This is a genomic window from Brevirhabdus pacifica, from assembly GCF_002797755.1.
GTDB classification, from domain to species: Bacteria; Pseudomonadota; Alphaproteobacteria; order Rhodobacterales; family Rhodobacteraceae; genus Brevirhabdus; species Brevirhabdus pacifica.
In genome coordinates this window covers 1-54,069 of sequence record NZ_PGFI01000016.1, presented here as the reverse complement: position 1 = coordinate 54,069, position 54,069 = coordinate 1, and the positions used below count along the sequence as shown (strand labels likewise).

The following is a 54,069-nucleotide window of genomic DNA, read 5'->3' as shown; positions in this document are numbered from 1 at the left end:
TGGCCTCTTCATCGGCCACCATTTCCACGCGCAGCGCGGCGAAGGGGTCTTCAGCGGGGTGCATATCGAGGATGTCCTCGATGGCGAGATAGTCTTCGAGCTTCTCGATGACGATGGATTCCGCCATCGCGCGATCCTGCGCCGAGGCGGTCGAGTTCTTTCGCCACTCGACGCTTTCCAGAGCTTCGACCTGACCGCCGAGCAGGAAGTCCAGTGACACGCCGAGCGCCTTGCCGAGGCCGACCAGCACCGACGAGGACGGCATCATCTTGTCCGCCTCGTATTTGCTGATGGCCTGCGCTGACACGCTTGGGGTTACGCGCTCCGCGAGCGCTTGCATGGATAGACCCGCCCGCTTGCGGGCAAGCCTGAGTCTTTGTCCGAACATGATCCTCTCCCGGCGGTTATTGTTGTGGTTGATAAACGCCATTTCTTCCTGTATATTTAAACACAAGGTTGTCGCATCGTCAACCGAAATCGACATGTGAGGCTTGAAATGTCTAAGAAAAATCAGCATGTTGTGCCGCATGAAAGCGGTTGGGCAGTGAAGGGGGCGGGTAACTCCCGCGCGTCTTCCGTCCACGGCACGCAGCGCGAGGCCATCACGGCCGCGCGGGAATCCGCCATTCGTCAGGGCAGCGAGATGCTGATCCACGGCGAGAACGGTCGCATCCGCGAGCGCAACACCTATGGCAAGGACCCGTATCCGCCGAAAGGCTGAAGGGCATAAGCGGAATGGATGTCAGGATGAGCAACGGTGGGAACAACAGGCAGATACGTCGCATCCTCTCCATCGACGGGGGCGGGATTAAGGGCACGATGCCCGCTGCATTCCTCGCGGGGCTCGAGGAAGATCTGGGCCAGCCCATTGGGCGCTATTTCGATCTCATCGCGGGCACATCGACGGGTGGCATCATCGCACTCGGCCTTGGCCTCGGCCGCACGGCAAAGGAACTGCTCGAGCTTTACGAGCGTCGCGGGCCTGTCATCTTCGGTCAGGACAATGCGGATGATGAACCGCTGGGGAGGATACGGCAGGCATGGCGCACCCTCACCGCCACAGGTCGGCACGTAGTCGGTCCAAAGCACGATGCGGCAATTCTTGCCCGTGAACTCAAGGCCGTTCTCAACAACGATCTGATCGGGCAATCACAGACCCGGTTGGTGATCCCGGCGTGGGATGCCGATCTCCGCAGCCCTTATATCTACAAGACCGCGCATCACACACGCCTGCAAACCGATTATCGCAAGACTGCGCTTGATGCCGCCCTGGCTACGGCAGCGGCACCTACGTATTTCAAGCGACATCGCACTGCTGATGATATTGGCCTGACCGATGGCGGGACATGGGCCAACAATCCCACAGCCATTGCTGTCGTCGAAGCCATCACTCTTCTGGGGTGGCATCCGTCAGACCTGCGCATTCTGAGCCTGGGGTGTCTGGACGAAGTCTACATGCTGCCCGAAAGTCCAGGGTTTGCCGGACTCGGCCTCAAAGTCCTCAACCTTTACGCGGATGGGCAATCACATGGCGCCCTCGGCATGGCAAAACTTCTGACGGGACACCCTTACGATGGGGATCGCATCTACCGCATTTCGCCGTCTGTCCCGAGCGGGTTTTTTACCTTGGATGACACCACGAAGATCGGCCGCCTCAAGGGCCTCGGTATGTCAGAAGGCCGAAAAGCAAAGCCCCACCTGACCCCGATCTTTTTCACCCAGCCTGCCGATACCTTCGTGCCGGTCTATCAACTCAAGGAGAAAGCGGCATGAATCAGATGTTGCGACAGCCACTGACCGACAGTGATATTCGGCGGCGCACGCAGATATTCACCATCCTGGACGAGATAGGCGAGGATCTGGACCTCACCGAAACCCAGTTTGATCGTGCGCGCCAGAGCTATGGTGCCGTCGGAGACTGGCTGTCCGGTTCAACTGATCCCCTACTCGTCAGTGTTCTGGTCTATCTCCAAGGGTCCAGTGCGCTTGGAACGGCCGTGAAGCCAATCGGGCGGCGGGAATTCGATGTCGATCTGATCTGCCTTTGTGCAGGTATCGCGTCCGGCATCTCACCAGCGACCCTGAAGGCGGCGGTTGGAAACCGGCTCAAGGAACACGCCACCTATGTGCGCCTTCTCGAAGAAAAAAAGCGTTGTTGGCGTCTCAACTATGCGGGGGACTTCCACCTCGACCTATCCCCGACGATAGCAAACCCGGTCTGCGGCAACCGGGGCGAATTGGTGCCCGACCGGGCTCTGAAGGAATGGCATCCGACAAACCCGCGGGCCTACAAGACCCTGTTCGATGAGCGCGCCGCACTCCGGCCTACCTTTGTGGGCAAGTTTATCGCCATGCAGCGGGACGAGGCGACGGTGGAGCCGTTCCCCGTCCGAGAAGCAGTGAAAGGCATCCTGCGCCGCATCGTGCAATTGCTCAAACGGCACCGCGACGTTTTTTATCAGAACAACACGCAAGACGTGGCCCCGATTTCCGTTATCATTACCACCCTTGCGATGCAGTCCTATGCCTATTGCGTGCGCAACCACGTCTTCCATGACGAAATGGATCTGTTGGTCGAAACGATCCGGATGATGCCGCACTTCATCGACCGCCCCATTCTGGACGGGCGGCGGGGCTATGCCATCCTGAACGAGACAACCAACGGGGAAAACTTCGCCGACAATTGGAACAAGGATGAACGCCGGGCACCAGCATTCTATGCGTGGCACGCACAAGCTCTGTCCGACTTTGAAGTCCTTCGCGATGCTGTTGGTCAGGACCGTGTGTCATTGAACATGGAGCGTTCGTTCGGTTCCGGTGTCACCGGACGGGTTCTCGGCAACCGCGTCAATGCGGTGTCGGATGGTCGCAAATCGGGTCTGCTTTCTGTCGCAACTGTGGTCGGGCTGACGACATCGAAGGTCGCAGCATCAACGACCGTGCCCACAAATACGTTCTTCGGTGATTGATGATAGGACGAGGCGGGCAATACGACCTGACCCTGTCGCAGCAGCTGCTGTTCCTGAAGGCAAGCCCGGCTATCAGTGGTGTGGGGCAGGTCCGCGCAAACAAATTGACATGGCAAGAGCCTATACAACCGACCGCCTTGGCGCGCTCCTACCTTGCCACTATCACGCTTCAGCCGGGTCAAACGCCCGGTGTTCAGATAGACGACCCGGATCTGGAGTTGCTGGCGGCAGGGCGTCCTTTGCCTCACGTCTACAGAGATCCGCTGCGCCTTTGTCTTTATCTTCCAGGTGCCAGGGAATGGGACGCGCGGAAGCGGATCGACCAAACCATCATTCCGTGGACTTACCTTTGGCTCTATTATTTCGAAGATTGGCTTTGGTCAGACGACTGGAAAGGTGAAGGGCAACACCCCGGCGAAGAGCCTGAGCCAGTTGGCAATCGGGCGATGCGCAGGGCCGTGGCACGGTGCTAAAATTGTCGATTCCGCCTGTGGCAGAAACGGTCGTGTTTGGCCACGTGCCTTGTGTCGCGAGGGATCAACCGTTTAGCAATGACAAAAACCCGCGGCGAAACCTTTGCAGTTTTGGCAAGTTTTTGGCACCTGGCTGTCACCGCCTGCCCAACCTACCAAGTCTCGAAAGCTGTGCCAGCATTCGGGCGCCTGTTCCGGTTGCGTCACCCGGACGAGCCGCAGTTGGCCCTCCAGCAGTATTTGGCCGGCTCGGCAAGGCTTGCACGCCGAAGAATTGTCGCGCTCGAAGGGCTGCGTATTCAGCCCCAGTTGCGCCACCGATGGCATAGCGATTGTAAACTTGTTGGCTACCTGCAAGCCCTCTGGCGAAGGCATAGCTTCCCCCGAACCCGGCTGAGAGTGCTGGCATCATGATGTTTCCGGAAATCGCCCGAACCAAAAAAGGCGTTGCTATGATGAAACCCTTTGCCATCAGCACCATCATGAAAAATGGGATAAGGGCCCCTATGTTCGAGGCCCCCTCTGGGTCGCCAAGCTCGGCAAGAAGCGCCCGAGAGACCCCCGTGATCGTCGCGAACACTCCGGCGACGACGATCGGATACATCGCGAATGAAATGAGCGCGGATAACCAGCGCGCGAAATAATCCTTGGTCACCTCGAACAGGGTCAAGAAGATCATCACTGGCGCAATGCCAATTAGCAGAGCGATCATGAGCCGGGACGCCACAACAATGAACGCCGCCAACCCGCCAAGAATCGAGAGCAGCAGAACCCCAAGTGTGTCAAGCAAGGCACCCGCCATCCAGTTCAGCTCAGATCCCGCAGCATTCAGATAGTCCCCGAGCGCTGCAATCAGTTCGTCAAATTCCTCTGCAAAGGTACCGGACGGACCAGGTGATCCGCCGCCGACAGAAGCCACAAGGGCGCCGGCAATGCTGTCAATTCCGTTCAGTATTGCTGAGGCAAGCGCATTGAACTGGACCCAGTTTGTCGCGAAGACACCTATCAACCCCACTTTCACTGCGAGCCAAAAGGCCGTTCGCCCGTCCATGGCGCGATACTGGTAGATCGTGTTGATGAAGACCAGGATGACAACTAGTGTTGTGCCAAGTACCAGCATCGTTCCGACCGTTGCTGCGACCGCGCCGAATTGCGTCTCGGCAGCGGTATTGAGATAGCCTTCGGCCGTTTCCACGAAGTAGGTGACGACACTCATGGATCCCTACCAGTTTCCAGCGGCTTCGCAGATTGGCATGGCTTTGCGTCGAAGCTCATTTGCTTGGCGCCGGTATTGGGACGTCGCTTCCACGATGTCCCAGTATTCGGACGAGGCGAAGCGCTCAACGTATACGCGTTTGGCTGCTGCCCAAGATGGATACCGCGTGGGGCATTCACAGCTTTGGGCTTCAACGATGCGTTGCATACTCAGCGCCCGATAGATTTGTTGGATCAGGAGCCGTTTGTGGGACTCGCGTACATCGATGTCTTGCATCCACTGTGGCTCGGGAGGCTGGTCTGGGCAGACATCCGGCTGATTGTCGAGCGTTGGGACCAGGTTCCGCTCGGCCACGCCAGCGGTTGGGCAGAGAGCGACGAGCAGGCCTGCCGTTGCAACGACCCGCATCATACTGAAGCCGCCTTCGTCGCAACTGTTTCACGCTTCAAGAACGTGGTGTAGCCGTAGTCACCCGCTTCGGCGGTGATGACTTCCCACCCCTCCGCGCCGCGCTCATTCAAGGCGCTTCGCATCGCGTCGTAGTCCTTTTGTTTTTTCACCTCAAAGAACAAGATATCGTATTCAAACGTCTTCATTGGGAAATTCCAATCTCAGTTGCGCCGGGGAGGTAGAATTCGGTGATGCCGCGTTTGCCGTCATGGCGACCGGCCTGGATGATCACGTCGATGGAATTCTCGATGTATTGGATCATGTCGGCATAGGTCATCGGGATCTCGGTTTTGAGTGCTGCGATCGCGAGCCGCTGGACGGCCAGTTGCGGGGTTTCGGCATGGAGCGTGGTCATGGAGCCGCCATGACCGGTGTTGATCGCCTCGAGGAAGGTCATGGCCTCCTTGCCGCGCACCTCGCCGAGGATGATCCGGTCGGGGCGCATGCGCAGCGTCGCGGTGAGGAGCACATCGGCGGATTGGAATTCCGCGTCACGATTGGCGATGAGGGTCACGGCATTCGGCTGGGTCGGCAGCAGCTCGGCGGCTTCCTCAATGGTGACGATGCGTTCCTCGGCCGGTACGTGAGAGAGGATCTTGCGCGCGGCCACGGTCTTGCCGGTGGAGGTGCCGCCCGAGACGATCATGTTGAGTTTGTTCTCGACGCAGAAGGCGAGCGCATCATCGATCAAACCCGCGGCCACCACGGCGCGCAAGGCGCGTTTTTTTTCGACGCGCAGGTCTTCGAGCTTGCGCTCTTTTCCGTAGAGGAAATCGAGTGCGATGCCCTCGAGTGGCAGGCTCGAGAAGAACCGCAGGCTGATCGACATGGCCGAGAGCACGGCGGGCGGGGTGATGACCTGTGCGCGGATCGGGCGCCCCTTGTAGGTGATCGAGACCGAGACGATGGGGCGGTCCTTGCTCATCGTGGTGTTGGCAGAGGACGCGATCTGGTTGCCGAGGTCCCTGACCTGAACGCCCGTCAGCCTCTGGTCCAGCGCGCGCATGAAGTGATCGCCCTGGAATTCGCCCCAGCAGGTGCCATCAGGGTTGATGCAGATCTCGATGACATCGTCGCGGGCGGCGGCGTTAATCCGGTCGAGCGAGGTTTCGAGATAGCTCAGCGACATGGGCTCAGAATATCTCCAGATCGCGGTCGACCATGACCGTGACGCGGGCGCCCTGGTCGACATAGATGACGGGGCCGATGGAGAGATAGTCGCCAATCACGCTGTCCGTGGCATCCGCTAGATCATCGCCCACGTCTTTGAGAACGTCGGCGGCAGTCTCATCCTGGACCTCGGATGCGGCGGCACCAGGTGCCGCGGAAATCAGCGAAATCAGGGCGGCCGACCCGAAACGCTCGGCAAAGCGCGTGTCCACGAAACCCGTGACACCGGAACGTCCCAGTTCATCGCCCCCGAATGAGCTGATCTGGACGGTCTGGCCCGCGGGCAGGATGATCCGGTCCCAGGCGATCGTGACGCGGCGCTGCGCGATATCGACGCCAGCGCGGTAGCGCCCGATGAGACGGGATCCGCGGGGGATCAAGAGGCGCACGCCATCGACGCTGTAGACATCCTCGGACACCACGGCACGGGTCTGGCCGGGTAGCGAGCTGTCCAGGGCGGTTTCCATGACGGCGTGGATCATTGTGCCCTGGATGATGGTGTTGGAAGGATTGGCGATCACCTCGGCCTGCGTCACGGTGGAGGGCAGCGCACCGTTCAGCACGAAATCCGTCACCTCGCCAAAAGTGCGTTCAGTCAGAGCCGTTTCATTCGCTCCGGAGGCACCGCCAAAAGCGATGGTGGGCGCGGCGATGCGCCGCTCCTGGAAGGCGCGTTCCTCCGCGGCGCGGCGCTCCAGCTCGGCCATGCGCCGGGCTTCTTCCTCGCGGCGCAGTCGCTCTTGCTCGCGTGCGCGCAGCTCATCTTCCGTGGGGCCCGCTGGCGCGGCTTGCGGTCGGCTGGCCTCGAGTTGGGCCAGTTCCAGATCCATGCGTAATTGCTCAAGGCTGCGATCCCGCGCCGTCAGTTCGTCCTGGAATCGTTGCTGTGCGGCTTCCGAGGCGGCTTGCAGCGCCGCAATCTGAGCGGTCAGCGCGTCGATCGCCTCTGCGGCGGCGGTGTCTTCCTCGACGACCGGTTCGGGGGCGTTGCGCAATTCCTCGATCTGAGCCTGCAGCGCGGTGATCTGCGCCAGAAGCTCCGCGTTGGGCTCGACGGGGTCTGGTCCGACGAATACAACCTCGGGCTCGGGCGGGGGCAAGGTCTCGATAGCGCCAAAGCCATCCCCTTCGCTTTGGAAGACGTCCGGAGTGGCCGTCGGCAAGGCTTCCTCTTCGTCGGGCTGTGAGAGGACATAGAGCAGGGCACCACCTGCGCCGATGACGAGGACCACGATCAGCGCGAGAAGGGGCGACCGGCGCTGCGCCGCCGTGGGGGCGCGGGCACTGCCTTTCTCAAGGGCGGCGAGGCGCTTTTCCAGCTCGGTGTTCTCGATATCGCTCATGAGGTGGCCTCCGCGGGCGGGATCGCCTCGATGCAGACCACCTCTTCGCCAAGTCGCAGGACCCATTGGTGGTTCACGCCGCTGACGCGGATCACGCCGTCTTCAGGAGTTTGCGTGTTGACCGTGCGCTCGCGGCCGCCCGCGTAGCGGAAGATCGCGGGCACAGGCGCGTTTCTTGGAAACGCGAAATACGTGAACGTCCCGTCATCCCAGATGCGCGTTGGCGTGAACTCGGTCCGCGCGCTGGCGCCGTAATTGTAGTTCGGCGCTTGGGCGGCGATGGCCCGGGTCGGGCGCGCAGCGTCGTCCGGATAGCGGAACTGCACCACGTAGAAGGTTGGGCTGCGGACCTCCTGGACGTTGAAGTAGTAGCTCCGGCGGTTCGTATAGACTGTCACATTGGTATGCACCCCGCGCGCCACAGGCTTGATCGCGAAGGCCTGACCGCCCGGGACGCCGTCGATCTCAAACCCTTCCGTGTCACCCGCGATGATCGAGCGGATGCTCTCGCCCTCGCCAAACTCGATGGTGGTCACATGGGTGAGGGAGACATTGAGGCGGTAGACCTGGCCGTTCTGGTAGGTGGCCAGCCGCACCCGGCTGTCATTGGGCCCGCCGCGCGGGATTGCTTCGGCGAAGGCGAGCCCGGGCAGCAGGGCAAAAAGGCCGACAACAATCAACTTACTGATCAAATCAATTCTCCAATCTGTCGGAGCGGATGGAATATTCCAGCACGGTGAAGCCGAAGGGATTGGTCCAGACCTCATCGATGGAGCGGCGGGTCTCCGGGCGGAACTCGAAAAGAAGCGTCGCAGTGAAGAGGCCGGTCTGGGTGCCGTTAATGGACGTCAGGCGCTTGCGCAGGCGGACCGTCGCGCGGTTGGTTCCGATCCGGTTGATGCTGAGGATTTCCACGTCGAGCCGGGCATTGGGGCCATAGACCGTCGGCGGGTAATTCTCGTTGGCGCTGTTCCAGATCTGGCGCAGCCCGCTCTCGGCAGCTCCGTCCGAGCGGCGCAGGACGCTGCGGATGCGCAGATCGTTGTCCAGCTGGTTATAGACCTCCCGGTCGGTCACATAGCGGAACACCTCCGCCTCGATGATCGCCTGGTTGGCGGTCACCGAGGAAGCGCCCACCGAGGCTTCGGGGAGTGCAAAGCCGGTGGCGGGATCATAGGGGACAACGACGGGGGGCGGATCGACATCTAGGATCGAGACAGCTGCCGCGCTCAGACAGCCGATGATGCCGAAGACAAGGCCTATCAGGCCAAGACGCTGCCAAAGCCGTTCACGGCGCAGGGCACCGTAGACCAGCTCTTCCTCGATGATCTCTTGTTCACTCGCCACGCGTCACACCCCGCACTCACTCGGCCCGCAGCTCGGGCAGAGTGAAATCCATGAAGCGCTGCTCCTCGGCGATGGTGGCGGCATCGATCACGCCGCCGGTGCCATCGCCCACGGTTTGAATCGCTTCCAGCTGCCACATCGCCACGAGGGCGATGGCCAATTCAGCTGTCACGCGCGTGTTGAGATCGACGCTTTGCTTGAGCTCTTCCATGTCGTCGATGAACCCGACAAGGCGGTCGACCCGCTCGAGCGATTGGCCGGCATCTTCATAGCTGTTCTGGGCGGCGGCTGAGACGAGGGCACCGGTGGTGGCCTGCGTCGCCACGCGGTTGGCCCCGGGATTGCCGCTGGTGGCCATTTCCGAGAGGGTGTCATCGTCAAATCCGAGATCGGCCAGCACCCGATCCATCTGGGTTTCGATTTCGCCCGCGCCGGAGCCCGAGAGGCCCGAGAAATCCCCAGTCTTGATCGCCTCAATCGTGGCGAGGATGTCGTCGAACTCTTGGTCGAGCAGGCCGTTCAACTCGTCTTCCATCTCGGTGCGGATGATTTCTGGAAGCTCGGCAAGTCGGGTGAGCGCTTCATAGGTTCTTTGCAGCTCTGCGAGTTGATCCGTGAGTGTGGCAAGCTGTTCGCGGAGCTGCGTCAGCTGCTCGTTTTGCAGGATCTCGTCTTCGATCATCTGCCGCAGCTGCTGGATGTTTTGCGCGATGTTCTGGGTGTCGACGACCGGTACACCTTGTGCTGCGGCAGGGGGTAGGGCGCTGAACTGCAAGCCAACGCCAAGTGTCGTGGCCAAAGCTGTCCTCAAGAGCAGATGTCCCATCATTCAATCTCCCTGATCGTAAAATCCATGAACGCGCCTTCGGCCATGCGGGCGCTGGCCTGGGCCAGCTCCTCGGCAGAGAGGACTCGGGTGCGGGCCGCCTGAAGCCGGATGCGTGCAGCGACGAGGCGCACGAGTTCGGCGCGGGCATAAGTGTTGAGCGCGACGCTCTCCTGAACGTCCTCGGTTTCGGAAATCCGTTCGACGATGTCGGAGATGCGCAGGGCGGCTTGGCGGATCGCGGCTGGTGAGTTGCTGCCATAAAAGGCCGCCCCATGACCCGTGAGCGAGAGGTTGGCATTGGCGAGAAGCGCCAGATCGATCGTGCCAAGCGCATCGATCCCGCCGATACGGCTCAGATAGAGGTTATAGCGTTCAGGGATGACCGACACGTAGTGCTGGGTCTCGCGGAAGGGTGGCACGCCGCCATACTCGAAAACCCGGCCGGGTCCGGCGTTATAGGCCGCGAGGGCGTTGATGATGTTGCCATCAAATGTGTTGAGCTGAGTCGCGAGATAGCGCGCGCCGCCATGCACCTGAAGGTAGGGGCTGTCATAGTATTCCGGGTTGATGCCCAGATCGCTGGCCGTCCCAGGCATGATCTGGGTGAGACCATAGGCGCCGACGGGAGACCGTGCCCCAATCGTAAACCGGCTTTCCTGCCAGATGAGGGCCTGTAAAAGCGCGCGCCATTGGACGGGGGAGAGCCCTGCGCGTCCAACACCCGCAAAGCCGCTGGTCTCCTGGGCAACGCGGATGATGAGCTGCTCGATGTTTTCCGCAGCATCCCCGAACATCTGTGCACCGCCGGGATTGGGGTCGATCTCGCCCGTGCCATAGACGGCTTCCACGGCGCGGTCGGGATCGCCGCTGCCGCTTTCCAGCCCCGAGACCATGGCGGGCAGGCCCTGACCGCCGAAGCTGGTCTGGGCATCGAGGATGCGTCGGAGGGTTTCCAGCTGCTCCCGTTCGATCTCGGCGATGAGTTCGCGCACGGCAAGCTTGTCCGCCTGAACGGCCAAGTCAGCCTCGCGATCGCCAGTCTCGACGATGTCACGTGCGGTCAGCCCACTGTCATTGGTCGGCACGCCTTGGGCGAAGCTGAGACCGGGCAGCAGGCAAAACGCCAGGATATGAGGCAGGCTAGACTTCAATGTCGCCCTCCAGGGTGCCAAGGGGCGTGAAGCTGCAATCCGGCGCGACGGGTGCCGTGGACGCAAGGAATGTGAAGCAGTTCGCCTGCGGCTCCCGGTACTGGGTGCAGGAGGCCAGCGCGCCGAGCGCAGCCAAAGCGACAAGAATACGGATCATGAAAGCCTCCAGAAGTCTGGGCGGTCGCGGTAATCGGCGCCGACAAGCGCTTCGCCCTTTTCCATGCCGCCAAGGATCGTGAGATTGGGTCCAAGGGCGCTCAAATCGGCATCGACGACGATTGAGCCCTGATCGTCGCGGATCAGCGCCAAGCGGCTGTTGCTGCCCGTGTTGAGAAGGACGTCGAGCTCCTTCTCCGTGAGGTTCAGCATGGCGTAGTCCGCAGGCTGCGCGCGGATATTGGGCAGCAGGATCTGCGTCGGAACGGCTTCGACGATGGTCTTGCCGGTCCGGGTGCGCTCGAGCTGGCTTGCGTAATGCGTCATCATCACCGCGACGGTGTTCTGCTTGCGCGCGGTCACCAGCCAGTTCGACAGCCGCTCGGCGAAATACGCGTTGTCGAGCGCCTTCCAGGCCTCGTCGATCACGATGATGGTGGGGCGGCGGTCCTCGATTTCGCGCTCGACCCGGCGGAAAAGATAGGACAGGACCGCCATCCGTTCCTTGTCGGCCTCGCTGTCGAGAATGCCGGTCAGATCGAAGCCCACGACATCGCCTTTGAGCGAAAAAGTGTCCTCAAGGCTCTGCCCGAAGATCCAGCCATAGCGGCCGTCTTCGGTCCACTCGAGCAGGCGCTGGTGCAGATCGCCGCCATCATCGGTGGACACAAAAAGCGATGCGAAATCCCGCCAGTTCCGCAGGGCCGGATTGGTGGCCTGGGCATTCTGGCGCACGACCTCCTGGATGCGGTTGGTCTGTGCCGGCGTCAGGGGCTTGTCGGCGCGGTAGAGCAGGGTTGTGAGCCAATCCGAGAGCCAGGCGGTGCCGCGCGCATCGGTCTCGGTCCAGAGCGGATTGAGACCCGTGGGCTGGCCGGCATTCAGGGACGCGTAGCGCCCGCCATTGGCGCGGACCGCCATCTCCATACCAAGACGGTAATCGAAGACGAAGATCCGCGCCCCTGCTCGACGGGCTTGGGTCATCAGGAAGGCGGACAGCACCGATTTGCCCGACCCGGGTCGTCCCATGATCAGGGTATGGCCGCTGGTGGGTTCTTTGTCGGGCGAGCCTTGCTCGTGATAGGAAAACCGATAGGCGCTCTGCTCCGGTGTGGGCAGATAGGTGATGACCCTGCCCCAGGGGGTCAGTGCTGCGGGTTTGCCGAGTTGTGTTCGGTGGAAGGCCGCGAAATCCGCGAAGTTGCGATTGGTGACGGCGCTGGCGCGGACGCGCTTTGGCTGGTTGCCGGGGTGCTGGCTGAGGTAATGCGCCTTGGCCGCGACCCGCTCGCCAATCATCTTCACGCCTTCGGTCGCGGCGGCATTCACGATCTCGGCGCTGAGGGTTTGCAGTTCTTCGAGCGTGTCGCAAAAGAGCGTCACGACCATGTGGTGTTCGCCGAAGCTTTGGCGCTTGGCCTCGAGATCATCGGCGGCGATGTCGAGGGATTCCAGGAGCGAGAGGGCCGCGTCCTGGCTGGCCTGCATCTGGCGCTTTTGCCGCTTGATGCGGCCCGCCATGAGGTTCGAATTGATCGGCGTGAAGGAGTGCGTCACGATCATGTCGACCGGCAGGTTCAGCATGTCGAACATGCTGCAGGAGGTGCCTTCGGAGTATTCCCCGATGGTGAAGCTCTTGCCGTAGCGGTGGCCCACGACGCCTTCCGAGAGCTCGAAATGATCGCCGTGAAACGTCACGCGGGTATTGGCGACGTTGAAGGAAAAAAAGCCGTAGGTGTTGGCCGGGTAGAGCGGCAGCTCTTGCCCCGTGTTCAGAGCGCCCAAAAATCCCACCAACTCTCCCGATCCGGCTGACAGCAGGCGCGGCTTGAGCTCGGTGAGCCCCGAGAGGAAGACGTTCACGGCCTCACCCAGGCGCTGCAGGCGTTTGCGGGTCTCCTCTCTCAGGCGGTCCGGCGCACTGCGACTGAGGAACGGCAGGAGGCTTTTCGGGGGTGGGCGGTGAATGACGGTGAGAGTCAGCGTCTTGTCGCGAAGCCCGCTGGTTGTAAGTTTCGCGCGCCAGCGCCGGTCGACCTCGCCTGCGAAGCTGTCCTCACGAATGGGGTCCAGTTCCGGTTTGATGGCCTTGGAGACCTTGTGGACGTAATAGCTGAATTCCGGGCCGAGCTGCGCGACGATGCGGGCAAAAAGCGCTGTCACCTTGTCGAGATAGGCATCGTCGGTCGTGTAGCTGTTGATCCCCTCGAGCCGGATGCAGCGGAAGAGTTCGTTCACCCGGGTCCGCACGGTCTGGTCGTCGACGAGGCTCACATAGGGCAGCATATGCGCGAGGCGGGTCTCGCGCGCATACCAGTCTGGCGTCATTGTGCGGGCATCGAGCGCAGCATCACGGGCGTCATCACGGGGCATAGCTGTCCCCGCCATGGATGGACCTGTTGCGCGTGGGCGGAGTCTCCTGCAGGGCCGTCATCATCACGTCGATGAAACGCGGGTCCCAATCTGCGGCCTTCCACAGCACCGGATAAAGAAGGGCGGCCACGCCCAGCACCGCGATGTGCTGGACCCAGACGAACAAGAGCACCGAACCGAAGAGCCAGACCATCGCATACATGATGGGCAGGCCCAGAAGCTTCGGCGGGCGAACGAGGCCGAGAAAGAGAGGCGCGCGCTCAGCCACCGGCAAAGACCGCGGCAACGATGGTGGGGGCAGCCGCGACACCAGCGATGCCCACGAGGACCCAAAGCGCTTGGCGCAGGTCGATGATGTTGAAGAACCAGCTCAAGAAAACGCCGAGGACCGCGAGTGTGGCGATGACCACACCAAGCGGGCCGGTCAGCGCATCGACGATGCCCTGCAACAAGCTCTGGATCGGGGAAAGATCGATGCTCTGTGCTAGGGCGGGCTCGGCAATGAACAGGAATAGCGTCAGCGAGGCGACAAAGAGGTTTGAAATCTGTTTCATGAATTTGATCCTTCCAATCGGGCCACGACGGCCATGACGCGGGCCACGTGGTTCTGGGTTTCTCGGTAGGGGGGAACGCCGCCATACTGGCGGACCGCATCGGGTCCGGCGTTGTAGGCAGCCAGCGCCAGGTGCGGATCGCCGAACGTCTCCAGCATCATCGCGAGGTAGCGGGCGGAGCCGTCGAGGTTCTGCAGCGGATCACGCGGGTCGACGCCCAGATCACGCGCAGTTGCTGGCATCAATTGACCAAGGCCAATGGCACCCGCACTTGAAATCGCATCCTGCCGGTAGGCGCTCTCAACCTCGATATTGGCGCGGTAGAGAGCCAGCCAATCCCTCACGGAGAGCTCTGCGCGCCGCAGGCCCGGATGGCCGGCATAGCGCAGGGCCGTTGCCTCGATGCCTAAGAGAACGTCTGCGCGGGGCAGGGGTGCTGGCTGGGCGAGTGCCGCAAACCTCAGCGCGTCAGGTTCGGAAGCTGCTTCAGTCTCGCCAAGAATGGCCAAACCATCGGACGCCGATCCCTGACCAATGCCGTCATTGTAGTTTCGAGCAAAGCTGCTTTGGGAGCGTGACGGGATCAGGGAGCCGTCGCTCTCCATGACCAGGACCATTTGAGCTGAGGCAGGTGCTGCGACCAGCCAGAGACAGACGAGGTTAGCTGCCAGCGCCCTTGTCTGATGGGGCTTTGTCTGGCGGCGCAAGCTTGTGCGTACGGCTTGTCCCCGCCTCAAGCGGCAGGTCGACATGCGCAAAACCAAGGCCAATGAAGAAAGACACCACGCCGGAGATCGTCTTGAACTCGCGGATCTTGATATCGTTGTAGGTCGTCCGCGTGCGGGCGGTGACCAGGAGCTTTTCCACCCCGTCATCAGAGACAACGCGCATGATCCAGACCCCGTAATAGCTGGGGCCTTTCTTATGTGCCGACTCCTGGCACAGGATTTCTGCGCTATAGCCGCTTTCCACGAGCTCGCGGAACCTGGCTTCCGTAACCACATTTGGTGCTTCGATGTCCCAGTTCATGGCCCGGCTCACGCTTTCTCCAATGGCGCGACCCCAGGCATTCCCACTTGAAGCCCAGAGTTACGATAGTATACTATCAACCGCAAGATGTAATATCGTGCTTTAGCTGTAGTTTGGTCACGCAAACACTAGTCACGGCCAGTGTCTGCGATCAAGGAGATAACAGGTTTGAGAAACCCAAGGTTGACATGCCTGCTCCCATTGCAAGCTATGGTCCTTCTAATCTGCGTTCCCGGGCCGGTTTTGGCGGAATCCTGCTTCGCCCCGGCCCGTCCTTTCCTGCCAAGCGATTCGCAGGCGGCGCGGGACTATGCGGACATCATCCGTGGCGATTTCGAAGACTACATCCAGGATATCCAGAGCTACTTCCGTTGCCTCGACAGCGAGCGCGCCCGCGCCTTCGAGGAAGCGCGCGAAGTCAGCGAGGACTATGGCCGATTTCTGCAATTGGTAGGGGATTGATGGGCAACCTCGGGAGCATCAGACTTGCAGCCCATGGAAACCAGACGCCGATAACACCCTCATATATCTACTTTTTAGATAACAGATTTCATCCGCTAGCGACGTCACAAAAGGTATGTGACGCGTGGCAAAGACAATCAGAAGCAAAGGGCAAGTGGCACTCTGCCAGGCGTTGGTCGACGCGCGCATCAAAGCGGGCCTCGGCCAGAAAGACTTGGCGGATAGGCTCAGATGCCACCAATCCCTTATTGCCCGTCTTGAAAGCGGTCAGCGCCGGGTCGACGTTGTCGAACTGGTCGTTTTGGCGCGTGCCATCGGCTTTGATCCGTTCCAGCTTCTGGCGATCGTTGAAGCCGCCACGGAGCCCGACCACAGGATTTGAAGCCAATGAATTGTTGAGAACACGGAAACCCATTTTCCCGGTCTGATGATCATTCCCTCCTTGAGGACCAGTTAGCCAACATCAAAGAAGCCCGGCGCGCGGTCGTAGTGAACGCTCTGCAACCCCACGCCGCAATTCGCAGCGCCACAGTGCAGGAAGTCAGTAAACAGTGAACGATGATAGGGGTGAGGGCGTCGCGATCGCCAATCTGATCGGGACCGATGGGTGCAGTGTTGTTGGTTGGGTTTATCGCTGGAGTACAGGCTCACATGCGGTGATGTGGGACGTCCATGGGCCTCAGCCGGTATCGGAAATCCGGCCAGATCTGGGTGCGGAACAGAAGCAGGAAATCGACTTCGATGCGCTCACGCGGATCGGAAAAAGTGACAGTGGATAGGCTTCTCAGGCTGCCGCCAGTTCATATTGATGGAAAGGGTCTGCGAGCGTACCGGTCATTGGAGTAGATGGCAGCGAAGGTCTCGAAGGAGCCCCAAAGTTCCGGACTCGCTGCGCAGTGGCGAATGTCGGTTTCCGGTTCGCACGTCAGCTTTTCCGCCAGATCACTCGGTTTCTGACAGATCACTCCGCGCATCCCGGATGATCATCCATGACGAATGCAGGAACAGCCCTGCGATGGCGAAAGCAACGATGAGGTCAGGCCAGGCACTGCCGAGCCAGGCGACCAGTCCGGCAGCGATCACCACGGCGAGGTTGCCGATGGCGTCGTTCCGGGAGAACAGCCATACGGCCCGCATGTTGGCGTCGCCCTTGCGGTGTTTTAGCAGCGGCAGCACCGCAAGAATGTTTACGATCAGCGCGCCCACGGCGAAGGCTCCCATTAACCCGGCCTCTGGTGTCGTCTGATTCAGGACACGCCAGATTGTGCTGCCGACAACGCCAAGCCCCAGAAATCCCAAGAACACGCCCTGGATCATCGCCGACCGCGCCCGCCATGTCAGACTCCAACCGATAGCGAGCAGGCCCAGAAAGGTGATTGCGCCGTCGCCCAAAAAATCCAGGGCATCTGCTTTCAAAGCTTGCGATCCGGACAGGAACCCGCCGAACATCTCGATCACCCCGTAGCCGAGATTGAGCAGGACCACGATCCAGAGCGCGCGGCGATAGCTCGGGTCTTTGTAAGCCGGATCGGACGATGTATCCCCGCTCTTGATCAGCTCAAAGCCATAGCCGGTTGCGTCCAGTGCTGGACGCACTTTCGGCAAGTCGTCTTCGGCGATCCGCAATGTCATGACATGGGTTGCGGCAGACACCTTCACATCGCCTTCAGCCACGCCCGCAGACCGAGCGGCCCGTTCGATCTCGGCGGCATCCTTGGCGCAGTCCATGCCATGCACCCGCATCCGGATCGGCAAAGACGTTGTAGGCAATGTGGTGTTATCTGCTCGGCTCATATGCGATCCTCTTGAAGGTAGCGTGCGAAAGAAGTCGCCGCTAACGTATCAGTGGATAATGATATGACATTGCAAAACATTCAAGACGATCTTTCGGCAGCTGACACCCTTGAGCCGCGGGCAAAGCTCTTCCGGGGTCTCGGCGACCCCAGCCGTCTTGCGATCCTCGATGCGCTACTGTCGGACGAACGCAGCGTGCAGGAAATCGTTACCCAAACAGGGCTTGGTCAGCCCAATGTCTCGAACCATCTGCGCTGCCTTTTGGATTGCGGTCTGGTCAGTCGCAGGAACGAAGGTCGGTTCGTCCGGTATCGCCTTGCGGACAGGCGGATCGCTGATCTCATCCGCGACGCAGATCAACTACTTGCCTCGACAGCCGTAGGGGTCGATGCCTGCCGAAGCTATACGGATTAACCGACGTGTCCTGCTGCAATGTTCTATTGGTGCGCCAGGCCTAAAGCAGCCATTTGCGCAGCCGCAGCAAAATGGCGCTTTGTCCGCTCTCCGGACATACGCACCGAAAGCAGCGAAGGGCCGGTATTTGAGCAACTCAGAACGCTCAAATTCTCGTAGCATGATGGCAAAGCTGTCTTTGTCAGCGCTAGTAGTTCACCTGTTCGAAGCCGTAGTTGCCCTCATAGTCACGCCAATCGACGAAGACAGATCGGTGATAGATACCCGGGCAATTCTGGCCCCAACGTTCAAGTCCCACATGGGCCTCGGGCAGGGCAGTTATGGAAGATCGCTGCCATGAGAAATCGCCTTGGGTCCCGTAGGTGCCGAGGACCACGGTCGCGCTTCGGTTACAATCCCCATCGCGCCCGGAATCGTGCTGTCGTGCATACCGTACATCGAAGACGCGGATGGACCGAACGAAATTGAACTCTGGCCCGCTGATATCGATGTCCGCGCGGTCCTGAACAAGCCGCAGGGTGAAATCTGTGGGAACGAGATTATCTACTGGCAAGGATTGGAGCGGTCGACGGCTGTCGGTCCGGTACAAGGCTTGAATGATGCGGTCAGCATTGTTTGATTGCCGATCGCTCTCATAGGACGCGCCCATGGGACAGCGCCAGATTTGCAGTGGGGGTTCCACCGGCCAAGGCGTAATCCGCCGGATGAATTCGGCGCGGGATCGGGCGCAAGGGACGGAAGCAGGCCAGCCGCCAGACAGGCACAGGAGGATCGCGCAATCGATCGGGTATGTCTGCGCGCGGGCGGGTACCGGCAGCGAAAAACCTGTCACGGTCAAAGCGACTGCGACCGAGGGGAGGAGCTTCTTGAGTAAATGGCGCATGCTGTGGAGCCTCCGTGATAGGAGTTCAGCATACATACGATAATATACTATCGCAACACTAAGTATTGTTGCAACCAAGTAGAATTGTCACCGGGTCTGCAAAGCAGAAGTGTCACCAAAGGGCGTGACGGGAGCAAAGCCTGACAGGGCGGAGACCTCAGATATCGCAGCCCTGGCTGGCTTTGCGGATGTCCTTGGCACGGCGGGCGGCGAGGGAGTTCCAGCCGTCGTTGCGACGTCCTGTCTTGCGGTAGCCGTTGCGGGCGCTCGTCGGTTTGACCTCCGGCGTGGCGGCCGCCTTGTCCTGCTCGGCCTTGATATGGGCGAGGACCGCGCGGAGGTGCTTGTTCTCGGTGATTGCCGTATGGGTGACGCGCCTCTGGTGCGGGTCGAAGACGGTAAAGGGCAGGGCGATGCCCTTGTGCCGGACCTGGATGCGCCCGTCGGGGAACTCGAACGTGTCGACGTATTTGCCGACCAGGCCGCGCGTGAGATCGTTTACCTCCAGCCGGATGCGCTTGTGGGCGTACTTCAGCGTCAGGTCCTTGGTAACATGACGTTTGTCGCGCAGACAGAAGACTTCCGTTAGGCGATCCGGCTCGATGTTGAGTGCGCGGTGCAGGTTGTCCGCCCGGGCCGGGACCTTCGCGAATTTGCCGTTGTAGCGCTCAACGAAACCTTCCAGAAACCTGTTGCCATCCTCCAGGGACGAGACGCCCGCGATGCGCAGTTCCTTCACCAGCCGGTCCTGAAGTGTGCGGTTCGCGCGTTCGACGCGGCCCTTGGCCTGACTCGAGTTCGCGCAGAGAATCTCGATGTTCAGCTCGCTCAGTGCGCGGCCGAACTGGGTCAGGCCGGACATGTATCCACTTGGCCTGGCAACACGAAACACGGAGTGCTTGTCGCTGTAGAAGGCCACCGGACGGCCATGCTTCAGGAGATAGCTCTCCAGCGCCTCGAAGTAGCTGAACGTGCTCTCGGAGGTCACGAACCGCAGTTCCATCAATGTACTCGTGGCGTCGTCGATGAAGACGAGGAGGGTGCAGGGATCGCCTCGGTCTTCGAACCAGCGGTGATCAGAACCGTCGATCTGGATCAGCTCGCCATAGCACTCCCGGCGCAGGCGCGGCTGATGAAACGTCCGGCGCTGTTTGCGCGAGAGCCAGAGGCCGTCTTCCTGCATCCACTTGCGCACCGTCTCGCGGGAAACCTTGAACCCGTGATGTTCGGCCAGCATCTCCGCCGCCAGGGTCGGGCCGAAATCCGCATAGCTTTCCTTGATCAGCGACAAGGCGTAGTCGCGCTTGGCCTTGTGAATCCGGTTGTTCGGAGGCTTGCCGCGCGCCTTGTGCCGGATCGCCGCGGCGCCGTCCCGGCGATAGCGCTTCAACAGCCGGAAAACCTGCCGGCGTGTCAGGTCCAGAACGTTCGCCGCATTCTCGACGCTCAGCCGTCCGTCATCGACCTGCGCCAGTACTTCCACGCGGTTCAGCTCGCGCTCGCTCATCACCACCCATCCCATGCCCGATCTCCCTCAGTCTTTTGAGGGCAGAGTGACATTCCTGAATTGCTCACGGGTGACATTTTAGCTTTGCGGCTACAAGTATAAAGACGCATAATGAAGTTTATGTTAAAAATGGAAGTATTAGCCAGCTTTCCTTGGCTTTCAGAAAATCCTGACCTGAGTTCCCACTTCTGCCAGAGCAAAAAGTTCAGCAATGTGCTCGTTGTACAGTCCAATACAGCCGTTTGATGATTGCCGACCGATCTTGCGCGTGTCACCGGTTCCGTGCACCCGGTAATACTGCCACGACAGATAAAGTGCGTGTGTTCCAAGCGGGTTGTCAGGACCCGGCGGCCAATAGTCAGGCCATTCGGGGTTACGCTCTTTCATTGATGGAGTGGGCCGCCAACTCGGCCCCTCCACCTTCCTTATAACCTCTGTATATCCTCGGCGGGTCAACTCTTCCGAGGCAGGGACACTCGACGGATAGAGTTTGTAGACACTTTCGTCTTCCGACCAATACTGGACTGCACGCGAGTCGATGTCGCACAAAATTGCACCGTGCTGAAGGTTATCGAAGTGGTCTTGCCAGAGATCCACACTAAAGGACGAAATATTTCTGCGTACCGCCGAGGGCTCCTGCTCCTGAGCACGGAGAAGGGAAGGTGCTGCCAGAAGTCCGATCATAGTTGTCGAAACGAACTGGCGTCGTGTTTTCAGTGTTTTTGTCATATGCCTCGCCTCACTCTTTTGTTGGCTGACGGATACGACCTCTAGTAGCTAGAGGTTCAACTGAAAAACGATGACGTTCTCGTGAGGCAGCGAGTTTACAGGTATCGACGCGTTTCAGCGCAATAATCGCGATACTTGGAGCCGTATTGTTCATGCAGCCATGGCTCTTCCGCGAGCGGGGCAAGGGCCAGCGCGGCAACTCCAACGATGACGATAGGCCAAACCCAAGATGAGGCGAAGAGAAGACCAAAACCTACCAGGATGGCCATGTCGGCAAGGTACTGCGGATGCCGAGAGAAACGGTAGAGACCCGAAGTGATCAGCTCGTCTTTCGCACCGCTGGTGGCTTTCAGTCCAATGCTGAATGCCCCCCACCAGACAATCAGATTTCCGGTTGCGATCAAGAACGGCCCGACCGCCCAACGGAGTGCGTTGGCCATAGAAGCGGATTTCCAATCCAAGATGCCCAAACCGATCACCGCCCCAAACACGGCCAATGTGAGTCCCCATGCAATGTTTGGTATGACTGAATGCTCTCTGTTTGGAGGCCAGATGCGCTTGGACGGGCGGGCGATCGACCAAAGGAGCGCACCAATCAAAACCAGACCGGATAGCAGGCCAACGACCACTAGTATGCCTTGGGCAATCGTCATGAGCGGTGTCCGAACACCTGCGCCTCCTGATGCGCATTGTCGCTCGCTTCGAATTCAAGCGTGGAATGCTCGATTGAGAAACGTTCATGCAGCACCGATTTGACGTTTTCTTTAATCTTGTCGGCCTCACCCATCCGTTCGCGTTCGACGACAATATGGCAGTCCAATGCCGCGGCGTGCTCCTGCATTTGCCACAGGTGGACATGATGCACGTCCACAACGCCATCGACACACTGGATCGCTCTGACCACGTCATTTCCATCAATACCTGGTGGGCTCCCAAGCATCAGGGTTCGAATTGGGCCCCCTATTTCGGTGAAGGACAGATACAGGATGTAGAGCGCGATGCCGATAGTGATGGCCGGATCAACCCAACGCATATCATAGAGTATTATGAGCGTCCCGCCGACTATGACGGCCACTGAAGCCAACGCATCCGAAAGGTTGTGGAGAAAAAGCGCACGGATGTTCACGCTCCCCTTCTGCATCGAATAGGTAAGCATTGCGGTCAGCGTGTCGACCACAAGCGCGATTCCACCGAGAATGACTACGGTCCACCCCATGACTTCGGGTGGATCAATCATGCGCATGCCACCTTCGTAGATCAGATAGAAGCCGATCACGATGAGGGTGGTGTAGTTGATCAGGGCCGCGACGATTTCGACCCGGCCATAGCCGAAGGTCATGCGCTCATCGGCCGGGCGGCGCGCGATCTTGCGTGCGGCAAAGGCAATGACAAGCGAGGCCATATCGGAAAAGTTGTGCAGCGCATCGGCGATCAGTGCCAGGCTGCCCGACAATATGCCCCCGACGATTTGCGCAACGGTAAGAAGCCCGTTCGCCCAGATCGCGATGGCAACCCGCCGATCGCCAGAATCCGGATCGATATGCGCGTGCCCGTGGTCATGTGGCATTGGCAGGCTCCTCATGCGCGTGTGTCGCGCGTCGGTCAGTCTTGAGGCGGTCGCTGCGGAAACCACGAACGCGCGCATTCATCCAGTGGCGTATGATATGACGGTAAAGGGCACCACGCAGCCATCCAAAGGATTGCTCATGGGAAAAATAGAAGGCGTCCGGCGTATCAAACACGCCGAAATCCTGCACGATGCCGGTTTTCTGAATGTAGGTATCTTCTCCGTTCCAGGCGACGGGAGGCGCGCCAAGGCAATCCGTGCCCGCGCCATAACCGCAGAGACTTTCTGTGTCCGAGAATGACGTTTGCAGGACATCGAGGAAAGCGTCATCCAGGATGAAGCCTTCAAGGTTGATCCAGGCACCTTGAAATTCGATCTCGACCCATGAGTGGAGAATTTCCTGCGGAGCAAGCGGATACACCAGCTCAGGGACAACACCGCGCTGCAAGCCTTTGTGGATCGTAAACCCATGCAACCGGCAACGAATGCCGACACCACGCAGCAGCGCCATCAAGAGCGTGCCTTTGGTATTGCACTGCCCATAGCCGTCGGAAAGCACTTCGGATGCGGGGATGTCGTCAGCTCGATTGTATCCGAACGCGATTTCATTCCGAACGAAATCATAGGCAGCTCCGATCCGATCGTATTCGGATAAGCCGCGCCAGCTGCGGTTCTCAATTAGACGCGCAAGAGGCGCGGCATCAAAATCCAGTAGTTTGGTGGGTACAAGTAGGGGGTCGATCATCTGCAACGGGTCGCTCCTCGAATCGTCTTGGAACAAGACTAATTGCTATAGTCACTATAGCTTCAATCCTTTCTTTCAGAAAGAATCTCCCGCAACTATTTGTCCGTGTGAACCGCTTTGTGGTGTTCGCCGTGTGCGTCGCGCAGGATGTCGATACCGCCCCAGGCCGCGATCCCGGCGACGATCACACCGACGACAAGGTCCGGCCAGTTGGTTCCTAGCCAAGCGACGAGGCCACCGGCCACGACGATCCCGAGGTTCGCGGCGAAATCGTTGTAACTGAAGGTGTTGGCCGCGCGGATATTGACGTTTGGATTTTTGAGCTTAGCGAGCAGCCAAACGCAGACTGCGTTGATAGCCGCCGCGATCAGGGCCATTGCAATCATGATCGTCCCGAGCGGATCTGACCCACCGATGTAGCGGCGCCACGCATCGTAGAGGATGCCTGCAGCGAACAGGATCAGCAGCCCGCCGGAAACGTTCGCCGCCCCGCGTTTCCATTTGGCGGATCGGGACAAAGCGAAAAGGCTGATCGCGTAGACGAAGCTGTCGGAGAGGTTATCGAGCCCGTTGGCGATCAGGGCACTTGAGTCGCCGAAGGCGCCTGTTGCGAAAAAAGCCACGGCCAAACCGATATTGAGCGCCAGAACGATCCAAAGCGTCCGTCTCTCCATTGAATCTTGTCTAGCGGCCATTTTGTGGTTCCAGCTTGTGTTGTACGACACATTAACTTCTGCGGCTGATCTGCGTTCCAGCCGGAATGTTGGCTGAATTCCTTCAGGCCCCGATTTCCTCGTGTTCGGTCAAGCATTCCGAATGGTCCCGCAACACCTCAAGCACCTTGCAATCTCCCGTCCGCCCGCCGCTGCATTCGTGAACCATGCGTTTCAGTTCCGTGCGCAGCGCCTTCAGGCGGGCCATGCGCTGCTCCACCTGTTTGAGCTGGCGACGCGCGATGGCATCAGCCTCATCACAGGGCCGGTTGGGATGGTCGCTGAGGTCGAGCAGCTCGCGGATCGCATCGAGCGAGAAACCGAGTTGTCGCGAATGGCGGATGAAGGACAGCCGGTCGAGCTGTGCATTGTCGTAGCGCCTCTGCCCGCCTTCGGTCCTGCCAGGTTCGGGCATGAGCCCAATCTGTTCGTAGTACCGGATGGTCTGCACCTTCGTGCCAGTCTTCTTTGACAGAGTACCGATCGTGAGCATTTTCGCCTCCATGAAAAAGATACAGTTTGTGTAGGTTTTGCCGTCGGAATAAACAAGTGTCGGTTTCACAGACGCGTGAGTTCAAGCTATACCATGATTTCGTGCTTGAACCTCTAGCGGCTAGAGGATGTATCCGCACAGGCAATAAGAATCAAAATCAGGCGAACAGGATTGTCCCTTACATCGGCACAGAAGTTTCTTTGGGTTTTGGCAGGCGTGGCAGCGCTTGCTTTCGTATGGCTTTTGCTCTGGTCCGATTATCGTGCCGATAGCGCCCGAACCGACGCCGAACCGCCTTTTTTCGCTGAGTTCGAACTGACGGACCACCAGGGTATGGTTCGAACCGAGGAGGACTTTGCGGGGCGCTGGATGCTGGTTTTTTTCGGCTTTACCAACTGCCCCGACGTCTGCCCGACGACCCTATCCGAGGTCGCGGCGGTGATGGACGGTCTGGGCGACGATGCCGCCAAGGTCCAGCCGATTTTCATAACAATCGACCCTGAACGAGACACGCCCGCAGCACTCGCCGAATACGTCCCGCTGTTCGATGCGGGCTTCATCGGGCTGACCGGCACGCCGGAACAGATCGCCGCCACATCCGAGACCTTTCCGATCTTCTTCGAACGCGTCGAAGAGGCTGCGGCGCCGGATGGTTACACGATGGGCCACACGTCGCATCTGTTCCTCTTCGATCCCGACGCGGGCTTCGCCGACTCGTGGCCCTACGGCACCTCCGCCGAAGAGATCCTCGCCGATCTGGAAGAGAGGATCTGACCGACATGAACCGTATGTCCGGAGAAACAGCCCTCGGGCTGGCGTGGATCATCGCGCTCGTCGCCTCGCTTGCCGTGCTTTTCATCGGCGAGGTGCTGGGGCAGACGCCCTGTGTGCTGTGCTGGTTCCAGCGCGCCTTCATGTTCCCCTTGGCCATTGTCCTCGGGCTCGGCCTTTGGTGGCGGGACGGCCGCGTGGGGCGCTACGGCATCGCATTGGCGCTTGGCGGCGGCGCAATCGCCCTCTGGCACATGGGGCTGTACGTCGGTCTTGTTCCCGAACGCGTCCTGCCCTGCACGGCCACCGGCCCCTCTTGCACCGATGACAACCAACTGGTCTTCGGCATCCCTATCCCGCTGATGGCGCTCGCCGCCTTCGCGCTGATCGGGGCGCTGTCGGCCCTTTCATTAAAGGACACACGAACATGAATCGACGCGGCCTGATCCTGTCCGTTCTTGCCCTCGGCGCCGCCGGTTTCGGCGGAGCCACCTGGTTTGCAAACCGCCCCGGCCCAGTGGCCGAAGCGGAGCCCGTTGCTCCGGAACTTGCGGAGGCGATGATCCGCCCCTACTCGCCCATCCTCGGGCCTGCGGATGCGCCCGTCACGATCGTCGAATTCTTCGATCCGGCCTGCGAGGCCTGTCGCGCATTTCATCCCATCGTGAAGGACATCATGGCCGAGCATGGGGAAGCTGTCCGCGTCGTGATCCGCTACACGCCCTTCCACGGCGCGGCATCCGAGGAAGCCATCCGCGTGCTCGAGGCGGCGCGCATGCAGGACGTTTACGTGCCGGTGCTCGAGGCCGTTCTGCGGGAACAGCCGAGATGGGCGTCGCACGGTGCCCCGGCGCCCGGCCTAATCCTACAGGTCGCCGCCACGGCCGGGCTCGATGCCGAGGCCGCGCGCAGCCAAATGCTGGCACCGGGTGTAGTGGCGATCCTGAATCAGGATCGTGCCGATGTAGAGACCGTGGGAATTCGCCAGACGCCCACATTCTTCGTGAACGGCAAGCCGCTCGATCCGTTCGGGGAGGCAGAACTGCGGCGATTGGTGGCTGCCGAAGTCGCTTCCGCGCAAAAATGAATGGAAAGGGCAGGATCAAAACGATGAAAAAGCATATTTTGACCGGCACATTGACTGCGCTTTTGACCCTAGGAGGGCTCTCAGTGCCCGCGCTGGCCGGACCCGAGGATGTTGTCGTCGAGAACGCGTGGTCCCGCGCCTCTATCGGGATGAACCGCCCCGGGGCCGCATACATGACGATAAGCAACACCGGCGACGAGCCGGTGACGCTGATCGGCCTTGCAACACCGCTCGCGATGATGCCCGAAATTCACGAGACGAAGACCAATGCCGAAGGTGTGAGCTCCATGAGCCCGGCGGGGGAGATCGTGATCGCCCCGGGCGAGAGCATCGCGCTCGAACCGGGGGGCCTTCACGCAATGCTGATGCGGCTGCAAGAACCAATGACGGAAGGGGACACCTTTCCGCTGACACTGCTTTTCGACGACGGGGGCGAAGTGACGGTCGAGGTTCCGATCCTCAGCATCGCCGCGCGGGGGCCAGAGGACTGATGCAGCGACGGGCGATCCTGGGGTACGGCGCGGCTGGTGCCGGGGCGGTCGCCCTGATGCTCTTCGTCGGTTGGTGGCAGGTCGATGGCCCCGGTGGACCTGAGCCTATCGGGCAGCGGCCAGTGGCTCTGACCGCGATGGATTTCCGTCTGACGGATCATGAGGGCAACGTGGTCGGGCCGGAAACCCTCATCGGGCGACCGACGATGGCGTTCTTTGGCTTCACCTACTGTCCCGATGTCTGCCCGACCACGCTATCGGACATTTCGGGATGGCTCGACGATCTGGGAGACGAGGCCGACGAGATGAACGTGGTTTTCATCACGGTCGATCCCGAGCGCGACACTGTCGAAACGATGGCCGAATATGTCGGCTACTTCCATCCGGCGATCCGCGGCTGGACGGGACCGGAAGAGCAGATCGCGCGCGTCGCGGACGGCTTCCGCGCCACCTACGTGCGGGTGCCGACGGAAAGCGGCGATTACACGATGAACCACACCGCGAGCGTCTTCCTGTTCGCAGCCTCTGGGCGGTTCGTCACCATGATCGACTATCACGAACCCAGAGAATTCGCGGTGCCGAAAATTCGCCGCGCGCTGGAAGAAGAAACGGAGGGGGCGACATGAGGCTCAGAACTTTGGCGGCTTGTGTTGCAATTGCGGGGACGGTTTCGGGTGCGGCTATCGCCATCTTCGATCTTTTGTCGAAAGAACCCGTGCCGCCGGAACTTGTCCAGGCAGGTAGCTGGATGCCCCAACGTCCTGAAGTCCCCCAGAACGTTGACATTCCCGTGACGCTGCCCGTGACGGCATGGGCAGACGATGCACACAATCTCAGCCCGCTGCCCCTTCTGCAGGTCGCTGTTGCCGACAGGCCGGTACGGGCGATCGAGCCACCGCTGTCGACATGGTCGCGCGACGTTGCAGCTGGCGAGACGCTCGATTTCTTGCTGTCCGAAGCTGGACTTGCGGCACCTGACAGAGCCGAAGTTGCCCTCGCGCTTGGCGCGGAATACGATCTGCGACGGCTGCGGCCGGGGCACTCGGTCACTGTTGCTTCGACCATGGACGGCAGCCCCCGCACCGTCTCACTCGCCGTCGAGGACGGGGTTCGGATCGAGGTGGTTTTCGGCGAGCAGTTGTCCACACAGGTCGTGGCTCCGGATCCGGAGATCGTAACCCTTGCCGGCGAAGCCGTAATCGACAGCTCGATCTTCGCGGCACTCGACGAAGCCGGCATACCCGCCCGTTTTTCCGTGGACCTTGCGCAGATGCTGGGTGGGACCGTGGATTTCCGCCGCGAGATGTCCGGCGGCGAAACACTAAGGCTTCTCTGGCGTGAGGCGCGGGTCGGCGAGGACAGGATCGGACAGCCCGAACTCGCCTTCGCCGCACTGGAGATCGGCGGTTCGCTTTACGAGATCGTATGGCCGGACGACGGCAGCGGTCAGGCGACGATCTACGTCGATGGCGAGGTGCTGCGCGTCTTTGCACAGCCGGTCGAGGGCGCGCGCCTCAGCTCGGTGTTCGGACGCCGCACGCATCCGGTCTTTGGCAACGTCCGGATGCACACCGGCGTCGATTTTGCAGCGGCACGTGGGACACCGGTTCAAGCGACGGCACCGGGGCGGGTCAATTTCATCGGCTGGCGCGGCGGATATGGTCGCGTGGTCGAAATCTTGCACGGCTCCGACACCATGACGCGCTACGCGCATCTGAGCGCCGTGCCGGAAGACTTGGCACAAGGCCAACGCGTTGCGGCGGGAGACGTGATCGGCCGCGTCGGCGCGACTGGCACGGCGACAGGTCCGAACCTGCACTATGAGGTGCTCGTGGATGGGCGCCCGACTGACCCCCTCTCTGACGACCGGCTCGCCGAAGCGGCCGAGAGCGATGCGGATGATACCGCCGCGCTCTCGCGTCTGGCCGAGGCGCGGGCGCTTCTGAATGAAAACCTCGGCAGCGAGATTGCCAAAACGACAACCGAAAGGCTCTGACCCATGAAACGCATGACCCAAGCTCTTGCCATCACGCTCGCCCTGTTCCCAGCGGCCCAGGCCCTCGCAGAGGCAACGGCGATCGACGTCCGCAAGACCAACGGATGCGGCTGCTGCCTCTCGTGGATGAAACATCTCGAAGAGAACGGGTTTGTGCCGACCGGCCAGGACATGTTCGGCGGGCTTCTCGTGCGCTTCAAGCTAGACAACGGCGTGCCGCAGCGCATGGTCTCCTGCCACACCGCGCTCATTGACGGCTACGTGATCGAGGGCCATGTACCGGCCGCTGACATCCGCCGCCTTCTCGAGGAGCGCCCGGACGCCGTCGGCCTCGCTGTTCCGGGGATGCCCTATGGCTCGCCCGGCATGGGGCCAGAAGACGACCGCGAGGCCTATGATGTCTTCCTCATCCGCAAGGACGGGTCGACGGAAGTCTTTTCGAGCTACGCCGAAGGATAATCTGGCCCGCCCATGGAAAATTTGTCTCCGATAATGCTCGGCTTTCTCGGAAGTCTTGCCGCCGGATCGCTCACAGCAGTCGGAGCAGTTCCCGTGCTGTTCGGGCGCATCCCGTCTCGGGCCACACGCGATCTGTCGCTCGGCTTCGCTGCCGGTGTGATGCTCGCCGCTTCTTTCTTTTCGCTGATCATCCCGGCATTGGATGCGGCGGAGCCGATGTTCGAAAACGGCGCGATGCCTGCGGCCATCGTATGCGTTTCGATTCTTCTGGGCATGGGGGCTGTCGCCCTGATGAACGAAAAGCTGCCGCACGAGCACTTCAAGACGGGACGCGAAGGGCCCGAAGCGGCGTCTTTGCGGCGGGTCTGGTTGTTCATCATTGCGATCACGATCCACAACTTCCCTGAAGGCCTTGCCGTGGGGGTCGGCTTCGGATCCGGAGGTATGGAGGGCGGTCTGCCGCTCGCCATCGGCATCGGGCTTCAGAATGCGCCCGAAGGATTGGCCGTCGCTGTATCTCTGCTGGGCGAGGGATATCCGAAGCTGCGCGCCTGGGGCATCGCGGCGCTGACGGGCATGGTCGAGCCGATTGGCGGTTTGCTCGGGGCCGGCATCATCACACTGTCGGAACCGCTGCTTCCATGGGGTCTGGCCTTTGCCGCGGGCGCAATGCTCTACGTCATTAGCCACGAAATCATCCCCGAAACCCATCGCAGCGGCCATCAGAACAGGGCGACGCTCGGTCTCGCAGTCGGGCTCGTTCTGATGCTGTTCCTTGATGTCTGGTTGGGATGAGGCAATGTCACTAAACAAGGTATCTCCGATGATCGGCGTCTTCGCAGCACTTGCTGCGTTCGCGATCGATCAGATCACCAAAGCCATTGTCGTTGCGAATGCCGTCACTTTAAGCGCCGGAATTCCCGTGTTTCCGGGATTCATCCTCGTCTTTTATCGTAATGACGGCGTGACTTTCGGGATGTTGGGCGGCGCGCCGTGGTGGAGCCTCATCGCTCTCGCTCTTGCCATCTGTGTTTGGCTGGGGGTTATGCTGTTTCGCGCCGACAATGCGGTGGAAACGCTTGCCTACGGTGCGATCATTGGCGGAGCCCTGGGCAATGTCATCGATCGTGTGCGGTATCGGGCTGTAACAGACTTTCTCGATTTCTACATTGGCACAACACATTGGCCTGCCTTCAACTTGGCCGATGTATTTGTCGTCAGTGGCGTGGGGCTCTTGCTCGCCGCGCCATGGATCAGCGCGCGGCGTTCGATCAAGTCGTGAAGCCGGAAATTCTGAACCGCATCGCTCTGCGCCACCGTTTTCTTTCGCGGATGACGCTTGGTTTCGCCGCCGGGGCGATGACCGTTCTGACTTTCCCGCCTCTTTCGATTCTCCTGCTCGTTCCCGTTGCCTATTCCGCGTTGTTTGTCGGGCTTCGCGATCTCTCCTTCGGGCGCGCTTTCCTCGTCGGCTGGGCGTTTGGTCTCGGCCAGTTCGGTTTCGGGATTTGGTGGATCGCGGAAAGTTTCTACGTCGAGGCCGAGCGGTTTGGGACGATGGCGATTCCGGCGGTCGCGGGATTGTCCGCAGGTCTCGCGATTTTCCCAGCCATTGCCGCTGCGCTTTTTGCCGAAATCGCGCGGCGCGGAGCCATGGGCAGTCTCTTGGCCTGCCTCCTGTTCGCGACCTCCTGGACCGTGGCCGAGTGGTTGCGTGGTCACGTTCTGACAGGGTTTCCCTGGAATCTGGCCGGTTACGCACTTGTAGACTACGCCGCCCTTCGCCAGACCGCCGCCTGGGTCGGAAGCTATGGGTTAAGCTTTCTCACCGTGTTCGTTGCGGTACTCCCCGGCGCGGCTGCCATGGCGTCCGGGCGGCAACGATTGACCATCTCGCTCATGGCGCTGGCCGGCATAGCGACGATGTGGGCTGTCGGCACACTTCGCCTCCAGTCGGATGCACAACAGCCACCCACTGTCGACCTGCGCATTGTCCAAGGCAACATTCCACAAGAGGAGAAATGGGCGCCCGAGAACCGCGAGGCGACATTCGCGCGCTATCTTGAGCTTTCAACCCGGCGCGGCGATTTCGACGTTCTTCTCTGGCCGGAAACCGCCTTTCCGGGTTTCCTCGATGAGGATACGGAGGCGCAGGCCCGCATTGCCGCCGCGCTACCGGAAGGCAGCGTGCTGCTCACCGGGGTGCCGGACCGTGTACCGAGCGACGATGGCACCCGATATTTCAACACGGTCCAGGCTTTTGGCGAGACGGGCGAGATCCTGACCGGATACGCGAAATACCATCTCGTGCCGTTCGGCGAATATGTCCCATTCCGCGGCTGGTTGCCCATCGAGCGGCTCACGGCGGGTCTGGGCGATTTTACGCCCGGACCGGGCCCGCGAACGCTTGCGCTTCCGGGTGTGCCGCTGGTCGCCGTGGCGATCTGCTATGAGATCATCTTCCCAAGCCATGTGGTCGACGACCTGTTCCGACCCGACTGGATTTTTAACGCGACAAACGATGCCTGGTTCGGCACCAGCATCGGACCCGAGCAGCATCTGGCTTCCGCACGGATGCGCGCCGTAGAGGAAGGCCTTCCTGTCATCCGAGCCGCGAATACGGGCATCTCTGCGGTCATCGACGCGAGCGGAGAGATCGTTGCGCGGCTCGATACCGGCGAAACGGGCATCATCGACGCTAGCCTGCCCTCCGCGCGACCGCCGACACTCTACGCGAGCTTCGGGGACTGGATGCTGTTGGCGCTCATCTTGGCTTCGTGGAGCTCAGCAATGGCGCCAATGCGACGGCTCACTACCGCCGCATGAGAAAGACCGTCATGCAAAGATGTGGATAGGTGTTCCGTCTTTCACCATTGCATAGATGTCCTCGATCTGCCGATCTGTGACCGCGATGCAGCCAGCTGTCCAGTCGCGGACGTCCGTCGGATCGATGCCGGGTCGTGGACCACCATGGATGAAGATGTCGCCCCCCGGGGATCGGCCCTGCGCCTCGGCAAAAGCGATGTCGGCCTGATTCGGATAAGAGATGCCAACCGAAAGATGATACGTACTGTCGGGGTTGCGCTTATCGACTACGTAAGCGCCCTCAGGGGTCCGGCCGTCTCCCTCGAATTGCTTGTGACCCTCAGGAGCGAAACCCAGCCCGACCGGATAGGTTTGCAATACGCGATCGGCTCCGTCGAGAACAAGCAAACGCTGCCCCTTGTAAAGCCGAACACGGGTCACTTCGGGTCCGCCATAGCTGCGGAACTTGCTGGCACAGCCAGACAGAAACGCTGCCAACCCGCCCAACAGGACGGCGCGGCGGGGAAATCGGATGGTTTTCACTGCTCGACGCCTCTTTCGTGAGGTCTGATATGGACATTACGTTACCTTGCAAATGCTGCCTGATCAATGTCCGTGGGCAAGCGCGGCTTTTGTCATCTGTGGGCCAACCTGCTCACCGCCGGACGGCGGCGCCTTGGCCTCTTGGCCGTTCAGCAGGCGCAGGGCATTGGCCACCACCAGCAATGACACCCCTACGTCGGCTGCAATCGCGCCCCACATCGATGCCAGTCCGAACGCGGTAGCGACAACGAAAACGCCCTTGGTCGCCAAGGAAATACCGATGTTCTGATGGATAATCGACATTGTCCGGCGCGAATGACCGATCAGCCAAGGCACCTTCCCGAGGTCGTCGGTCATCAGGGCAATATCAGCCGTCTCGATTGCCGCGTCCGAACCAACAGCACCCATCGCGATGGCGTAATGCGCGCGCGCCATGGCGGGGGCGTCGTTCACCCCGTCGCCGATCATGGCCACCATGTCATGCGTTTCGACCAGTTCTTCGATGGCTGTCACCTTGTCTTCGGGCAGAAGCTCGGCACGGACCTCGTCGATGCCGACCTCGGCGGCAACGGCGCGCGCTGTCCGCTCGTTGTCGCCCGTCAACATGACGATGGTCTTCACGCCTTGCGCGTGGAGCTGTGCCACGATGCCCTTGGCATCGGGGCGGATACGGTCGCGCAATTCCAGGATGCCGGTGACGCCGGTGTCGTCGCCTACGGCAACAAGGGTGCTGCCAGCCCCTTCGATGCGGTCGCGCAAATCCTTCGGAATGGCATCGCCGAATCCCTTCTCCTCGGCAAACCGGTCCGACCCCAGCCAGATCGACCGGCCGTCTGTGCGTCCTTCAAGTCCCCTGCCCGGAACGGTTCGGGTATCTTCCGCGGCGGATACCTTGATGCCGTCGGCTTCTGCCCGCGCGAGAATGGCGCGCGCCAAGGGATGCGAGGAACGTGCCTCCAGCCCAACGGCGAGGGTCATCAGATCTTGCGCCGAAGCCCCGCCCAGCGGATGCACAGCCGCCACTTCGGGCTCGCCCATTGTGATTGTGCCGGTCTTGTCCATGGCCAGCGCGGTGGTCCGACCCGGTGCCTCGACATAGGCACCACCCTTGATGAGTACGCCCGCCCGCGCCGAAGCGGTGAGCGCCGCGACGATGGAGACCGGTGTCGAGATGACCAGAGCACACGGGCAGGCGATCACCAGCAGAACGAGTGCATTGTAGAACCAATAATCCCAGGCCCCCCCGAAAATGAGCGGCGGCAGCAGGGCAATTGCAATGGCGAGAGCCATGACGATAGGCGTGTAGATGCGGGCGAATTTCGCCACCCACTGCTCCACGGGCGCGCGGCGGGCATGGGCGTCACCGACCATGCGGATGATCTTGGCCAACACGGTGTCCGAGGCGGCCTTCGTGGCGCGCACCGTCAGTGTGCCTTCGCCGTTGATCGTACCGGCATAGACTTCGTCGCCTCGTTCCTTTGGGACCAGCGCACTCTCTCCGGTGATTGGCGCCTGATCGACCGCGCCGGCGCCGTCCGTCACCTCACCATCGAGCGGGATACGGTCGCCACCGCGTACTATGAAGCTTGAGCCTACGGCGACTTGGGCCGCCGGAACGTCGGCCTCGCTTCCGTCTTCGCGGATCACGCGCGCCGTCGGTGGTGCAAGGTCCAAGAGCGCCGAGACCGCATTCCTCGCACGCCCGACGCTCCAGCTTTCGAGGTAGAGCGAGAGCGAGAAAAAGAACGCAACCGTCGCCGCCTCGAAGAATTCGCCAAGCCCTATGGCACCGGCCACCGCGACCACCATCAGCAGGTTCATGTCGGGCGACAGTCTCCGTGCGGACGACCATGCCTTGGGTGCCACGAGCCAGACACCGAACAGGATCGCAACCGCGAATAGCCCTGCCTCGACCCGTGGCATCGGCGCTTCGCCGTGCCCTGCGAAGAGGCCGAGTGCCCCCCCCATGCCGGTCTCGATGATGTGCCACAGAAATCCCGCGGCCCAGAAGCCGCCACTGAGCGCCGTATACAGCCGCTGGCGTGCAAGATGGGCCGCCTGGTCGACCGACGCGTTTTCGGCATCCCAGGGCTTGGCGGTCATGCCGGTGCTTGCGACCAGTTCTGCAATTTCGCCGTCCGATACACTCTTGGCGCTGTCGAGAATAGTCATCCGTCCATTGATCACGTCGAACGCGAGATGCTCGGCCCCGCCGATCTTCGGGCCAACCACCTTGTTCAGGATCGCGACCTCCTCGGCGCAATCAAGGCCGGACACCTGAAAACTGCGCCCGCCCGTTGGCGCGGGCGTCGTCGGAACGATGTCGCCGCACGTTCCGGCGCCCCCGCAGCAGCTGCCGCCGGTTGTCTGGGCATCTTCGGCGTGATCGTGGTCGTGACGATGGGTGTCGGACGGCATGAATGGACCTCTGGATTCGGGTGCTTTACCATGACATAGCCCCTACAGTGGCTAGAGCTTCAAGAGCAAAATACGGTGGTATTTCAGTTTGTTTTATTGCTAGAGGATGCGGCGACCGGCTCCATCACGCCTTGAGGCATGAAAAGCCGATGCAAAGAAAAACAGACACGAAAGGAAGCTTGATGCGGGTTTTGATGCTGAAGCAAAAAATAATGTTTGCAGTGGCGCTGTCGCTTACGGCCGGGTGCGCAATCCAGCCGACTGGATCGGGCGACTCGGCAGACCAGCCGGGCAACGTTCCCGAAGCTGTGATTGCAATGGCTGCCCCGGATCAGGATGTTGCAACCGCGCGCTTGGTGCCGGAAGACGGGTGCTACTGGTACGAACACAGCGGCCCCGTTGAAACGACCTTGTTGCCGCTGCGCACGGTGAACGGCAATCCGATCTGCGTCGCGCGGGAAGCGTGACGACGACCCGCACGTCACATCATTTCGCTCAAAGCTAATTACCTCATTCAACTTCTCGCGGTAACACTGTCCTCAGCCGAATAAAGATGTGCTGTCGATCCAATCTCGACGTTCGGATAGAGCTCGTTGATGTGTGCCATAACCATCCGCACGCAACCCGAACTCGCGCGACCGCCGATGCTTCTCGGATAGGGTGTGCCGTGTATCCGAAGATAGGTGTCGCGATCTCCGACATAGAGATAGAGCGCCCGCGATCCCAAGGCGTTTTGAGGGCCAGGTTCCATCCCGTCGGCCCATCTTGCGTTTTCAGGATCCCGCTCGATCATGTTCTGTGTCGGCGTCCAGTGCGGCCACCTGACCTTGCGCTTGATGTTATAAACACCTGGCTCGTAGAGGTTGCCCCGCGCGATCGCCACGCCGTAGCGCATCGCGGTTCCACCCTCCTCAATGTGGTAGAGATATCGCGCAACCGCATCGACATGGATGTCTCCTGGCACGAGGCCGTCCTTCGCGTCCACACGCTGAGGCAAGAAACGTGGGTGTAGTCCCCAAGGGTTTGACGTGGCCGGATCGAAGCCGGGCGGGCTGACTTGCGCGTCCCATTCAGCCTTCTGCGCTTCGGTGGGCCAGCTATCGGCAAACACAGGGTTGGCCACAGTCGCCGAAAAGAGCGCTGTTGTCGTTTGAATGAAGTGTCGTCTTGTCAGCATTTCGTACCCTTTCGGTTCCCGCCGACGATTGATGGCAAGAACGGTATATGTTCTCCTTGAATAGATAGGACTTCTAGTGGCTAGAGGTTCAAGGGCAAATTTTCGTGAACGCATGCACGCGACCCTGGTAGCACATGCTTGCCTTGGGGGCGGGTTAACGGCCAACCAGGTCAGGTCCGAATTAGCGTGGTAAAGCGGGAGTCAGGGGGCGGAGTAGGACAGATTTGCCGAATTGGTCCCCCGGTGGATCGGTTTTGGTCGAAAGATACTATCCTGACACCCTGTCGATCTTCACCCGCCCGTGTCATTGGCCGAAACTTCGGCTTGGAACTCACGTTGTCGCTCAGGCCAGGTGCTCTTGATGTAGACGAGGATAGCCGCGATCTCTGCGTCTGTCAGATCCTCTCCGAAGGCCGGCATGTCGCTCTCGTATCCCGGCACGACGGCCCCGACCCCGCCTTTAGTGATCTGAAAAAGCATGCGGTCTGAATGGTGCCAAGTGTGGCCTGAGTCATCATGCGGCGGGGCCGGCATTCTTCCTGTGTCAAGACGACGACGCCAATCGGGCTGACCCTCGAGGCTGGCACCATGGCAACTGGCGCAGTTGTCCGCATAAAGCTGTTGCCCTGCCATGACCTGGGATGCAAGCACGGGCTCTCCCAAAAACGTCAGTCCCTCGACACGCGGGTCAACCGGTTCCGATTGGGCCAGCACCACAACGCCGGTGGTCGCGAGCGCGGACACTAGGGCAGCGAGGTGCACTGACCGCCTGACCGTACACTTCGCCGATCGATCTTTCGGCCCCTTATTCATCGGCATAGATTGAGATTCCTTCCGGGCCAAAGGCGTAGGTCCTGAGCGTGCCTGACTTGACCGCAGCCATGCCCGGTGCGTTCGCGGGCATTCCCGGCAAGGTGATACCCGTTATCGCCGGACGGGTTTCCAGCAGCCGCTCGATGATGTCGACGGGGACGAGACCGCTGACATAGTAGCCGTCGATCTCGGCCAAGTGGCAGCCGATGCCCTGGGCGGGCACACCGACTTCGACCGAGCGTTTGTCGAAGTCGCGGTCATCCACACGCGTTACGGTAAAGCCGTGTTCTTCGAGATAATCCCCATAGGCATCACAGCAGCCGCAGCCCGGATCGCGCCAGATGGTGATCTGCCTTTCGCTGCCCGCCAGACCGGGCGCCACATCGCCTGTCGCTTGCGCCCAGGCCGATGTGGTCAGGCCCACCATTCCGACAATGCCGCTGCCAATCAGACCAAGCGCGTTTCTTCTCTGCATCATTTTCTCCATCATCGTTCTCCTGTTTCGATCCAGGTTGCGCCGCCGTCACGGCTGATTTTCAAGATGCCGCCCAACAGGGCAGCGATGTAGGTCTCGTCTCTTGGATGAACCGCAACAGCGGTCGCAGCTTTGCTCGCCCGCTTTTGCCAGATGACTCCGCCGTCCTGCGATGCCCAGAGGCCCGAACGCAGCGCGGCATACATCACTTCCGGCGCCGAGGGGGCACTGGCCAGCGACAGGATCGGTTCACCTCCTGGCAATGGCGCTTCGGACGGTGGGGCTTCACCCGCAACCAATGCGTCCATCGCATTGCCTGGCTGCACGTCCTGCCAGCGACAAAAGCAATCGGGCACCCGCGTTAGGCCAACCTCGGTGCCCGCATAGATCCAGATCCCGCCCATGCCGGTCTCAAGCTCGACCGAAGCCAGAGAAAGAAGTTCCCGCTCTGCGTCGTCGAGCCAGGGGCGGTCCATGGCGAGCGACCAGGTTGCACCGGCGTCTTCGCTCTTCCACAACCCGTCGCCGCGAAGCGAGGCATAGATCATGTCCGGGTTCCGCGAGGCGATAGCAACGGCAGTGATTTCTCCGTCAGGCAGCCTAGCTTCAAAGATACGCCACGAAGCGCCCCCGTCTTCGGAAATGCTGACACCGCCCTCGGCCAACCCCGCAACCACACGGCCGGGCCGGTCGCGATGGGTCGCCAGCGACAGCACGTTCCCCAGTGTCTCTGCCGCGGTCCAAGTCTGGCCGGCATCGTCACTGACGAACAACCCTCGGTCTGCCAGCAGGATGGTATCACCATCAAAGGCCAGAGCCGCTGGATCACCATCGACTGCAGCCTGCACAAGCCTTGGCAACACCGTGGCTAAGCCGCTACCGAGGACGGCAGCAAGAACCTTGCGCCGGTTTGGCCGACATCCAATCTCAATCGATTTCAATCTGCTTGCTCCTCTGCTCATGCGACGCGGATCACGCCCATCATCCCGGCCGCCTGGTGCTCGAGGATGTGGCAATGGAACATCCAGTCTCCGGGATTGTCGGCGACCATGGCGATTTCCACTTGCTCGCGTGGCGCGATCAGCACGGTATCTTGCCATTCGCGGAAATCGGTCGGCACCCCATCGCGGCTGATGACGCGGAAGGAGTGGCCGTGCAGATGGATCGGATGGTCGAAGGCCGTGGCGTTCGTCATCTGGAGGACATGACTCGCGTCGCGCTCCAATGTCAGGAAAGGATCGAGCATGTGCCCTTCGGCCGCAACGCCATTGACGAACCACATGCCGCCGCCCACGACGCCACCCATCATTCCGCCCATCATACTGCCGGACTGGCTTAGGCCCATCTGGCGCTCGACCATTGCTCCCATCATACCCCCGGTGAACAAGATTTCGTGACGACGGGCCGCGTTCAGATCAGGTTCGGCAAGCGGATTGGCTGGAAGGGCAATTTCCCATTCCGGCAGCGCGGCACGCAGGGGCGTTTCGTCAAAGACGACATCCAGCAGGTTGAATTCATTATCGCGATAGGCGCGGTCGACGATTGGAAGCGTGGTTCCCGGGTCGGCAGGGCAATCGAGCATTATGTCGGCACGCATCGCCGGGCCCAGCTGTTTCGGCTTCATGGGGCGGTCGCCCAACTCTATAAACTGACCCCGTCTGTCCACGGGGTGTCACGTAGCCCTTAATTCGGCTCTGCCTCAATCTGTGTGGCGGAACGGTAGCATTCTCGCCCGCAACAATTCTGGACCGGCCCGACCGTACATGGCGCGTTTGAGGGTTTTCAGGCGGTTGATCTGACCTTCCGCCTGGCCGTTGCTCCAGGGCATCTCGATAGCGTTTTTTACCGCATCGAAATCTCGGTTCAATGTGCGTGCGAAGCGCACGATGGGCGCCAGGTCGGTTTCGATCGCGTCGTCGATCCATGCAGGGAGCGGGTCTGCCTCGCGGCCACGCAGGATACCGTTGAACCGCATGACGAGGCAGCGCATCGTTGCGAAGGCGGGAGAGCCAGCCTTGAGCGCGTCGACTTTCCGCGCCTGATCCGGGGTGAGTTTTCCGCGGGGTTTGATACACAGCGCTGCCGCGATGACCGGGGAGATCGCGTGCCCCGTTTCCGGGTCCCGGACCGGTTCCAGGATCTGGTGCTCCAAGGCAGGGCCCTTCGCTTGCTTTTCGGCTCTGCGCCACCCCGCCAGCAGCCGCTGCAAATGCGTCGGGCTCCCCTCGTAGCCACGCTCTCGGATCAGACGGAACAGGGCGCTTCCAGTTCGAATTCCGCCATTCCAGCTTTGGCTCAGGAACTCTTCAAAGTACCACGGCGAAGTCGGCTTCAAAGCTGCCCGCCTGCGGTCCGGCGGCGTCTCGAACTGCAGCCATTTCGCGATGCTGCGACGAGGGAACCCTGTTCGCCGCCCAATCTCGCTGCAGGTAAGCCCCTGATTTCGGAGCACATGGATGGTGGTGAAAATCTCTTCCCGAGACGTCCTGTGCGCAAGGCGTGACTTCAGAAGGCTTCCGGCGGCGGTGATGTTGTCGGCGTCGGACAGCAGCGCCCTGCCGGTCGCACGGCCGTGAAGGTTCATCTGCTCCTCGATGGCCTGCCGCAGGTTCTGCACGATATGGAACCGGTCAGCGACCTGCTTCGCTTGCGGCGCTCCTTGCCGTGCAGCCTGGGCGTAGAGACCGCACCGATCTCTGCTGATCACTTCCACCTCGGGGTGACGCTTCAGCCAGTTGGTGCAGCTGACGACATCTCGATCCTCGAGAATGTCGATCACCGCGCGACGCTCCAGATCCACAATGATCGTGCCGTAGGTTTGCGACTTCCGCCAGCTCCAGTCGTCGATCCCGATGACCGTCGGCGGCTCGGCGGTGCCTTGAACACACTTCTTCAGCTGCCTGAGCACCGTGTCATCGCTGACACCAAGGCCCAAACGGTACAAGAGCCGCTCGGCGGGCCGCCCGCCGGCCGCATGCCCAAGATGGCTGACAATCTCCCCGGCACGCGAAGTACGACGTGCAAAAGGACGCGCAATCGAGGCGATCTGGTCCGAGAAAGTCCGGCGTGGGCAAGCGGGCGCCAAACATCGCCAACGGCAAACCGCGAGATCAACCGTCACCTCGTCTCCATGGGCGGGATAATCCTGCAGCCGCCGACGCCGCCAGCCGTGACGTCGGCGTGAATGCAATCCACAGTCTGGGCAGATGCCGTTTGGTGTCAGACTGCCCGATACAATCCAACCGCCGGAATCACTTCGCTCGACGCTTTGAATCGAAACTTCGCCCCCAGGCGACCAGTGCTTCTTCGAATTCACAACTATCCCTCCTGAATTTTCCAGTTTCAGGATAGTTCCGCCACACAGATTGAGGCAGAGCCGAATTAAAGGCAAAATCTCATATTTAAGGGCAAAGCACAGCCGTTGATTTCGTTGGATTTCCCATCTCACAATCAAGGGCTACGCGACACCCGTGAATAACACTCCATCCAGCCTCGCAAAGCAGAGGTGATCGCTCGCGTGACCGGGTGTGTGAAGGACAGTAAGACCGGCAATCCTTTGCCCGTCTTCCAAAAACCCGTCGGGTTGAAATGCATCGTCTGGAAAGGCACGCGAAACATAAACGGGCAGACCTGTCCGTTCGCGCAATCCCGGCACGGCACCGAAATGATCGGAATGGTGGTGTGACACTAGAATTCCGGCCGGGTTGCCTCCCAGATTCTCGACAATTGCTTCGAAATGTGCACTGTCTTCTGCTGGACCCGGATCGAGAATGAACCGACCGTCAGGTGTATCAATGATGTAGCTGTTCGTCCCGTGATAGGTCATCTTCCCGGGATTGCTCGCAACGATCCTCAGGATTCCCTCGGCCACCTGTTCTGCACGCGCGCGACACGGTTCCGGCTCTGTGTGAAACATGCTGCGTTTTGTCATTGAATACGACCACTTTCTGACAGTGAAAAGTCTGGGACTTGCAAAGCCGCCTTTTGCTTTGCATAGCTTTGGAAGCCTCGGGCTGGCGTCCAGCGCCGGTCAGAACCGGCGCTGGAACAAGGCAACAAAGCCCAGCAGTCAAGCGTGACCCCGATTATGGAAACCTGTATACAGCACTACAGCAATTGCTGCCTTCGTCAGGTCTCCAAGCAGGAACGGGTAAAGCCCGGCGTTCAGCAATTTTTCGCCATAGCCGACAAAGCCACCCAACCAGAATAGCCCTGCGCAATACATAAGTATCGAACCGGAGAGGACCGCTACAGATGCTCTGATTGAAGGCGGAAGCCCTGCCAGCTTTTGAACCATCCATCCTGCAGCCGCCGCCGCGAGCGCAAACCCAATCAAGAATCCGCCAGTGGGACCCGCAAAATAGGCCAGACCCGCCGGTGCGGGAGGCGTGCCAGCGAAAACCGGCAGGCCAAACAGACCTTCCAGAAGGTACGCAGCGACAACTAGACTACTGCGCACCGGCCCCAGGAAAAGGCCGAGACCCAAGACCACCAGGGTTTGTGTTGACATCGGTACCGGGTAGAACGGCACCGCGATTTTGGCGGATAGTGTCAGAAGTATTGTGCCGATGAGTATTATTGAGATCTCTCGGGTCAGTCTTGCGACCGGTTGGCGTTGAGTGGCTTCCAAATTCATCTGTTTCGTCCTTGTTTCTGTAGATCGTTGATTTGCTGGATAGGGAAGCTCACATGCGCTTGGCGACTTCTTCCAGCATGACCTCGCTCGCACCGCCGCCGATGGCCTGAACACGGGCGTCGCGCGACATGCGTTCAACCGGGGTTTCGCGCATATAGCCCATGCCGCCGTGAAACTGGACGCAGTCGTAGAGCACGCTGTTTACCAGTTCGCCGCAATAGGCCTTGACCATCGAGACCTCTTGCACGCAATCGTGGCCCGCCGCGTCCAGACCTGCGGCATGATAGACCAGCTGCCGTCCCGCCGCGATCCTCGTCTGGCAGTCTGCCAGCCGCTGGCGCACCACCTGCTTGTCCCATAGGACACCGCACGAGGCGCCCTGGGATCGTCGGACTCCCGGAGCTTCGCGACGATCCACTCCGGTTTTGTTTTTTCTGGGCCATTCCGCTATCCTCAAATTGGCTCGAAATCCTATTTTAGGGAGGATCGTTGTGTCAGGCGGTCGCCGCTAGGCCGTCCGACTGTGCGTCCCGTTTCGGTGGCCGTATCCGGAACAGAAGCGCATAGAGCACCGGAACCGCGACGAGCGTCAGGACCGAAGCAAAGGCGAGGCCGCCCATGATCGTCACCGCCATCGAGGCAAAAAACGCATCGGGCAGAAGCGGAATCATGCCAAAGATCGTCGTGCCGGCGGCGAGCACCACAGGGCGAAGACGGCTGACTGAGCCGTCGATCACCGCCTTGTAATCGGGCACACCCTGTGCACGTAGAAAGTCGATCTCTTCGATGAGAACGATTGCGTTCTTCATCAACATTCCCGAAAGCGACAGGAAGCCGAGCAGGGCCGTAAATGTGAAGGGCAGACCGGTGAACAGCAACCCCAGGACCATGCCCGTCACGGACATTGGCACCACGAGCCACAGGATCAGCGGTTGGCGGACTTTGTTGAACATCAAAATCGAAATCGTCAACATGACCAGGAAGCCCAGGGGAAGCTGCTTGCCAAGCGACTCCTGAGCCATCTGCGCACTTTCGAATTCGCCGCCCCATTCCATTGCATAACCGTCGGGAAGCGGGATGGATTCGATCTCGGTGCGGACGCTTCGGAATGCCTCATCCGCGGTGAGATCGCTGCGGGCACCGCCGAGGGCGGCGATTGTCCGCTCTCGGTCGCGCCTGTGAATGAGTGCCTCGACAAGACGGGGATCGAACCTTTCGACAAGGTTGGCCATGGGTACATAGGACCCTGCCCCATCGGACCACACCGATAGGTCACGAAGGCGGTCAACTCCGTCGCGTTCGCTCTCGGGAAGCCGGAGATGGATCGGAATCAACACGTCGTCCTCGCGTAGGTCGCCAACGCGCAGTCCGGACGTTCCATAGCGGATGGTATCCGAAATCGCTCCGCGCGTCGCGCCGGCCAGCCGCATTCGTGCCTCGTCGACGACGGGTTCGACAAGGATTTCACGCTGCCGCCAATTGGTGCGCGGATTGGTGATGGTTCCTGCCTCCTCGTATATCCTGATCGCATCATCCGCGAGCTGGCGCAGGACGACCGGATCGGGGCCCGAGAAACGAACTGCAACATCGGCACCGGCCGGCGGTCCGAACACGATTTCTTCGACACGGATCAGAGCGTGGGGGAATTCGGCTGGCAAATCCCGGTTGAGCCTGCTCGCGATCGCCGGGATCGTTGCGGCGTCCGCAACCCGGACGATGAGCTGGCCATAGCTGGCATCCGCCTGTTCCGGATTGTATGTCAGCATGAAGCGGCTTGCCCCCCGCCCTACGAGGGCCGTTACCCCGGTCACAGCATCCTCATCCAGAAGTATCCGCTCAAGCCGCAGCATCTCTTCGTCGGTCGTGTTGATATCGGTTCCCTGCGGCATCTGGAACTCGACGTAGAAAATAGGCGTGTTCGAGGCGGGGAAGAAGGCCTGCTTGACCTGGGCGAAAGCCATGACCGACCAGACGGTGATCCCGATGATCGTCAGAACGACCGGGATGCGGGCGCGCAGCGCCGTCCACAGAACCCCGCGGTAAATCCCGTAGAACGGGCCCTTGTAGGGATCGTCCGAGGTGTTCTTGGGGGCCTTGAGCAGCAGCTTGCCAAGATACGGCGTGACCGTGACTGCCAGAACCCAGCTTGATAGCAGCGAAATGGCGATCACGGCGAAAAGCGAAAACAGGAACTCGCCCGTCGCATCGGGCGACAGCCCGATACCGGAAAACGCCATGATCCCGATAACGGTTGCCCCCAGCAAGGGAATGGACGTCGAGGATTCCGTCTCGGCAGCAGCGTCTTCCGCGCTTTTTCCTCGCGCCATGCCGATCACCATCCCTTCTGTGATGACGATGGCGTTGTCGACCAGCATCCCCATCGCGATGATCAGGGCGCCCAGGCTGATCCGCTCCATCTGTATCCCGAACACTGACATGAAGAACAGTGTGGAGAAAACGGTGAGCCCGAGGGTCGAGCCCACCACGAGGCCTGCGCGCCAACCCATGGTCAGCATCAGCGCACCGACCACGATCGCGACCGACTGTCCGAGGCTGACGAGAAAGCTTGAAACGGATTCGTCCACCACGACATGCTGCTCGTAGATCGGTATGATCTCGACACCTTCAGAAAGCCCCAACTTGAGCCGTTGAAGCCGTGCTGAAACCGCCTGACCGACTTCGACCACGTTTTGGTCCGTCAACGCGGAAACGCCAAAGGTAAATGCCGCCGTGCCGTTCTGCCGGATGATCTGGCTAGGCTGTTCGGCCGCCTCGCGGGTCACGCTGGCGATGTCGCTGACAGCGATCTGGCCGACATTTCCGGCCGTGCCCAGCCGCAGCTCCTCTATCCCTTCGGGGCTAATATAGCCCGGCGGAACCGATAGGCCGATCCGGGCAGGGCCCTCGGTGATCTCGCCGTTGGTGAACACCTGGTTTTCGTCTGCGAGAATGCCCAGGATCTGGGTCGGCGGAAGGCCCAGCATCTCGAGGCGTGCAGACGGGATCGAGATGGTGATTACCTCTTCGGAGAGGCCCTGAACCTCGACCTTGGCGACGCCATCGACAGTGACCAGTCCGAGCCGGAGCGTCGTGGCCAAATCCCTCTGCTCCGATGGGCTCAGACCTTCGGTCGTTACCGCATAGAACATGCCATAGACGTCGCCGAAATCGTCATTGATGATGGGCGGTCGCGCTCCTGCGGGAAGGTCCCCCTCCACGTCGCTGATGCGGCGGCGCATTTCGTCCCAAACCTGCGGGATCTCGTCCGGGCCATAGGTCATCTCGATCTCGACGGTGATCTGCGCCATGCCCGGCATCGACTTCGATTCCACCCGGTCGAGCTGCTTCATTTGCTGCAGCGCATTTTCGACGACGTCGGCGACCTCCTCTTCAACCTCCAGAGCCGTGGCGCCGGGATACGGCACGAAGATGAGCGCCGTTTTGAGCGTGAAGCTCGGGTCTTCAAGTCGACCGACCGTGTTCAGCCCCCAATAGCCGCCGAGGAGACAAAAGATGATGGTGAGCCAGACCGCCACAGGACGCTCGATGCTCGCTCGTGAGATGCTGAGTGCCATGGTTCTATTCTTGTCCTGTCAAAAAGAACGGGATCAGAGCCCCGAAACTGTCACGGTCTGATTGTCCCTGAGCCGCCACCAGCCGCCGGAAACAACCAATTCGTTGCCCTTCAGGCCATCCAGAACGACAATCTCATTGTTGATCGGAAGACCCAAACGGACCGCCCTGCGCGCGACCTGGCCGGACGTTTCTTCGTAGATCCAGATGGACGGTTCGGTTCGGCTCGTCGTATCCACCGCCGAAACCGGAACGATCACGGATTGCGGGCGATCTGCTTCTGCGGCAATGGAGATGCGCACATCCGCAGTCATCCCGGGCAGAAGACGCGGGTCGATATCACCCGTGATCGCAAATTCCACGTCGTAGGTCTGCGCCGTCCGGTCGGCATCGGTCGCAAACGAGCGAAGCACCAGAGGCGCGGTGTAACCCGGAACAGCCGGAAAAGTTGCAACGATCTCGAAGGCATCGGGTGCCGACCGCGCAATGGCCGCAAGTTCCTCTGGCAGGGAGATCACGAGCCGCATCTCGCTGACATCCTGTAGACGCGCGACAGGCGCGGCCGACGTGACGTTGACATATTCTTCAACGAAGGTGCGCGCCACAATCGCGTCGAATGGCGCGACGATTTTCGTTTGGGACAGGCGCCGCTCTGCCTCGCGGAGCGCGACTTCTGCCTGGACGAACTGCGCGCGGGCCGTGTCGAGGCGCGCGTCGGACGCCACGCCACGATCGGCGAGGTCCGAGGCGCGCGCGAGTTCGGAATTCGCCAGGTCGTAGGACGCCTGAGCCCGGTCGACGGCGAGTTCGAAATCGATTTGGTCGAGCTCCGCGATCACCTCGCCCTCGCGAATCGTGTCGCCGGGCTCAACCTCAAGGCGAATGATCTGCCCGGGTATCTGAAACGCAAGGTCCACCGTTCGAGCAGGTTCGACGCGGCCTGCAACGCTGCGAGACTGACTTACGACGCGATTGAGCGCACGGGTCACTTCGACCGTGACTGGTCGCTCCACGTTCGCTGCAGGCCTTGTATCGACTTCTGCCTCCAGGGTGTCCGTCGCGGTCTGGGCCAGCACATCGGTCAGGAACGGCGAAACAAACGGGACGGCAACGGCCGACACGGCCGCTACCGCAATAACAAAAACGATCCGCTTCAAACTTCGTGTCTCTCTATTCGAGTTCATTAATCATGGCCCTCAATTGCTCGATGACGCGTCCCCTGAGATCCGCGCCACCGTCGGGAAGGCCCAGAAGTTTCTGGAACCGAAGTCCCTGGATCGCTAGGACGACAACCATAGCACCCGGAGTGTCTTGTGTGTCGGACAGGATACGCTCAAGGTCGCCGGTCAGTTCAGCCCGTAGCGGATCGAGCAGCCGCGGATCTGACGCGGCAGCCGCGAGAATCGCCATCGAGAGGTCGTCATCGACGGCTCTGGCTTGCACGATTGCTTCCAGGTGCCCACGCAGGGTGCGGGATCTGCGATCTTCCGGGACTGATGCCAGGCGTTCGTGATGTTCTGCGAGCATCTCATCAAGCAGCCCGGCAAGAAGCGCTCTCTTGGTCGGAAAATTGTATAAGACCCCGCCTTTACTGAGATCGGCCTCACGCGCGACGGCGTCGATCGTAATCTTTCCCGCGCCCTCTCTGTGCGCAATTGCCCGCGCAGCGCCGAGGATCCTTGGTGACGCATTCTTTGCCTGCATTTTGGATTGTATGGTCATTATTCACTGTCCATTCGGCAATTTTATTGAGAGATTTGGAGCACTGCCCCGTTGTCGGAAAGCAAGGTCAGTTCAGAGCTCTACTCTATGTCCGCTCCCGTAGAGTCGCAGGAATGCAGTGACTGCATCGGCCGCATGCTTGTCCCGCTCGACTGTTCTTTGCACGGCCAGCAGGCGTGGCATCAACAGTCCAGAAACGCAAAGATGTATGAAGTGATCCGCAACACGCGGGGGGTTGTCGATCTCAAGCGCGCCTTCCCGGGAAAGGCGTTCCAGAACTTTACTGATGAGTTCGCGTGCCCGTTTCGGTCCGGCACGAAAATACACCTCCCCGACCTCGGGAAGCATCTCGGTGGCACCGATACACGTCCGCAGAAGGCGGATGTAGGTTTCGTCCAGAACGAGATCGATCATGCGCAGGGCAAGTTTTTCCAACTGGGCGCGCGGCTCGGGACCTGCGGACAAGGGTCGGAGGATCTCTTCCGCAAGCCGACCGCATTCGGATTCCACGACGCTCAGAAACAGCTGCTCCTTGGTCGGGAAATACGAATACATTGTTGCCTTCGACACTTTCCCTTCGGCGGCAATGGCATCGACGGTGGCGCCTTCATAACCGCACCGGAAGAAGACCTCCCGCGCGCCGAACAAAACCTCGGCCATTTTTCTCTCGCGCATCTCGCTCTTCCTGTCCTGTGCAGCATTGCGGGATTTCAAACTTGACTGTACCGTCTAGTCGGTACAGTAAATTGATTTTTATGTGGCGGCAAGCCGCAAACCTGGGCGGATCGTTCGGAGTGAGTGCCGCCTGTCAGGCATACCCAACGCGGCTTTCAATTCGTCATGAGCTTCGGGCCGTGCTCCGTTCGCGGTGCTTTCTGGCGCGGGATTATTCCGCGAACAGGACGGACGTCATCATTCCGCCGAGCGTGCCGTCCCGTCGAAAGCACCCTCCGCCTCCCAGCGGCGTGCAATGGATCCAAGGGTGTCCAGCACACCGCGCAGCTCCGCGCCGCGTTCAGTCAGCCCGTATGTGACAGCGGGCGGGATGGTCATGGCCTGCTCGCGCCAGACCACGCCGGCATGTTCCAGCATTCTCAGCCTCTCAGTCAGGACCCGGGTGGAAATTCCAGGCACCAGCCGTTTGGTCGCGCCGAAACGCTGTGGACCCTGTTCGGACAGAACCCAAAGGATATAAATCGTCCAAGGTCCCGTGATGACACGCAGCAGCGCCTCCATCGGGCAGGAAGCTGGTTGGACGCTTTTCATTGTGGATAGCCCTCGCAGCCCACGAAAGTAAGTTACTTTTAAGTGCCTACTTTAACTGATGAAGCAAGGCACCTAATGATACTATATGGAAAACGGCAGCCTAACAACCCGCCGAAAACCGGGAGAGCGGCAGTGAGTGACAACGTGGCAAAATATGTCTACTGGATCGCGACCGGCCTTGTGGCATTGGTCTATCTGGGTGCGGCGGCCTTCTACATCTCATCCCACGACATGGTCGCGGGCATGTATCGCGAGGTGTTGGGCTATCCCACATACATCATCTGGCCACTCGCAATTTTGAAGATCGTCGGTGCCGTTGTGATCCTCTGGCGCCCTTCGGCGGTGCTGGCAGATTGGGCCTATGCGGCAATGTTCTGGCATCTGGTGCTCGCCTTCGGGGCCCATGTGGGCGCAGGCGATCCGGGTTGGTCGCCGGCTCTGGCGACCTGGGTACTCCTGATCGTCTCGTGGCTGACCGCCAATCGCGTGCGTGCGGTCAAGTCGGCCTATGCACCGGCAGTTCCGGCAGCGCCAATCTGATCTGCTGCGGAGTTGCCACGGGGGTGCCCATAGCCTCGGACTTGGGTTTAAAAGGACGACAACATGACTGAAAAGCAGCCGACATTGTTTGTTCCCCATGGGGGTGGCCCCTGTTTCTTCATGGACTGGAACCCGCCTGACGCCTGGGATCGGCACCGCAAATTCCTTGAGGACTTGCCTGCGAGCCTGCCGGCAAGGCCCAAGGCGCTCCTCGTGATCTCGGGCCATTGGGAAGAGCGGGTCTTTACCTTGCAGACCAACCCCGCCCCGCCTCTGCTGTTCGACTATCAGGGATTTCCGCAGCATACCTATCAGCTAACCTGGCCCGCGCCGGGCGAGCCCGCGCTGGCGACCCGCGTACGCGCACTTTTAGAAGACGCGGGATTCCAAACCGGGGCCGATGCTGCGCGTGGCTTCGATCACGGGGTATTCGTTCCACTAAAGGTGGCTTTTCCTGAGGCCGACATCCCCACCGTCCAATTGAGCCTGCGCGACGATCTCGACCCCGAGGCGCATCTTGCCGTCGGTCGCGCGTTGGCGCCCTTGCGCGACGAAGGGGTGCTGATCATCGGATCCGGCAATACCTATCATAACATGGGCAAGATGATGCGGGCGATGAGGGGCGGACCGGACGGCCCGGTGAACGGCGGAGACTTTGACCGATGGCTCACGAGTGCGGTGACCCATGAAGACCCCGCAGTGCGCCATGCCATGCTGGCCGAGTGGGATCAGGCGCCCGGCGCACGCGATGCCAATCCGCGCGAGGAACATCTGATCCCGTTGCACGTCGTGGCCGGGGCTGCGCTTGCGGATCGGGGGGAGAAGACCCTCGAGGATCACGTGTTGGGCGCGGTCGAAAGCGCGTTCAGATTTGGATAGGACCAACCATGAGCTTCGAACTTCCCCCGCGGCAGGGCCCGCGCCCCGACACCACCGATTGCGCCCCGCATGAGCAGGTGTCGCAGAACTCCTCGGCAGAGATCCACGCATTTTTCAAGGAGAAGGCCTTCGCCCTGCCCTTCGTCGAGCGCTGCCGGTCGGGCATCTCGGTGCCCGGCGCCGAAGCACTGGTCTTGCCGGTGGCGCATGCCTGCGGCCCGCGTGAAGCCTTCATGATCGGACGCGAATTTGCCCATGTGCATCCCTCCTATGACGGTTCGTCGCACATGATGCTGCCGCTGGCGGCGGTCGATGAACTCATCGCCAAGGGATGGGGCGAACCGCACCCGATGGCGTCGGCCGGACACATCCCGGCAAATGCCGTCATGGCCTTTGCGCCGCGCGATGGGTCAGAGGTCGACGTCATGATCAAAATCCTGACAACGAGCTGGGACTTCGCCCGCGGCAAGCTGGCCAACCCCGCGCAGGTTCACATCCACGGCTGACTCTCTCTCAAAGAACAGGAATACGCCCATGGCAAGCTTTCAGAACGGACCATTTATCGTCACAGGCGCCTCCGGCCAGCTTGGACGCCAGGTAATCGATCAACTGATCGAGGCGGGCGCCGGTCCGATCATCGCGGTCACGCGCAACGCCGACAAACTCGCCGAGTTCAGGGACAAGGGGGTGGATGTTCGCCAAGGCGATTTCAACGCGCCCGAAACACTGGGTCCGGCCATCGCGGGCGGCAAGCGGATCCTGATCATCTCCACCGACGATCTGGAGCCGGGCAAACGGCTCGCGGCTCATTCCAATGCGATCACCGCCGCACGCGAGGCGGGTATCGACCACATCGTCTATACCTCGCTTGCCAGCCCGGTACCCGAAAGCCCCATCACTTTCAGCAAGGATCATCAGAACACCGAGAAGCTGATCGAGCAAAGCGGCGCCAGCTACACGATCCTTCGCAACAACCTTTACACGGATCTGTTGCTTATGAGCGGACCGCAGGCGATCGACATGGGGCAGCTCTTTGCCGCGGCAGGGGACGGACGGGCGAGTTACGTCACGCGCGCCGACTGCGCCCGCGCCGCCGCTGCCGCGCTGATGAATGCGACCGACCGCGAGGTCCTGGACATCACCGGGCCCGAATCCACCGGCCAGGCCGATATCGCGGCGCTTTTGTCGGACATCGCCGGCAAGGACATCCCCTACGTTCCGATGCCGGCCGAAGACATGGTGCAGGCGATGATCGCAAATGGCCTGCCCGAGTTCATGGCGCGTGTTTTCGTCTCTTTCGACCAGGCAATCGCCGAAGGCTACCTTGATGTGGCCAGCGACGATCTCAAGACGCTCACCGGCAAGTCCGGACAGTCGGTTACCGATTTCCTGACCGAAAACCGGGCGGTGCTTCTTCGGGCGCCGCAGTAACTATAGAGGCGGACAAAATCATGAAACTCTACAACGCGAATTTCTCGCCCAATGCGCTGCGTGTGCGGGCGGTGGCACACGAACTGGGCGTGGACCTCGAAATCGTCCAGGTCGACATCCGGGCCGGGGACAACCGCGCGGCGGAATTTCTCGCTCGCAATCCCAATGCAAAGGTGCCCGTTTTGGAGGACGGGAATTTCGTGCTTTGGGAATCCCGGGCAATTTGTGCCTATCTGGCGGGGCTTCGGCCCGAGGCGGGCCTCTATCCTGAGGGCCGCAAGGCGCGGTCCCTCGTCGATCAATGGACCTGGTGGCAAGCGATCCACCTTGGCCCGGCGATGCAGAAATTGTCCTTTGAGCTGTTTCTCAAAGAGAAATTCGGCATGGGCGATCCCGATCCGACTGTGGTCGAAGCGGAACGAAAAGCCACAGATCAGTTCCTTGCCGTTCTGGAAACCGGACTCGACGGCAAGGACTGGATCGCAGGCGCACTCAGCCTTGCCGACTTCTATCTTGCGACCACCTTCATGTATCGCGATCAAGCGGGGATTTTACTGGACCAGTACCCAGGAGTTGCGAGTTGGATCGACCGGCTAGAAGCGCGTGACAGCTGGCAAGAGGCTGTGGCACCCCTAAGGGCGCTTTTCCGCTGACGTCGTGATCCAGGGGGTAACATACCCCTGACGAGTGCCGAGGTTGACGATACGGTCGGCCGTTGTCATCGCTTTGATCTGATCGTGGGTCAGAAAGTCAACTGACCCAGCCTCCCGATCAGGTCATCCAGTTCGCGGATCATCCGCTCACCTGACAGTGAGCGATCCACCACAGTGGCCGCCAAGGCTTCGCGCGTGCAGTCATCCACGATGCACAACACACGGAACCTTTGGCCATTAGCAAAGGCATCGGACACGAAGTCCAACGACCAACGCTGATTGGCGCGATCCGGCACTAGGATGGGCCTGCGCGTACCCAGTGCGCGTTTGCGTGATCACCTGCGGCGCACGGCCAGCCCTTCCTCGCGATAGAGACGGAAAAGCTTCTAATGGTTCACTTCAAAACCCTCTCTGGCCAAAAGGATGCCCTAACTACGATATCCGAACCGGCGACGTTTATTCGCCAGTTCCCGCAGCCATTGGCGCAGGGCGTGGTCGCTCCGATCCTGATTCCGATATGACTGGGAGTTCCATAAGTCCTTGATCCAGGCCTGTGGGTCACAAAATCTGTTGTCGCTTCATGCAGTTCTTTACGAAAAATATCTGCGGTACCAGATGTTGGTTCTTACATACCGTGGGCAAGAAGCCGTGGAAGAACATCGAAAAAGGCCTAGTCCACATGCTTGCGGCCTTCTGACGTTCTGCGAACTTGGCTGGCATGACCCCGGGTCCGACGCGGATAGCGGACTTAACTCTTGCTGCGGGTCTTAGGCGCGCCGCTTTCGCCCGAGAAGTATTCGTCCCAGGTGCGCCCGAGTCATGCGCACTCTTGGCCAAGAGCCAACTTAACATATGCGTGCTTATGCGTGTTCTGGATCACCTTCGGGCCCTCTTCAGGTCGCTGCCTGCCACATCCGGAACCGCCCCTGCCCAGTCACTTCCCGGATGAGGCCTCGCGCTTCCATCCATGCGAGGTTGCGCTGAACCGCTGCCCGACTGGCACCGGTCAAGGTTTGGGCCATAGGAGCGGAAACGAGGGGCCATTCGGTCAGGGCCACAAGCAAGTTTGGCGGGGTTTTACCCGAGAGCGCCGCCGTCTCGGCTTCCGCCCGCGTTGCCCATGCTTCGAGATCGTCGAGATGTCGCATCGCGGTCAGGCAACCAGTTTCCATCTCATCCAGCCAGCGGGCCAATCTGTCGGCTGGACGGCCGGACGCACGTAAGCCCCCTGCCCCGCCCATGGCCAGCGGCGCAAAGACGGCTCCATTGCCGTCGCTGGCCGCGATCCTGCCAGCAGTCACAGCGGCCTCAATCCGGTCTCCACATTGGCCGAGGCCAGCCAGACTCCAGAGGTGAAACCCCATGCAAGCGCGCGTGATCGGGTGGAGGTCAACCGCAGCTGTCATCACGTCCAGCCAGCTCCCAGCACGCTCGTCAAAGCGCTCGGCATTATCCTCGAATTTCTCAGGATCACGCCGATCCAGGAAGGCCGCCAAATCTACCATTGGCTCCGGACCACCTGTCAGGCGTCGCACAGCCCATCCGGCCCGAGCCAGTGCTTCTGAGTCATCCTGGACTCCAGATAAACGCATGGATACCCAAAGCGCCAGCCGATCGGGGCTCACACGATCGCCTGCGAACCAGCTGAGATCCGCCGCCTCTATTAGAGCCAGTCTGTGCCGCCAGCCCTCCGGGCCGCGCAGCAACCGGTCATCCATAGCACCCAGGCGTCCAGCCACCTTTGCCAGCCGCGCAGTATGAGCACCCTCTGCCTTTTCCCAATCTTCGATGACCACGGTATCAGGCGGTTCCGCCCGTGGCCCAGGAGGCAGATCATCCGGTTCTTCCTCGGGTGGCCCAGGCAAAAACCAGTGTCGCATTTTCTTCACCATTTCAGCACATGATTATTACGTGATTTCTGGATGATACGGGGTAAGCACACATCATTTTTCAGCTTAAGGCTTCAA

Annotated in this window: 66 protein-coding genes and 1 pseudogene (1 of these 67 only partly in view); 25 read left to right on the top strand and 42 right to left on the bottom strand. The window is 60.6% G+C overall.

Annotated features, from left to right (window positions below; all coding sequences use genetic code 11):
* Positions 1-484, bottom strand: the 5' end (the start) of a protein-coding gene (locus CLV77_RS15835; protein WP_244901605.1) for an XRE family transcriptional regulator. Its footprint begins 692 nt before the window's first position; 484 of the gene's 1,176 nt are visible here — the first part of the coding sequence; the start codon lies at positions 482-484; its stop codon lies beyond the left edge, outside the window.
* 12 nt (positions 485-496) lie between these two features.
* Here CLV77_RS15835 and CLV77_RS15830 point away from each other — a divergent pair, with 12 nt between their 5' ends.
* The 4 genes from CLV77_RS15830 to CLV77_RS15815 are packed head-to-tail and all read left to right on the top strand — an operon-like array spanning position 497 to position 3,442.
* On the top strand, positions 497-721 hold the full coding sequence (locus CLV77_RS15830) for a DUF2188 domain-containing protein (RefSeq protein WP_009815559.1): 225 nt from the start codon (positions 497-499) through the stop codon (positions 719-721).
* A gap of 14 nt (positions 722-735) precedes the next feature.
* Positions 736-1,773 carry a CBASS cGAMP-activated phospholipase gene (locus CLV77_RS15825; RefSeq protein ID WP_076981287.1) on the top strand — a complete coding sequence of 346 codons (1,038 nt, stop codon included), beginning with the start codon at positions 736-738 and terminating at the stop codon, positions 1,771-1,773.
* Positions 1,770-2,969: a nucleotidyltransferase domain-containing protein gene (locus CLV77_RS15820; protein ID WP_076981286.1), complete on the top strand. Its 1,200-nt coding sequence runs from the start codon at positions 1,770-1,772 to the stop codon at positions 2,967-2,969. Before CLV77_RS15825 ends, CLV77_RS15820 begins: the two co-directional genes overlap by 4 nt.
* Positions 2,969-3,442: a type II CBASS E2 protein gene (locus CLV77_RS15815; protein ID WP_009820225.1), complete on the top strand. Its 474-nt coding sequence runs from the start codon at positions 2,969-2,971 to the stop codon at positions 3,440-3,442. Before CLV77_RS15820 ends, CLV77_RS15815 begins: the two co-directional genes overlap by 1 nt.
* Before the next feature lie 136 nt (positions 3,443-3,578).
* Here the strand turns inward: CLV77_RS15815 and CLV77_RS15810 are convergent, their stop codons facing one another.
* The 14 genes from CLV77_RS15810 to CLV77_RS15745 all read right to left on the bottom strand — a co-directional run bounded on the left by CLV77_RS15810 (position 3,579) and on the right by CLV77_RS15745 (position 15,060).
* Positions 3,579-4,658, bottom strand: coding sequence for a TrbL/VirB6 family protein (locus CLV77_RS15810; protein WP_076981285.1), 1,080 nt, complete (start codon positions 4,656-4,658; stop codon positions 3,579-3,581).
* Positions 4,659-5,065: 407 nt separating this feature from the next.
* On the bottom strand, positions 5,066-5,254 hold the full coding sequence (locus CLV77_RS15800) for a hypothetical protein (RefSeq protein ID WP_076981284.1): 189 nt from the start codon (positions 5,252-5,254) through the stop codon (positions 5,066-5,068).
* Entirely contained in the window at positions 5,251-6,237 is a 987-nt protein-coding gene (locus CLV77_RS15795; protein ID WP_076981283.1) for an ATPase, T2SS/T4P/T4SS family, read from the bottom strand. The genes CLV77_RS15800 and CLV77_RS15795 overlap by 4 nt, the downstream gene beginning before the upstream one ends.
* Before the next feature lie 4 nt (positions 6,238-6,241).
* Positions 6,242-7,621 (bottom strand): TraB/TrbI/VirB10 family type IV secretion system protein, encoded by a 1,380-nt coding sequence (locus CLV77_RS15790; RefSeq protein ID WP_076981282.1) that lies wholly within the window; start codon positions 7,619-7,621, stop codon positions 6,242-6,244.
* Complete coding sequence (locus CLV77_RS15785; protein ID WP_425319795.1) at positions 7,618-8,301, bottom strand: TrbG/VirB9 family P-type conjugative transfer protein; 684 nt, start codon at positions 8,299-8,301, stop codon at positions 7,618-7,620. Before CLV77_RS15785 ends, CLV77_RS15790 begins: the two co-directional genes overlap by 4 nt.
* Before the next feature lie 13 nt (positions 8,302-8,314).
* Positions 8,315-8,968 (bottom strand): VirB8 family type IV secretion system protein, encoded by a 654-nt coding sequence (locus CLV77_RS15780; protein WP_076981280.1) that lies wholly within the window; start codon positions 8,966-8,968, stop codon positions 8,315-8,317.
* A 16-nt stretch (positions 8,969-8,984) separates the two neighbouring features.
* On the bottom strand, positions 8,985-9,794 hold the full coding sequence (locus tag CLV77_RS15775; protein WP_076981305.1) for a type IV secretion system protein: 810 nt from the start codon (positions 9,792-9,794) through the stop codon (positions 8,985-8,987).
* The gene (locus CLV77_RS15770; protein WP_197685792.1) at positions 9,794-10,948 is read right to left on the bottom strand and encodes a lytic transglycosylase domain-containing protein; all 1,155 of its coding nucleotides are present in this window, start codon (positions 10,946-10,948) and stop codon (positions 9,794-9,796) included. Before CLV77_RS15770 ends, CLV77_RS15775 begins: the two co-directional genes overlap by 1 nt.
* Positions 10,938-11,105, bottom strand: coding sequence for a hypothetical protein (locus tag CLV77_RS16570; protein ID WP_170043974.1), 168 nt, complete (start codon positions 11,103-11,105; stop codon positions 10,938-10,940). The genes CLV77_RS15770 and CLV77_RS16570 overlap by 11 nt, the downstream gene beginning before the upstream one ends.
* Positions 11,102-13,477: a VirB4 family type IV secretion/conjugal transfer ATPase gene (locus tag CLV77_RS15765; RefSeq protein WP_076981278.1), complete on the bottom strand. Its 2,376-nt coding sequence runs from the start codon at positions 13,475-13,477 to the stop codon at positions 11,102-11,104. Before CLV77_RS15765 ends, CLV77_RS16570 begins: the two co-directional genes overlap by 4 nt.
* On the bottom strand, positions 13,467-13,745 hold the full coding sequence (locus tag CLV77_RS15760; RefSeq protein ID WP_012187324.1) for a VirB3 family type IV secretion system protein: 279 nt from the start codon (positions 13,743-13,745) through the stop codon (positions 13,467-13,469). The genes CLV77_RS15765 and CLV77_RS15760 overlap by 11 nt, the downstream gene beginning before the upstream one ends.
* Positions 13,738-14,031, bottom strand: coding sequence for a TrbC/VirB2 family protein (locus CLV77_RS15755; RefSeq protein WP_076981277.1), 294 nt, complete (start codon positions 14,029-14,031; stop codon positions 13,738-13,740). The genes CLV77_RS15760 and CLV77_RS15755 overlap by 8 nt, the downstream gene beginning before the upstream one ends.
* Positions 14,028-14,648, bottom strand: coding sequence for a lytic transglycosylase domain-containing protein (locus tag CLV77_RS15750; protein ID WP_076981276.1), 621 nt, complete (start codon positions 14,646-14,648; stop codon positions 14,028-14,030). Before CLV77_RS15750 ends, CLV77_RS15755 begins: the two co-directional genes overlap by 4 nt.
* 43 nt (positions 14,649-14,691) lie before the next feature.
* Positions 14,692-15,060 carry a hypothetical protein gene (locus CLV77_RS15745; protein WP_009807505.1) on the bottom strand — a complete coding sequence of 123 codons (369 nt, stop codon included), beginning with the start codon at positions 15,058-15,060 and terminating at the stop codon, positions 14,692-14,694.
* 210 nt (positions 15,061-15,270) lie between these two features.
* Between CLV77_RS15745 and CLV77_RS15740 the strand changes: the two genes are divergently transcribed.
* Together CLV77_RS15740 and CLV77_RS15735 are read left to right on the top strand one after the other, a co-directional pair.
* The gene (locus CLV77_RS15740; protein ID WP_076981275.1) at positions 15,271-15,522 is read left to right on the top strand and encodes a hypothetical protein; all 252 of its coding nucleotides are present in this window, start codon (positions 15,271-15,273) and stop codon (positions 15,520-15,522) included.
* Between the two features lie 124 nt (positions 15,523-15,646).
* Positions 15,647-15,904 (top strand): helix-turn-helix domain-containing protein, encoded by a 258-nt coding sequence (locus CLV77_RS15735; RefSeq protein WP_040610014.1) that lies wholly within the window; start codon positions 15,647-15,649, stop codon positions 15,902-15,904.
* A gap of 560 nt (positions 15,905-16,464) precedes the next feature.
* On the opposite strand, the gene CLV77_RS15725 is transcribed toward CLV77_RS15735, so the two are convergent.
* Complete coding sequence (locus tag CLV77_RS15725) at positions 16,465-17,316, bottom strand: cation diffusion facilitator family transporter (protein ID WP_038068544.1); 852 nt, start codon at positions 17,314-17,316, stop codon at positions 16,465-16,467.
* Positions 17,317-17,379: 63 nt separating this feature from the next.
* Between CLV77_RS15725 and CLV77_RS15720 the strand changes: the two genes are divergently transcribed.
* Entirely contained in the window at positions 17,380-17,730 is a 351-nt protein-coding gene (locus CLV77_RS15720) for an ArsR/SmtB family transcription factor (RefSeq protein ID WP_014132722.1), read from the top strand.
* A 187-nt stretch (positions 17,731-17,917) separates the two neighbouring features.
* On the opposite strand, the gene CLV77_RS15715 is transcribed toward CLV77_RS15720, so the two are convergent.
* The 8 genes from CLV77_RS15715 to CLV77_RS15680 form a co-directional block, all read right to left on the bottom strand.
* A complete protein-coding gene (locus tag CLV77_RS15715; RefSeq protein WP_233128158.1) occupies positions 17,918-18,613 on the bottom strand; it encodes a hypothetical protein in 696 nt (231 codons plus the stop codon).
* A gap of 157 nt (positions 18,614-18,770) precedes the next feature.
* The gene (locus CLV77_RS15710; protein ID WP_076981273.1) at positions 18,771-20,135 is read right to left on the bottom strand and encodes an ISNCY family transposase; all 1,365 of its coding nucleotides are present in this window, start codon (positions 20,133-20,135) and stop codon (positions 18,771-18,773) included.
* A 144-nt stretch (positions 20,136-20,279) separates the two neighbouring features.
* Positions 20,280-20,804: a L,D-transpeptidase gene (locus CLV77_RS15705; RefSeq protein WP_235816322.1), complete on the bottom strand. Its 525-nt coding sequence runs from the start codon at positions 20,802-20,804 to the stop codon at positions 20,280-20,282.
* 140 nt (positions 20,805-20,944) lie between these two features.
* Positions 20,945-21,502 carry a methyltransferase family protein gene (locus CLV77_RS15700; protein ID WP_076367362.1) on the bottom strand — a complete coding sequence of 186 codons (558 nt, stop codon included), beginning with the start codon at positions 21,500-21,502 and terminating at the stop codon, positions 20,945-20,947.
* Complete coding sequence (locus tag CLV77_RS15695) at positions 21,499-22,416, bottom strand: cation diffusion facilitator family transporter (protein WP_076367364.1); 918 nt, start codon at positions 22,414-22,416, stop codon at positions 21,499-21,501. The genes CLV77_RS15700 and CLV77_RS15695 overlap by 4 nt, the downstream gene beginning before the upstream one ends.
* The gene (locus CLV77_RS15690; protein ID WP_071167460.1) at positions 22,406-23,161 is read right to left on the bottom strand and encodes a transglutaminase-like domain-containing protein; all 756 of its coding nucleotides are present in this window, start codon (positions 23,159-23,161) and stop codon (positions 22,406-22,408) included. The genes CLV77_RS15695 and CLV77_RS15690 overlap by 11 nt, the downstream gene beginning before the upstream one ends.
* A gap of 95 nt (positions 23,162-23,256) precedes the next feature.
* Positions 23,257-23,835 carry a cation efflux transmembrane domain-containing protein gene (locus CLV77_RS15685; protein ID WP_009573601.1) on the bottom strand — a complete coding sequence of 193 codons (579 nt, stop codon included), beginning with the start codon at positions 23,833-23,835 and terminating at the stop codon, positions 23,257-23,259.
* A 103-nt stretch (positions 23,836-23,938) separates the two neighbouring features.
* Positions 23,939-24,367, bottom strand: a complete 429-nt coding sequence (locus CLV77_RS15680; RefSeq protein WP_013959865.1) for a MerR family transcriptional regulator — start codon at positions 24,365-24,367, stop codon at positions 23,939-23,941.
* 207 nt (positions 24,368-24,574) lie between these two features.
* Here CLV77_RS15680 and CLV77_RS15675 point away from each other — a divergent pair, with 207 nt between their 5' ends.
* The 10 genes from CLV77_RS15675 to lnt are packed head-to-tail and all read left to right on the top strand — an operon-like array spanning position 24,575 to position 31,997.
* Positions 24,575-25,141 carry an SCO family protein gene (locus CLV77_RS15675; protein ID WP_076367366.1) on the top strand — a complete coding sequence of 189 codons (567 nt, stop codon included), beginning with the start codon at positions 24,575-24,577 and terminating at the stop codon, positions 25,139-25,141.
* A gap of 5 nt (positions 25,142-25,146) precedes the next feature.
* On the top strand, positions 25,147-25,569 hold the full coding sequence (locus CLV77_RS15670) for a disulfide bond formation protein B (protein WP_076981272.1): 423 nt from the start codon (positions 25,147-25,149) through the stop codon (positions 25,567-25,569).
* Positions 25,566-26,225, top strand: coding sequence for a DsbA family protein (locus CLV77_RS15665; protein ID WP_076981271.1), 660 nt, complete (start codon positions 25,566-25,568; stop codon positions 26,223-26,225). The genes CLV77_RS15670 and CLV77_RS15665 overlap by 4 nt, the downstream gene beginning before the upstream one ends.
* Positions 26,226-26,248: 23 nt before the next feature.
* A complete protein-coding gene (locus CLV77_RS15660; protein WP_076981270.1) occupies positions 26,249-26,716 on the top strand; it encodes a copper chaperone PCu(A)C in 468 nt (155 codons plus the stop codon).
* Entirely contained in the window at positions 26,716-27,342 is a 627-nt protein-coding gene (locus CLV77_RS15655; protein WP_076981269.1) for an SCO family protein, read from the top strand. The genes CLV77_RS15660 and CLV77_RS15655 overlap by 1 nt, the downstream gene beginning before the upstream one ends.
* Entirely contained in the window at positions 27,339-28,712 is a 1,374-nt protein-coding gene (locus tag CLV77_RS15650) for a M23 family metallopeptidase (RefSeq protein WP_043772535.1), read from the top strand. The genes CLV77_RS15655 and CLV77_RS15650 overlap by 4 nt, the downstream gene beginning before the upstream one ends.
* A gap of 3 nt (positions 28,713-28,715) precedes the next feature.
* Positions 28,716-29,171: a DUF411 domain-containing protein gene (locus tag CLV77_RS15645; RefSeq protein ID WP_043772538.1), complete on the top strand. Its 456-nt coding sequence runs from the start codon at positions 28,716-28,718 to the stop codon at positions 29,169-29,171.
* A gap of 12 nt (positions 29,172-29,183) precedes the next feature.
* Complete coding sequence (locus tag CLV77_RS15640) at positions 29,184-29,966, top strand: ZIP family metal transporter (protein ID WP_038008344.1); 783 nt, start codon at positions 29,184-29,186, stop codon at positions 29,964-29,966.
* A 28-nt stretch (positions 29,967-29,994) separates the two neighbouring features.
* Positions 29,995-30,453 carry a signal peptidase II gene (lspA, locus tag CLV77_RS15635; protein ID WP_058249023.1) on the top strand — a complete coding sequence of 153 codons (459 nt, stop codon included), beginning with the start codon at positions 29,995-29,997 and terminating at the stop codon, positions 30,451-30,453.
* A complete protein-coding gene (gene lnt / locus CLV77_RS15630) occupies positions 30,420-31,997 on the top strand; it encodes an apolipoprotein N-acyltransferase (RefSeq protein ID WP_076981268.1) in 1,578 nt (525 codons plus the stop codon). Before lspA ends, lnt begins: the two co-directional genes overlap by 34 nt.
* 9 nt (positions 31,998-32,006) lie before the next feature.
* Here lnt and CLV77_RS15625 read toward each other — a convergent pair whose 3' ends face one another.
* Together CLV77_RS15625 and CLV77_RS15620 are read right to left on the bottom strand one after the other, a co-directional pair.
* Complete coding sequence (locus CLV77_RS15625; RefSeq protein ID WP_076981267.1) at positions 32,007-32,519, bottom strand: L,D-transpeptidase family protein; 513 nt, start codon at positions 32,517-32,519, stop codon at positions 32,007-32,009.
* Positions 32,520-32,582: 63 nt separating this feature from the next.
* Positions 32,583-34,937: a heavy metal translocating P-type ATPase gene (locus tag CLV77_RS15620; RefSeq protein ID WP_076981266.1), complete on the bottom strand. Its 2,355-nt coding sequence runs from the start codon at positions 34,935-34,937 to the stop codon at positions 32,583-32,585.
* Positions 34,938-35,119: 182 nt separating this feature from the next.
* Here CLV77_RS15620 and CLV77_RS15615 point away from each other — a divergent pair, with 182 nt between their 5' ends.
* On the top strand, positions 35,120-35,404 hold the full coding sequence (locus CLV77_RS15615; RefSeq protein WP_043772563.1) for a hypothetical protein: 285 nt from the start codon (positions 35,120-35,122) through the stop codon (positions 35,402-35,404).
* A gap of 47 nt (positions 35,405-35,451) precedes the next feature.
* Here CLV77_RS15615 and CLV77_RS15610 read toward each other — a convergent pair whose 3' ends face one another.
* From CLV77_RS15610 to CLV77_RS15580, 7 genes are all read right to left on the bottom strand, one after another.
* Entirely contained in the window at positions 35,452-36,114 is a 663-nt protein-coding gene (locus CLV77_RS15610) for a L,D-transpeptidase (RefSeq protein WP_009503854.1), read from the bottom strand.
* 291 nt (positions 36,115-36,405) lie between these two features.
* Positions 36,406-36,927 carry a c-type cytochrome gene (locus CLV77_RS15605; RefSeq protein WP_138919430.1) on the bottom strand — a complete coding sequence of 174 codons (522 nt, stop codon included), beginning with the start codon at positions 36,925-36,927 and terminating at the stop codon, positions 36,406-36,408.
* The gene (locus CLV77_RS15600; protein ID WP_043772565.1) at positions 36,920-37,414 is read right to left on the bottom strand and encodes a DUF411 domain-containing protein; all 495 of its coding nucleotides are present in this window, start codon (positions 37,412-37,414) and stop codon (positions 36,920-36,922) included. Before CLV77_RS15600 ends, CLV77_RS15605 begins: the two co-directional genes overlap by 8 nt.
* Positions 37,414-38,343, bottom strand: a complete 930-nt coding sequence (locus CLV77_RS15595) for a WD40/YVTN/BNR-like repeat-containing protein (RefSeq protein ID WP_233128156.1) — start codon at positions 38,341-38,343, stop codon at positions 37,414-37,416. Before CLV77_RS15595 ends, CLV77_RS15600 begins: the two co-directional genes overlap by 1 nt.
* A 17-nt stretch (positions 38,344-38,360) precedes the next feature.
* A complete protein-coding gene (locus CLV77_RS15590) occupies positions 38,361-39,026 on the bottom strand; it encodes a multicopper oxidase domain-containing protein (RefSeq protein ID WP_233128155.1) in 666 nt (221 codons plus the stop codon).
* Between the two features lie 75 nt (positions 39,027-39,101).
* On the bottom strand, positions 39,102-40,718 hold the full coding sequence (locus CLV77_RS15585; protein ID WP_076981265.1) for an ISL3 family transposase: 1,617 nt from the start codon (positions 40,716-40,718) through the stop codon (positions 39,102-39,104).
* A 141-nt stretch (positions 40,719-40,859) separates the two neighbouring features.
* Positions 40,860-41,318 (bottom strand): MBL fold metallo-hydrolase, encoded by a 459-nt coding sequence (locus CLV77_RS15580; RefSeq protein WP_236861033.1) that lies wholly within the window; start codon positions 41,316-41,318, stop codon positions 40,860-40,862.
* On the opposite strand from CLV77_RS15580, the gene CLV77_RS16565 reads away from it, so the two are divergent.
* On the top strand, positions 41,317-41,481 hold the full coding sequence (locus CLV77_RS16565; protein ID WP_170043973.1) for a hypothetical protein: 165 nt from the start codon (positions 41,317-41,319) through the stop codon (positions 41,479-41,481). The two genes, CLV77_RS15580 and CLV77_RS16565, sit on opposite strands and share 2 nt — an antisense overlap.
* Here CLV77_RS16565 and CLV77_RS15575 read toward each other — a convergent pair.
* The 7 genes from CLV77_RS15575 to CLV77_RS15545 all read right to left on the bottom strand — a co-directional run bounded on the left by CLV77_RS15575 (position 41,472) and on the right by CLV77_RS15545 (position 48,569).
* On the bottom strand, positions 41,472-42,038 hold the full coding sequence (locus CLV77_RS15575; RefSeq protein WP_074838768.1) for a biotin transporter BioY: 567 nt from the start codon (positions 42,036-42,038) through the stop codon (positions 41,472-41,474). The genes CLV77_RS16565 and CLV77_RS15575 overlap by 10 nt on opposite strands.
* A 49-nt stretch (positions 42,039-42,087) precedes the next feature.
* The gene (locus tag CLV77_RS15570; protein WP_074838771.1) at positions 42,088-42,456 is read right to left on the bottom strand and encodes an acyl-CoA dehydrogenase family protein; all 369 of its coding nucleotides are present in this window, start codon (positions 42,454-42,456) and stop codon (positions 42,088-42,090) included.
* A gap of 76 nt (positions 42,457-42,532) precedes the next feature.
* Entirely contained in the window at positions 42,533-45,613 is a 3,081-nt protein-coding gene (locus CLV77_RS15565) for an efflux RND transporter permease subunit (RefSeq protein ID WP_076981264.1), read from the bottom strand.
* Positions 45,614-45,646: 33 nt separating this feature from the next.
* Complete coding sequence (locus CLV77_RS15560; RefSeq protein WP_229724297.1) at positions 45,647-46,768, bottom strand: efflux RND transporter periplasmic adaptor subunit; 1,122 nt, start codon at positions 46,766-46,768, stop codon at positions 45,647-45,649.
* Between the two features lie 13 nt (positions 46,769-46,781).
* On the bottom strand, positions 46,782-47,333 hold the full coding sequence (locus CLV77_RS15555) for a TetR/AcrR family transcriptional regulator (RefSeq protein ID WP_224769550.1): 552 nt from the start codon (positions 47,331-47,333) through the stop codon (positions 46,782-46,784).
* Between the two features lie 72 nt (positions 47,334-47,405).
* Entirely contained in the window at positions 47,406-48,008 is a 603-nt protein-coding gene (locus CLV77_RS15550) for a TetR/AcrR family transcriptional regulator (protein ID WP_036540318.1), read from the bottom strand.
* A gap of 237 nt (positions 48,009-48,245) precedes the next feature.
* Positions 48,246-48,569 (bottom strand): winged helix-turn-helix transcriptional regulator, encoded by a 324-nt coding sequence (locus CLV77_RS15545; protein ID WP_027238707.1) that lies wholly within the window; start codon positions 48,567-48,569, stop codon positions 48,246-48,248.
* A gap of 162 nt (positions 48,570-48,731) precedes the next feature.
* Between CLV77_RS15545 and CLV77_RS15540 the strand changes: the two genes are divergently transcribed.
* From CLV77_RS15540 to CLV77_RS15520, 5 genes are all read left to right on the top strand, one after another.
* Complete coding sequence (locus tag CLV77_RS15540) at positions 48,732-49,139, top strand: DoxX family protein (protein ID WP_157802081.1); 408 nt, start codon at positions 48,732-48,734, stop codon at positions 49,137-49,139.
* Positions 49,140-49,202: 63 nt separating this feature from the next.
* Complete coding sequence (locus tag CLV77_RS15535) at positions 49,203-50,018, top strand: DODA-type extradiol aromatic ring-opening family dioxygenase (RefSeq protein ID WP_037931959.1); 816 nt, start codon at positions 49,203-49,205, stop codon at positions 50,016-50,018.
* Positions 50,019-50,026: 8 nt separating this feature from the next.
* Entirely contained in the window at positions 50,027-50,524 is a 498-nt protein-coding gene (locus tag CLV77_RS15530; protein ID WP_037931962.1) for a luciferase domain-containing protein, read from the top strand.
* Positions 50,525-50,552: 28 nt separating this feature from the next.
* A complete protein-coding gene (locus tag CLV77_RS15525) occupies positions 50,553-51,449 on the top strand; it encodes an SDR family oxidoreductase (RefSeq protein WP_037931965.1) in 897 nt (298 codons plus the stop codon).
* Positions 51,450-51,469: 20 nt separating this feature from the next.
* Complete coding sequence (locus tag CLV77_RS15520; RefSeq protein WP_027238702.1) at positions 51,470-52,102, top strand: glutathione S-transferase family protein; 633 nt, start codon at positions 51,470-51,472, stop codon at positions 52,100-52,102.
* A gap of 101 nt (positions 52,103-52,203) precedes the next feature.
* On the opposite strand, the pseudogene CLV77_RS15515 reads toward CLV77_RS15520, so the two are convergent.
* A pseudogene (locus CLV77_RS15515) lies at positions 52,204-52,617 on the bottom strand (transposase family protein); the annotation flags it as partial.
* A 25-nt stretch (positions 52,618-52,642) separates the two neighbouring features.
* On the opposite strand from CLV77_RS15515, the gene CLV77_RS16955 reads away from it, so the two are divergent.
* Positions 52,643-52,873 carry a hypothetical protein gene (locus tag CLV77_RS16955; RefSeq protein ID WP_369824838.1) on the top strand — a complete coding sequence of 77 codons (231 nt, stop codon included), beginning with the start codon at positions 52,643-52,645 and terminating at the stop codon, positions 52,871-52,873.
* A 122-nt stretch (positions 52,874-52,995) separates the two neighbouring features.
* Here the strand turns inward: CLV77_RS16955 and CLV77_RS15505 are convergent, their stop codons facing one another.
* A complete protein-coding gene (locus CLV77_RS15505) occupies positions 52,996-53,994 on the bottom strand; it encodes a hypothetical protein (protein WP_085047421.1) in 999 nt (332 codons plus the stop codon).
* Positions 53,995-54,069 lie beyond the last annotated feature (75 nt).

Excerpts from the sequence above, each read along its gene's own strand:
- CLV77_RS15700 (WP_076367362.1), bottom strand. The coding sequence starts at position 21,502 with ATGACGATTGCCCAAGGCATACTAGTGGTCGTTGGCCTGCTATCCGGT.
- CLV77_RS15815 (WP_009820225.1), top strand. The coding sequence starts at position 2,969 with ATGATAGGACGAGGCGGGCAATACGACCTGACCCTGTCGCAGCAGCTG.
- CLV77_RS15590 (WP_233128155.1), bottom strand. The coding sequence starts at position 39,026 with ATGAAGCCGAAACAGCTGGGCCCGGCGATGCGTGCCGACATAATGCTC.
- CLV77_RS15660 (WP_076981270.1), top strand. The coding sequence starts at position 26,249 with ATGAAAAAGCATATTTTGACCGGCACATTGACTGCGCTTTTGACCCTA.
- CLV77_RS15610 (WP_009503854.1), bottom strand. The coding sequence starts at position 36,114 with ATGCTGACAAGACGACACTTCATTCAAACGACAACAGCGCTCTTTTCG.
- CLV77_RS15620 (WP_076981266.1), bottom strand. The coding sequence starts at position 34,937 with ATGCCGTCCGACACCCATCGTCACGACCACGATCACGCCGAAGATGCC.
- CLV77_RS15695 (WP_076367364.1), bottom strand. The coding sequence starts at position 22,416 with ATGCCACATGACCACGGGCACGCGCATATCGATCCGGATTCTGGCGAT.
- CLV77_RS15550 (WP_036540318.1), bottom strand. The coding sequence starts at position 48,008 with ATGCGCGAGAGAAAAATGGCCGAGGTTTTGTTCGGCGCGCGGGAGGTC.
- CLV77_RS15720 (WP_014132722.1), top strand. The coding sequence starts at position 17,380 with ATGACATTGCAAAACATTCAAGACGATCTTTCGGCAGCTGACACCCTT.
- CLV77_RS15685 (WP_009573601.1), bottom strand. The coding sequence starts at position 23,835 with ATGGAGAGACGGACGCTTTGGATCGTTCTGGCGCTCAATATCGGTTTG.
- CLV77_RS15565 (WP_076981264.1), bottom strand. The coding sequence starts at position 45,613 with ATGGCACTCAGCATCTCACGAGCGAGCATCGAGCGTCCTGTGGCGGTC.
- CLV77_RS15825 (WP_076981287.1), top strand. The coding sequence starts at position 736 with ATGGATGTCAGGATGAGCAACGGTGGGAACAACAGGCAGATACGTCGC.
- CLV77_RS15680 (WP_013959865.1), bottom strand. The coding sequence starts at position 24,367 with ATGCTCACGATCGGTACTCTGTCAAAGAAGACTGGCACGAAGGTGCAG.
- CLV77_RS15790 (WP_076981282.1), bottom strand. The coding sequence starts at position 7,621 with ATGAGCGATATCGAGAACACCGAGCTGGAAAAGCGCCTCGCCGCCCTT.
- CLV77_RS15605 (WP_138919430.1), bottom strand. The coding sequence starts at position 36,927 with ATGAATAAGGGGCCGAAAGATCGATCGGCGAAGTGTACGGTCAGGCGG.
- lnt (WP_076981268.1), top strand. The coding sequence starts at position 30,420 with ATGGATCAGCGCGCGGCGTTCGATCAAGTCGTGAAGCCGGAAATTCTG.
- CLV77_RS15715 (WP_233128158.1), bottom strand. The coding sequence starts at position 18,613 with ATGCGCCATTTACTCAAGAAGCTCCTCCCCTCGGTCGCAGTCGCTTTG.
- CLV77_RS16570 (WP_170043974.1), bottom strand. The coding sequence starts at position 11,105 with ATGATCCGTATTCTTGTCGCTTTGGCTGCGCTCGGCGCGCTGGCCTCC.
- CLV77_RS15800 (WP_076981284.1), bottom strand. The coding sequence starts at position 5,254 with ATGAAGACGTTTGAATACGATATCTTGTTCTTTGAGGTGAAAAAACAA.
- CLV77_RS15745 (WP_009807505.1), bottom strand. The coding sequence starts at position 15,060 with ATGAACTGGGACATCGAAGCACCAAATGTGGTTACGGAAGCCAGGTTC.
- CLV77_RS15690 (WP_071167460.1), bottom strand. The coding sequence starts at position 23,161 with ATGATCGACCCCCTACTTGTACCCACCAAACTACTGGATTTTGATGCC.
- CLV77_RS15645 (WP_043772538.1), top strand. The coding sequence starts at position 28,716 with ATGAAACGCATGACCCAAGCTCTTGCCATCACGCTCGCCCTGTTCCCA.
- CLV77_RS15810 (WP_076981285.1), bottom strand. The coding sequence starts at position 4,658 with ATGAGTGTCGTCACCTACTTCGTGGAAACGGCCGAAGGCTATCTCAAT.
- CLV77_RS15670 (WP_076981272.1), top strand. The coding sequence starts at position 25,147 with ATGAACCGTATGTCCGGAGAAACAGCCCTCGGGCTGGCGTGGATCATC.
- CLV77_RS15600 (WP_043772565.1), bottom strand. The coding sequence starts at position 37,414 with ATGGAGAAAATGATGCAGAGAAGAAACGCGCTTGGTCTGATTGGCAGC.
- CLV77_RS15525 (WP_037931965.1), top strand. The coding sequence starts at position 50,553 with ATGGCAAGCTTTCAGAACGGACCATTTATCGTCACAGGCGCCTCCGGC.
- CLV77_RS15750 (WP_076981276.1), bottom strand. The coding sequence starts at position 14,648 with ATGGTCCTGGTCATGGAGAGCGACGGCTCCCTGATCCCGTCACGCTCC.
- CLV77_RS15520 (WP_027238702.1), top strand. The coding sequence starts at position 51,470 with ATGAAACTCTACAACGCGAATTTCTCGCCCAATGCGCTGCGTGTGCGG.
- CLV77_RS15505 (WP_085047421.1), bottom strand. The coding sequence starts at position 53,994 with ATGGTGAAGAAAATGCGACACTGGTTTTTGCCTGGGCCACCCGAGGAA.
- CLV77_RS15555 (WP_224769550.1), bottom strand. The coding sequence starts at position 47,333 with ATGACCATACAATCCAAAATGCAGGCAAAGAATGCGTCACCAAGGATC.
- CLV77_RS16565 (WP_170043973.1), top strand. The coding sequence starts at position 41,317 with ATGCTGCGTTTTGTCATTGAATACGACCACTTTCTGACAGTGAAAAGT.
- CLV77_RS15795 (WP_076981283.1), bottom strand. The coding sequence starts at position 6,237 with ATGTCGCTGAGCTATCTCGAAACCTCGCTCGACCGGATTAACGCCGCC.
- CLV77_RS15545 (WP_027238707.1), bottom strand. The coding sequence starts at position 48,569 with ATGGAGGCGCTGCTGCGTGTCATCACGGGACCTTGGACGATTTATATC.
- CLV77_RS15535 (WP_037931959.1), top strand. The coding sequence starts at position 49,203 with ATGACTGAAAAGCAGCCGACATTGTTTGTTCCCCATGGGGGTGGCCCC.
- CLV77_RS15575 (WP_074838768.1), bottom strand. The coding sequence starts at position 42,038 with ATGAATTTGGAAGCCACTCAACGCCAACCGGTCGCAAGACTGACCCGA.
- CLV77_RS15740 (WP_076981275.1), top strand. The coding sequence starts at position 15,271 with ATGGTCCTTCTAATCTGCGTTCCCGGGCCGGTTTTGGCGGAATCCTGC.
- CLV77_RS15765 (WP_076981278.1), bottom strand. The coding sequence starts at position 13,477 with ATGCCCCGTGATGACGCCCGTGATGCTGCGCTCGATGCCCGCACAATG.
- CLV77_RS15655 (WP_076981269.1), top strand. The coding sequence starts at position 26,716 with ATGCAGCGACGGGCGATCCTGGGGTACGGCGCGGCTGGTGCCGGGGCG.
- CLV77_RS15705 (WP_235816322.1), bottom strand. The coding sequence starts at position 20,804 with ATGATCGGACTTCTGGCAGCACCTTCCCTTCTCCGTGCTCAGGAGCAG.
- CLV77_RS15640 (WP_038008344.1), top strand. The coding sequence starts at position 29,184 with ATGGAAAATTTGTCTCCGATAATGCTCGGCTTTCTCGGAAGTCTTGCC.
- CLV77_RS15710 (WP_076981273.1), bottom strand. The coding sequence starts at position 20,135 with ATGGGATGGGTGGTGATGAGCGAGCGCGAGCTGAACCGCGTGGAAGTA.
- CLV77_RS15530 (WP_037931962.1), top strand. The coding sequence starts at position 50,027 with ATGAGCTTCGAACTTCCCCCGCGGCAGGGCCCGCGCCCCGACACCACC.
- CLV77_RS15830 (WP_009815559.1), top strand. The coding sequence starts at position 497 with ATGTCTAAGAAAAATCAGCATGTTGTGCCGCATGAAAGCGGTTGGGCA.
- CLV77_RS15650 (WP_043772535.1), top strand. The coding sequence starts at position 27,339 with ATGAGGCTCAGAACTTTGGCGGCTTGTGTTGCAATTGCGGGGACGGTT.
- CLV77_RS15820 (WP_076981286.1), top strand. The coding sequence starts at position 1,770 with ATGAATCAGATGTTGCGACAGCCACTGACCGACAGTGATATTCGGCGG.
- CLV77_RS15755 (WP_076981277.1), bottom strand. The coding sequence starts at position 14,031 with ATGAAACAGATTTCAAACCTCTTTGTCGCCTCGCTGACGCTATTCCTG.
- CLV77_RS15615 (WP_043772563.1), top strand. The coding sequence starts at position 35,120 with ATGCGGGTTTTGATGCTGAAGCAAAAAATAATGTTTGCAGTGGCGCTG.
- CLV77_RS15665 (WP_076981271.1), top strand. The coding sequence starts at position 25,566 with ATGAATCGACGCGGCCTGATCCTGTCCGTTCTTGCCCTCGGCGCCGCC.
- CLV77_RS15725 (WP_038068544.1), bottom strand. The coding sequence starts at position 17,316 with ATGAGCCGAGCAGATAACACCACATTGCCTACAACGTCTTTGCCGATC.
- CLV77_RS15580 (WP_236861033.1), bottom strand. The coding sequence starts at position 41,318 with ATGTTTCACACAGAGCCGGAACCGTGTCGCGCGCGTGCAGAACAGGTG.
- lspA (WP_058249023.1), top strand. The coding sequence starts at position 29,995 with ATGATCGGCGTCTTCGCAGCACTTGCTGCGTTCGCGATCGATCAGATC.
- CLV77_RS15775 (WP_076981305.1), bottom strand. The coding sequence starts at position 9,794 with ATGGGACATCTGCTCTTGAGGACAGCTTTGGCCACGACACTTGGCGTT.